53 protein-coding genes (2 of these 53 running past the window's edge) are annotated in these 55,805 nt (G+C 69.4%); 18 read left to right on the top strand and 35 right to left on the bottom strand.

All coding sequences use genetic code 11. The annotated features are described in order from the left end of the window. Together BN1959_RS01985 and BN1959_RS01980 are read left to right on the top strand one after the other, a co-directional pair. A protein-coding gene (locus BN1959_RS01985) for a hypothetical protein (protein ID WP_053947049.1) crosses the window boundary here: on the top strand, positions 1-773 show its 3' portion. The gene continues 514 nt to the left of window position 1, outside the view; 773 of the gene's 1,287 nt are visible here — the last part of the coding sequence; its start codon lies off the left edge, out of view; its stop codon occupies positions 771-773. Between the two features lie 80 nt (positions 774-853). Beyond that, a complete protein-coding gene (locus BN1959_RS01980) occupies positions 854-1,567 on the top strand; it encodes a CPBP family intramembrane glutamic endopeptidase (protein WP_053947048.1) in 714 nt (237 codons plus the stop codon). Between the two features lie 15 nt (positions 1,568-1,582). Here BN1959_RS01980 and BN1959_RS01975 read toward each other — a convergent pair whose 3' ends face one another. Further along, positions 1,583-2,041: an NOB1 family endonuclease gene (locus tag BN1959_RS01975; protein WP_053947047.1), complete on the bottom strand. Its 459-nt coding sequence runs from the start codon at positions 2,039-2,041 to the stop codon at positions 1,583-1,585. Positions 2,042-2,043: 2 nt separating this feature from the next. Next, positions 2,044-2,289, bottom strand: a complete 246-nt coding sequence (locus tag BN1959_RS01970; protein ID WP_053947046.1) for a PRC-barrel domain-containing protein — start codon at positions 2,287-2,289, stop codon at positions 2,044-2,046. Positions 2,290-2,445: 156 nt separating this feature from the next. Between BN1959_RS01970 and infB the strand changes: the two genes are divergently transcribed. Beyond that, complete coding sequence (infB, locus tag BN1959_RS01965) at positions 2,446-4,266, top strand: translation initiation factor IF-2 (protein WP_053947045.1); 1,821 nt, start codon at positions 2,446-2,448, stop codon at positions 4,264-4,266. Between the two features lie 46 nt (positions 4,267-4,312). Here infB and BN1959_RS01960 read toward each other — a convergent pair whose 3' ends face one another. From BN1959_RS01960 to pepF, 8 genes are all read right to left on the bottom strand, one after another. After that, on the bottom strand, positions 4,313-5,041 hold the full coding sequence (locus BN1959_RS01960; RefSeq protein ID WP_053947044.1) for a DUF726 domain-containing protein: 729 nt from the start codon (positions 5,039-5,041) through the stop codon (positions 4,313-4,315). Between the two features lie 318 nt (positions 5,042-5,359). Then, positions 5,360-5,734, bottom strand: a complete 375-nt coding sequence (locus BN1959_RS01955) for a DUF5811 family protein (protein WP_053949296.1) — start codon at positions 5,732-5,734, stop codon at positions 5,360-5,362. Between the two features lie 81 nt (positions 5,735-5,815). Then, positions 5,816-8,191, bottom strand: coding sequence for a DUF2298 domain-containing protein (locus BN1959_RS01950; protein ID WP_053947043.1), 2,376 nt, complete (start codon positions 8,189-8,191; stop codon positions 5,816-5,818). A 426-nt stretch (positions 8,192-8,617) separates the two neighbouring features. Beyond that, positions 8,618-9,091 (bottom strand): pyruvoyl-dependent arginine decarboxylase, encoded by a 474-nt coding sequence (locus BN1959_RS01945; protein ID WP_053947042.1) that lies wholly within the window; start codon positions 9,089-9,091, stop codon positions 8,618-8,620. Positions 9,092-9,130: 39 nt separating this feature from the next. Further along, a complete protein-coding gene (locus BN1959_RS01940) occupies positions 9,131-9,589 on the bottom strand; it encodes a hypothetical protein (RefSeq protein WP_053947041.1) in 459 nt (152 codons plus the stop codon). 52 nt (positions 9,590-9,641) lie between these two features. Beyond that, a complete protein-coding gene (locus tag BN1959_RS01935) occupies positions 9,642-9,998 on the bottom strand; it encodes a hypothetical protein (RefSeq protein WP_053947040.1) in 357 nt (118 codons plus the stop codon). A 6-nt stretch (positions 9,999-10,004) separates the two neighbouring features. Further along, a complete protein-coding gene (gene pan2, locus BN1959_RS01930) occupies positions 10,005-11,231 on the bottom strand; it encodes a proteasome-activating nucleotidase Pan2 (protein WP_053947039.1) in 1,227 nt (408 codons plus the stop codon). Between the two features lie 123 nt (positions 11,232-11,354). Next, a complete protein-coding gene (pepF, locus tag BN1959_RS01925) occupies positions 11,355-13,154 on the bottom strand; it encodes an oligoendopeptidase F (protein ID WP_053947038.1) in 1,800 nt (599 codons plus the stop codon). Between the two features lie 143 nt (positions 13,155-13,297). Here pepF and BN1959_RS01920 point away from each other — a divergent pair, with 143 nt between their 5' ends. Next, the gene (locus BN1959_RS01920; protein WP_053947037.1) at positions 13,298-14,677 is read left to right on the top strand and encodes a M20/M25/M40 family metallo-hydrolase; all 1,380 of its coding nucleotides are present in this window, start codon (positions 13,298-13,300) and stop codon (positions 14,675-14,677) included. A 336-nt stretch (positions 14,678-15,013) separates the two neighbouring features. Here the strand turns inward: BN1959_RS01920 and BN1959_RS01915 are convergent, their stop codons facing one another. After that, on the bottom strand, positions 15,014-15,595 hold the full coding sequence (locus BN1959_RS01915) for a hypothetical protein (RefSeq protein ID WP_053947036.1): 582 nt from the start codon (positions 15,593-15,595) through the stop codon (positions 15,014-15,016). A gap of 163 nt (positions 15,596-15,758) precedes the next feature. Further along, positions 15,759-16,352: a helix-turn-helix transcriptional regulator gene (locus BN1959_RS01910; protein WP_053947035.1), complete on the bottom strand. Its 594-nt coding sequence runs from the start codon at positions 16,350-16,352 to the stop codon at positions 15,759-15,761. A 135-nt stretch (positions 16,353-16,487) separates the two neighbouring features. On the opposite strand from BN1959_RS01910, the gene BN1959_RS01905 reads away from it, so the two are divergent. Further along, positions 16,488-17,279, top strand: coding sequence for a hypothetical protein (locus tag BN1959_RS01905; protein WP_053947034.1), 792 nt, complete (start codon positions 16,488-16,490; stop codon positions 17,277-17,279). Here BN1959_RS01905 and truA read toward each other — a convergent pair. Then, positions 17,229-18,032, bottom strand: a complete 804-nt coding sequence (gene truA / locus BN1959_RS01900) for a tRNA pseudouridine(38-40) synthase TruA (RefSeq protein ID WP_053947033.1) — start codon at positions 18,030-18,032, stop codon at positions 17,229-17,231. The genes BN1959_RS01905 and truA overlap by 51 nt on opposite strands. A 452-nt stretch (positions 18,033-18,484) precedes the next feature. Between truA and BN1959_RS01895 the strand changes: the two genes are divergently transcribed. Next, a complete protein-coding gene (locus BN1959_RS01895) occupies positions 18,485-21,634 on the top strand; it encodes an adenosylcobalamin-dependent ribonucleoside-diphosphate reductase (protein ID WP_053947032.1) in 3,150 nt (1,049 codons plus the stop codon). Positions 21,635-21,658: 24 nt separating this feature from the next. Here BN1959_RS01895 and BN1959_RS01890 read toward each other — a convergent pair whose 3' ends face one another. Together BN1959_RS01890 and BN1959_RS01885 are read right to left on the bottom strand one after the other, a co-directional pair. Beyond that, positions 21,659-23,062 carry a PAS domain-containing protein gene (locus tag BN1959_RS01890; protein WP_053947031.1) on the bottom strand — a complete coding sequence of 468 codons (1,404 nt, stop codon included), beginning with the start codon at positions 23,060-23,062 and terminating at the stop codon, positions 21,659-21,661. A 64-nt stretch (positions 23,063-23,126) separates the two neighbouring features. Continuing rightward, positions 23,127-24,623, bottom strand: a complete 1,497-nt coding sequence (locus BN1959_RS01885) for a molybdopterin-dependent oxidoreductase (RefSeq protein WP_053947030.1) — start codon at positions 24,621-24,623, stop codon at positions 23,127-23,129. Between the two features lie 88 nt (positions 24,624-24,711). Here BN1959_RS01885 and BN1959_RS15330 point away from each other — a divergent pair, with 88 nt between their 5' ends. Continuing rightward, complete coding sequence (locus tag BN1959_RS15330) at positions 24,712-24,846, top strand: HVO_2523 family zinc finger protein (protein ID WP_272913561.1); 135 nt, start codon at positions 24,712-24,714, stop codon at positions 24,844-24,846. Positions 24,847-24,942: 96 nt separating this feature from the next. Then, positions 24,943-25,896: a phytoene/squalene synthase family protein gene (locus tag BN1959_RS01880; protein WP_053947029.1), complete on the top strand. Its 954-nt coding sequence runs from the start codon at positions 24,943-24,945 to the stop codon at positions 25,894-25,896. On the opposite strand, the gene BN1959_RS01875 is transcribed toward BN1959_RS01880, so the two are convergent. Genes BN1959_RS01875 through BN1959_RS01860 form a run of 4 tightly spaced genes read right to left on the bottom strand, consistent with a single transcriptional unit; the run spans position 25,893 to position 30,080 of the window. Continuing rightward, positions 25,893-26,792, bottom strand: coding sequence for an HNH endonuclease signature motif containing protein (locus BN1959_RS01875; RefSeq protein WP_053947028.1), 900 nt, complete (start codon positions 26,790-26,792; stop codon positions 25,893-25,895). The genes BN1959_RS01880 and BN1959_RS01875 overlap by 4 nt on opposite strands. A 38-nt stretch (positions 26,793-26,830) precedes the next feature. Beyond that, entirely contained in the window at positions 26,831-27,688 is an 858-nt protein-coding gene (gene cruF, locus BN1959_RS01870; RefSeq protein WP_053949295.1) for a bisanhydrobacterioruberin hydratase, read from the bottom strand. Then, entirely contained in the window at positions 27,685-28,521 is an 837-nt protein-coding gene (locus BN1959_RS01865) for a prenyltransferase (protein ID WP_053947027.1), read from the bottom strand. The genes cruF and BN1959_RS01865 overlap by 4 nt, the downstream gene beginning before the upstream one ends. Then, on the bottom strand, positions 28,521-30,080 hold the full coding sequence (locus BN1959_RS01860) for a phytoene desaturase family protein (RefSeq protein ID WP_053947026.1): 1,560 nt from the start codon (positions 30,078-30,080) through the stop codon (positions 28,521-28,523). The genes BN1959_RS01865 and BN1959_RS01860 overlap by 1 nt, the downstream gene beginning before the upstream one ends. Before the next feature lie 97 nt (positions 30,081-30,177). Between BN1959_RS01860 and BN1959_RS01855 the strand changes: the two genes are divergently transcribed. Beyond that, positions 30,178-30,846 carry an SDR family NAD(P)-dependent oxidoreductase gene (locus BN1959_RS01855; protein WP_053947025.1) on the top strand — a complete coding sequence of 223 codons (669 nt, stop codon included), beginning with the start codon at positions 30,178-30,180 and terminating at the stop codon, positions 30,844-30,846. A 39-nt stretch (positions 30,847-30,885) separates the two neighbouring features. Beyond that, on the top strand, positions 30,886-31,131 hold the full coding sequence (locus tag BN1959_RS01850) for a DUF5816 domain-containing protein (protein WP_202594632.1): 246 nt from the start codon (positions 30,886-30,888) through the stop codon (positions 31,129-31,131). Positions 31,132-31,167: 36 nt separating this feature from the next. Here the strand turns inward: BN1959_RS01850 and BN1959_RS01845 are convergent, their stop codons facing one another. After that, positions 31,168-32,484 carry an aminotransferase family protein gene (locus tag BN1959_RS01845; protein ID WP_053947024.1) on the bottom strand — a complete coding sequence of 439 codons (1,317 nt, stop codon included), beginning with the start codon at positions 32,482-32,484 and terminating at the stop codon, positions 31,168-31,170. 80 nt (positions 32,485-32,564) lie between these two features. Between BN1959_RS01845 and BN1959_RS01840 the strand changes: the two genes are divergently transcribed. Both BN1959_RS01840 and BN1959_RS01835 read left to right on the top strand, forming a co-directional pair. Beyond that, positions 32,565-33,008 (top strand): NUDIX hydrolase, encoded by a 444-nt coding sequence (locus BN1959_RS01840; RefSeq protein WP_053947023.1) that lies wholly within the window; start codon positions 32,565-32,567, stop codon positions 33,006-33,008. A gap of 61 nt (positions 33,009-33,069) precedes the next feature. Beyond that, on the top strand, positions 33,070-33,483 hold the full coding sequence (locus BN1959_RS01835; protein ID WP_053947022.1) for an EamA family transporter: 414 nt from the start codon (positions 33,070-33,072) through the stop codon (positions 33,481-33,483). An 11-nt stretch (positions 33,484-33,494) separates the two neighbouring features. On the opposite strand, the gene BN1959_RS01830 is transcribed toward BN1959_RS01835, so the two are convergent. From BN1959_RS01830 to BN1959_RS01820, 3 genes are all read right to left on the bottom strand, one after another. Further along, the gene (locus BN1959_RS01830; protein ID WP_053947021.1) at positions 33,495-35,216 is read right to left on the bottom strand and encodes a glutamate--tRNA ligase; all 1,722 of its coding nucleotides are present in this window, start codon (positions 35,214-35,216) and stop codon (positions 33,495-33,497) included. A gap of 63 nt (positions 35,217-35,279) precedes the next feature. Then, positions 35,280-36,743, bottom strand: a complete 1,464-nt coding sequence (locus BN1959_RS01825; RefSeq protein ID WP_053947020.1) for a hypothetical protein — start codon at positions 36,741-36,743, stop codon at positions 35,280-35,282. Continuing rightward, complete coding sequence (locus BN1959_RS01820; protein WP_053947019.1) at positions 36,736-37,473, bottom strand: ABC transporter ATP-binding protein; 738 nt, start codon at positions 37,471-37,473, stop codon at positions 36,736-36,738. The genes BN1959_RS01825 and BN1959_RS01820 overlap by 8 nt, the downstream gene beginning before the upstream one ends. Before the next feature lie 115 nt (positions 37,474-37,588). Here BN1959_RS01820 and BN1959_RS01815 point away from each other — a divergent pair, with 115 nt between their 5' ends. Next, on the top strand, positions 37,589-38,554 hold the full coding sequence (locus tag BN1959_RS01815) for an oxidoreductase (protein ID WP_053947018.1): 966 nt from the start codon (positions 37,589-37,591) through the stop codon (positions 38,552-38,554). Between the two features lie 49 nt (positions 38,555-38,603). On the opposite strand, the gene BN1959_RS01810 is transcribed toward BN1959_RS01815, so the two are convergent. Next, on the bottom strand, positions 38,604-40,883 hold the full coding sequence (locus tag BN1959_RS01810; RefSeq protein ID WP_053947017.1) for a CDC48 family AAA ATPase: 2,280 nt from the start codon (positions 40,881-40,883) through the stop codon (positions 38,604-38,606). Beyond that, complete coding sequence (locus BN1959_RS01805; protein WP_053947016.1) at positions 40,880-41,131, bottom strand: DUF7127 family protein; 252 nt, start codon at positions 41,129-41,131, stop codon at positions 40,880-40,882. Before BN1959_RS01805 ends, BN1959_RS01810 begins: the two co-directional genes overlap by 4 nt. Positions 41,132-41,300: 169 nt before the next feature. Here BN1959_RS01805 and BN1959_RS01800 point away from each other — a divergent pair, with 169 nt between their 5' ends. Continuing rightward, positions 41,301-42,071, top strand: coding sequence for an alpha/beta fold hydrolase (locus BN1959_RS01800; RefSeq protein WP_053947015.1), 771 nt, complete (start codon positions 41,301-41,303; stop codon positions 42,069-42,071). Continuing rightward, a complete protein-coding gene (locus BN1959_RS01795; RefSeq protein WP_053947014.1) occupies positions 42,071-42,307 on the top strand; it encodes a DUF5822 domain-containing protein in 237 nt (78 codons plus the stop codon). Before BN1959_RS01800 ends, BN1959_RS01795 begins: the two co-directional genes overlap by 1 nt. A gap of 1 nt (position 42,308) precedes the next feature. On the opposite strand, the gene BN1959_RS01790 is transcribed toward BN1959_RS01795, so the two are convergent. The 5 genes from BN1959_RS01790 to BN1959_RS01770 all read right to left on the bottom strand — a co-directional run bounded on the left by BN1959_RS01790 (position 42,309) and on the right by BN1959_RS01770 (position 46,866). Next, a complete protein-coding gene (locus BN1959_RS01790) occupies positions 42,309-42,815 on the bottom strand; it encodes an HAD family hydrolase (protein WP_053947013.1) in 507 nt (168 codons plus the stop codon). A 91-nt stretch (positions 42,816-42,906) separates the two neighbouring features. Continuing rightward, entirely contained in the window at positions 42,907-44,052 is a 1,146-nt protein-coding gene (locus tag BN1959_RS01785) for an acyl-CoA dehydrogenase family protein (RefSeq protein WP_053947012.1), read from the bottom strand. Positions 44,053-44,100: 48 nt separating this feature from the next. Continuing rightward, entirely contained in the window at positions 44,101-45,294 is a 1,194-nt protein-coding gene (locus BN1959_RS01780) for a serine-tRNA(Ala) deacylase AlaX (protein ID WP_053947011.1), read from the bottom strand. A 69-nt stretch (positions 45,295-45,363) separates the two neighbouring features. Further along, complete coding sequence (locus BN1959_RS01775; protein WP_053947010.1) at positions 45,364-45,879, bottom strand: helix-turn-helix domain-containing protein; 516 nt, start codon at positions 45,877-45,879, stop codon at positions 45,364-45,366. Positions 45,880-45,939: 60 nt separating this feature from the next. Then, positions 45,940-46,866, bottom strand: coding sequence for a DMT family transporter (locus tag BN1959_RS01770; RefSeq protein ID WP_053947009.1), 927 nt, complete (start codon positions 46,864-46,866; stop codon positions 45,940-45,942). A 153-nt stretch (positions 46,867-47,019) separates the two neighbouring features. Here BN1959_RS01770 and sucC point away from each other — a divergent pair, with 153 nt between their 5' ends. Then, on the top strand, positions 47,020-48,165 hold the full coding sequence (gene sucC, locus BN1959_RS01765; RefSeq protein ID WP_053947008.1) for an ADP-forming succinate--CoA ligase subunit beta: 1,146 nt from the start codon (positions 47,020-47,022) through the stop codon (positions 48,163-48,165). A gap of 79 nt (positions 48,166-48,244) precedes the next feature. Next, the gene (gene sucD, locus BN1959_RS01760) at positions 48,245-49,114 is read left to right on the top strand and encodes a succinate--CoA ligase subunit alpha (RefSeq protein ID WP_053947007.1); all 870 of its coding nucleotides are present in this window, start codon (positions 48,245-48,247) and stop codon (positions 49,112-49,114) included. 1 nt (position 49,115) lies between these two features. Here sucD and BN1959_RS01755 read toward each other — a convergent pair whose 3' ends face one another. From BN1959_RS01755 to BN1959_RS01745, 3 genes are all read right to left on the bottom strand, one after another. Then, positions 49,116-49,832, bottom strand: a complete 717-nt coding sequence (locus BN1959_RS01755) for a helix-turn-helix domain-containing protein (protein WP_053947006.1) — start codon at positions 49,830-49,832, stop codon at positions 49,116-49,118. A 193-nt stretch (positions 49,833-50,025) separates the two neighbouring features. Beyond that, positions 50,026-50,736, bottom strand: coding sequence for a helix-turn-helix domain-containing protein (locus BN1959_RS01750; protein WP_053947005.1), 711 nt, complete (start codon positions 50,734-50,736; stop codon positions 50,026-50,028). Between the two features lie 81 nt (positions 50,737-50,817). Continuing rightward, positions 50,818-52,032, bottom strand: a complete 1,215-nt coding sequence (locus BN1959_RS01745) for a threonine synthase (protein ID WP_053947004.1) — start codon at positions 52,030-52,032, stop codon at positions 50,818-50,820. Between the two features lie 120 nt (positions 52,033-52,152). On the opposite strand from BN1959_RS01745, the gene BN1959_RS01740 reads away from it, so the two are divergent. After that, positions 52,153-53,895, top strand: a complete 1,743-nt coding sequence (locus BN1959_RS01740; protein ID WP_053947003.1) for a hybrid sensor histidine kinase/response regulator — start codon at positions 52,153-52,155, stop codon at positions 53,893-53,895. A 3-nt stretch (positions 53,896-53,898) separates the two neighbouring features. Here the strand turns inward: BN1959_RS01740 and BN1959_RS01735 are convergent, their stop codons facing one another. Both BN1959_RS01735 and BN1959_RS01730 read right to left on the bottom strand, forming a co-directional pair. Beyond that, complete coding sequence (locus BN1959_RS01735; protein WP_053947002.1) at positions 53,899-54,777, bottom strand: universal stress protein; 879 nt, start codon at positions 54,775-54,777, stop codon at positions 53,899-53,901. 50 nt (positions 54,778-54,827) lie between these two features. Continuing rightward, a protein-coding gene (locus BN1959_RS01730; RefSeq protein ID WP_053947001.1) for a DUF7544 domain-containing protein crosses the window boundary here: on the bottom strand, positions 54,828-55,805 show its 3' portion. Its footprint extends 21 nt past the window's final position; the window shows 978 of its 999 coding nt (coding positions 22-999); its start codon lies beyond the right edge, outside the window; the stop codon is at positions 54,828-54,830.

Below are 55,805 nucleotides of genomic sequence, written 5' to 3'. Positions count from 1 at the left end.
AGCACGACCTGCCCGCACTCGACGTGCCGGAGGGCGTCCCCGGGCGCTTCTCGGTGCTCTCGACGGTCGGACTCGCTGCCGCGGCGATCCAGGGTCACGATCTCGAGGCGATCCTCGCCGGCGCCGCCGACGAGCGCGAGCGCCTCGCTGGCTCGCTGTACGACTCGCCCGCCTACGCCTACGGCGCGACCACGTACGCGCTCGCGGAACGCGGGGCGCTGACGAACGCGTTCATGCCGTACGCCGAGTCGCTGGAGACGTTCGCGGAGTGGTTCGCGCAGTTGTGGGCCGAGAGCCTCGGGAAGGACGGCCGGGGACAGACGCCCGCCCGCGCGCTCGGCGCGACCGACCAGCACTCACAGCTCCAACTGTACCGCGCCGGCCCGCGGGACAAACTCGTCACGCTCGTCCGTCCCACCGAGCGCGCGGACCGCGGGATCCCCGAGACCGACCTGGAGGGGCTCTCCTACCTCGGCGGCCAGTCGCTCGGAACGCTGCTCGACGCCGAGTTCGAGGCCACCGAGGCGAGCCTGACGGCTGCGGACTGCCCCAACGTCCGGCTCGAGATCGATCGCATCGACGAGCGCGGGCTGGGCGAACTGCTGTTCGGGATGGAGGCCGCCTGCATCTGCTACGGCGAGCTCGCCGAGCTCTCGACGTTCACCCAGCCCGCCGTGGAGTGGGGGAAGAAGGCTGCTCGCGGTCTGCTCGGCGGCGGCGAGTTCGCGGAGGCCGGCGCCGTGCGCGGGAAAGATCGGTTGGTCGTCGAGTAGCGCGGTCGCCGCCCGCCGCGTCGGCCGGCGTCGACGCCCGACCGTCACCGCTTTGCCCGGGCGGGCGCTTGCTCCGGGCGATGAGCCAGTCGTCGGCCGAGGGGTCTCGGCTACTTCGGATCGGGCAGGCGATCACGCTGTTCGTCGCGGGGGTGCTCGGCCTCGGCCTCGGCAGCTCGCTGTGGATCGGCGCCGCGTCGACGCTGGGGGTCGCCGAGGGGACGACGGCGTACCAGATCGTCGGCACCGCCGTCCGGTATCTCGGCTTCGTCGCCCCGGTCGCGCTGTTCGTCGTCGCCGAGGGGGACCGGACGCTGCTCTCCGGGGGCGTGCCGGATCGCCGGGAGGCCGCGATCGCGGTCGGCGCTATCGTCGCGCTCTACGTCGGCCAGTACGTCCTGCTCTCGGCGTTCTCACAGATCGGCGTGGCGCCCTCACAGAACCCCGCGCTGGACCCGGAGACCCACGCGCCGGCGTACTTCCTCTGGATGGTGCCGGTCTCGCTGCTGGTCGTCGGGCCGGCCGAGGAGTTACTGGTCCGTGGCGGCTTGCAGGGCGTGCTCCGGCGGAGTTGGGGGCCGTGGCCGTCGATCGTCGGCGCGAGCGCGCTGTTCGGCTCGCTGCACTACATCGGCGGCGGCAGCGGCGCGCTGGCGTACGTCGCGTTCTCGTTCCTGCTGGGGATCCTGCTCGGCTCCCTCTACGAGCGGACCGGGAACCTACTGGTGCCAGCTATCGCTCACGGCGGCTACAACGCGGTGCTGTACGCGATCCAGTACTGGCAGGTAGCGTAGCTCAGTCAGTGAGAATCAGGCCGGGTTCTTCCGGCTGAGGTCGCTCCCGCAGATCGGACAGCGCTCGCGGTCGTCGTCGAACTCGCGACCGCAGCCGGCACACTGGAACGTCCACTCGCGTTCCTCCTCGATCCCGTCGCGGGCGATCACCTGGACGTCGACGTCGAGCTTCTCGGCGACGTTCTGCATCGCGTAGTCGTCGGTGACCAGCGTGGCGCTGAGCTCGAACGCGGTCGCGAGCAGGCGCGTGTCGGTCTCGGAGAGCTCGTCGGCGTCGCCGGTCTCGCCGGCGGCCCGACGCACGCGGTCGACGGTCTCGTCGGCCGGGAGGTGGAGCTCCATCCCCGCACCCTCCATCGCGTCGAAGCGGTACTCGTTGCCGCCCTCCAACTCCTCTTTCACGAGGGGGATCGAGACCTGCTCGTCGTCGGTGTGGTACTCGTGGATGAACGCGGACGTGTCGAGGACCTCCATCCTTAGCGTTGGACGACGATGTAGTCCTTCACGGCCTGCACCCGGGAGACCGGCACCCGGAACCGACCGCCCTCGTCGCGCTCGAAGTTGACTTTCCCGCGTGGGGTGTCCTCGTTGGGCGAGACCAGCAGGTCGTGGAGCTCCCCCGTCTTGAGGTCCATCGTGATGTTGTACAGCATACCCAGCTCGGTGCCGTCCGAGCCCATGACTGCTTTCCCCGAGAGGTTCTCGGCGAGTATGTCGGCCATGCGCGGCAAAACAGCCCGTAGCGCAATAAACGCCACGGGGCCGGCCCGCCCCATCGCCGACCGCACTCACTGGGTCCGCCGCCCGCGAAGAGTCGAAACAGGTAACTGGCGCCCGCGACTCTCCACAGCCAAGAGACGTTCTCTCGGTGATTTTCGATGCCCGACGCCAACTCTGACACTGACGCGGACGCTGCTACTGACCCCGGATCGCTCCGGACGCCCATCGTCGCCGTGCTCGGCCACGTCGACCACGGGAAGACGAGCCTGCTCGACAAGGTGCGGGGCTCGGCCGTCAGCGAGGGCGAGGCCGGCGCTATCACCCAACACATCGGCGCCACCGCCGTCCCGCTCGATACGGTGTCGTCGATGGCCGGCGACCTCGTGATGGCCGACGACTTCGACCTGCCCGGGCTGCTGTTCATCGACACCCCCGGCCACCACTCGTTCTCGACGCTGCGGGCCCGCGGCGGCGCGCTCGCGGACATCGCGGTCCTCGTCGTCGACGTGAACGACGGCTTCCAGCCCCAGACGGAGGAGGCGCTGGACATCCTCCAGCGCACCGGCACCCCATTCGTCGTCGCGGCGAACAAGATCGACACGACGCCGGGCTGGAACCCACAGGCCGACGCGCCCGTTCAGGAGACCTACGAGAGTCAGACCGACCGCGCTCGCCAGCGGCTCGACGAGAACCTCTACGAGATCATCGGCGAACTCTCCGACGCCGGCTTCTCGGCGGACCTCTACTGGCGCGTCCAGAACTTCCAAGGAAACATCGGTGTCGTCCCCGTCTCCGCGATGACCGGCGAGGGGATCCCCGACCTGCTCGCGGTGCTGATGGGGCTCTCCCAGCGCTACATGAAGACGGAGATGGAGATCGACCTCCAGGGCCCGGGGAAGGGGACTGTGCTCGAAGTCAAAGACGAGAAGGGGTTCGGCGCCACGCTGGACGTAGTGCTGTACGACGGGACGATCCAAGAGGGCGACCGCATCGTCGTCGGCGGTGTCGAGAGCCCGATCGTCACGGAGGTCCGTGCGCTGCTACGCCCGAAGGCGCTCTCGGAGATCCGCACGGAGGCGGAGTTCGAGCGCCTCGACTCGGTGCAGGCGGCCTCCGGTGTGAAGGTCGCGGCGCCCGACCTCGACGACGCGATGGCCGGCGCGCCGGTCCGGGTGGTCCGCGGCCGACCGCTGGAGGACGTGATCGCCGAAGTCGAGGCGGAGCTCTCCGAGATCGAGGTCGACACGCAGGACGAGGGCGTCGTGGTGAAGGCGGACACGCTCGGCAGTCTGGAGGCGATGGCCAACGCGCTGCGGGAGGCGGAGATCCCGATCCTCCGTGCGGAGGTCGGCGACGTGGCGCCGCGTGACGTGGCAGTCGCGAGCACCGCCAACGAGGCCGAGAACCGCGTGATCCTCGGCTTCAACGTCGACGTGCTGCCCGACGCCGAGCGCGAACTCGATCAGCAGGGCGTGAAGCTGTTCAACCACGACGTGATCTATCAGCTCGTCGAGGACTACGAGCAGTTCGTCGAGGAGCGCCAGCGCGAGCAGCAGGAGACGGTGCTCGACAAGATCCACCGCCCCGCGCGGTTCCGGATTCTGGAGGACCACACGTTCCGCCAGAACGACCCCGCGGTCGTCGGCGTCGAGATCCTCTCGGGGACGATCGAGAACAACCGCCGCGTGGCGAAGTTCGACGACGGCGAGTCGACCCGGGTGGGCGAGCTCTCCGGGATGCAGGAGCAGGGCGAGGACGTGGACGAAGCCCGCGCGGGCAGCCGCGTCAGCGTCGCGATCGACGGGCCGACAGTGGGTCGGGACATCGAGGAGGGCGACGAGCTCTGGATCGACCTGCCCGAGAAGCACGCGAAGATCTTGGAGCAGGAGCTCAAAGAGGAGATTCCGGCCGACGAGCGCGAGGCGCTGAACGCGTATCTGGAGAAGATGCGGAAGCGCGATCCGTTCTGGGGGAAGTGACACACCGGTTCTGCCGAACTCTTGGGCCGGACTCGCTCGGAGTGACTCACTCGATACCGATCCGATCGACAGCCCGCGGCAGACTGCCGTTCTCCGGGTGGATGTACGAGTAGTGGTCCGCCACCAGATCGGTGACGTCGATGTCCGCGTAGCCCGCGGGCGCGCTCGCTGACGCCTCGAGGCCGCCGTGGCCGACTGCGCGGGTCCCGTCCGAGGCGCGGTACACCCACCCAAGGACGCGGTCGTTCCGACTGTGGAAGTTGAAGACGGGGGCGTCGACCGCCGCGATCGCCGAGCCGTACCGCCCGTCGGCCGCGACGCTGTCGTTCGGGATCGCCCCGCCGAACAGCGACACCGAGGCGAGGGCGTCCGTTCGCCCACGGTCGGCGAGTTCGCGGAGCGCCGCCCCCGTCACGCGGGCGCCGAGCGAGTGGGCGAACAGGTGGATCGGTCGCCCGTCGTCCTCCGTCCACGCCGTCAGCCAATCGGCGAGCGGGGCGGCGTTGGCGTCGGCGGTCCGCTTGGCCGGTCCCCAATCAGCATTCGACGCCCACGAGTAGCCGACCACCGGCGGGGCATCGGGGTCCGGTTCCGCGCCGGCTCCCATCGCCGCCGCGAGCCCCAACCGGACGGTGTAGGCCTGATCGCGGGCCGACTCGGCGTCCGCGCCGAGCCCGTGGACGTACAGGAACACCGCGTCGGCCGCCTCGAACTCCCACGACCCCACTCGCTCCGTCGGGTCCGCGGCGTCGAGCCGATCTCGCGTCGTCACCATCGGCTGTGTCTCCGGCGCCTCGTACCCGCCGAAGTCGCCGCTCAGCGACTGCGCGACGTAGAGCCCGCCGCCCCCGAGGAGCCCGACACCGCCTGCGACGCCGAGGAGGAGTCGTCGACGGGTGACGAACCCGCCGGCGTCGTCGTCCGCACCATCTGAGTCCGCTGTGCTCGGGGGGTCCGACCCGTCCGGGTCGTCGACAGACGTGTTCCGTGAGATGTCCGATGATCGACGCAGACAGTCAAGTATCTAACGCGACAGCATCGGCTGTCCCTCGATCGTGGAAACGAACCGCAAAACCGCGAGAAGTATCGACGCCTACCGGGCGACGGGAACTGGGTCGTCGCCCATGGCGTACATCACCTGTGCGGCGGCGCTCGCGGCGAGCCCTTTCGCGACTTCGTCGCGGTCGGCGTCGTCGAGCCCGGCCTCGATGTCCTCGGCGTCAGGCTGGAACCCGGCACTGACGGGGTGGCCCGCCGGCGGGCGGACCGCGACGGTCGCCTCCGGCCCCTCGGAGCCGTAGGTGAGTTCGGAGCCGACGACGTAGCCGTCCGGAAGATAGGACTCGGTGCGGGAGACGATTCCGGCGACGGCGCGCCGCAGCCCGCGTTTCTCGTCGGGAGAGAGCTCGACGGTGTTCGACGACCCCCCCATGATACCCGGCGCTCCGGCGAAATCTGTGCCGTTCATCTTGTCCATCTTTGGCGGTATCCACTCATAAAGTCACCGGCGGTGGAAGTGCTCGAACCGGTCCACGGCGTCGCGCTGGGCTCAGGAACCGCCGTCCGTCGATTCGTCGAGCGCGGCGTGGTCGACCTCGTAGATCGTCACCGCGCCGCCCTCGAACGCGACCGAGAACGCATCGCGGTCGAACGACCGCATCGAGTCGCCGTACACCTCCCGCTCGTTCGGCCCGACGTAGACGTACGTCACGTCGTAGCGCTCCAGCAGTGCCGCGGCGCGCTCCCAGTCGCCGGCGTAGATGGCGTCGACGTGGCGGACCCGGCGCTCGTAGGCGTCCATGCTCCGGTACTCGGCCTGGTGGTCCCATCCGACGACCGTCGGCAGTCCGGAGAACGTCGACGCCGGACTCGTCCAGTCGTAGGAGGCGCCGGGCACCTCGACGATCGTCGGCCGGCCGGAGCGCTCGTCGAGCCACTGCAGCGCCTCGTACTCGTTGGCGTGGAAGTTCTCGACGGCCTTCATCCCGTCGAGCGAGGGGTCGTAGTGGCCCTCGTCGACCGGCTCGCCGATCTCCGCGGCGACCATCATCACCGGGAACACCGCCGTCGCGAGGACGACGGCGACGACCAGCGCGACGGTCAGCGCCGAGGTCAGCGTCTCGCGGGAGCCGGGCCCGGCCGAAACGTCCTTGCCCAGCGCGTCGATTCGGGCGGCGAGCCGGCTACCGTGTTCCCGGAGGAGCGCGACCGACGCGGCGGCCGCGCCGGCGGCGCCGAGCGTCCACGCCTGCACGCCCACTTTCAGCGACGTGTTCCAGCGTGGGTTGTCGATCAGCGGCAGCCGCGCGTGGGCAAGCTCCAGCGCGGCGAGCAGCCCCGCGCCCGCCACGAGCAGCACCATCCCGAAGCCCGCCCGGCCCGAGCGTACGAGCAGCCAGCCGGCGACGATCAGGGTACCGAGCAGGGCCAAGACGGCGAAGTTCTCGATCACCGCGGCCGCGACGACGGCGCCGAGGAGGAGCGCGCCGGCGGCGCCGAGCCACGGTATCGCGAGGTCGTCGGCCGCGGGCCACCCCCGGGCGACGACGTACGCCGCGAACGCCGTCACGAGGCCACCGTACATGACGAGGAACGCGGGCAGCGGGCTCCGCGGCGGCAGGAAGCCGATCCCCTCGTTGCTCGGAACGTGGCCGAAGATCAGGAACGGCGAGGCGATCGCGACGCCGATCGCGAGGACGATCCCCGCGGCGACGGCCGCGAGCGCGACCCGCCACAGTTCGTGGAGGAGCCACTCGGCGCGGGTCTCGGGGTCGGAAGCGGGCTGGAGACGGTCGGCCAGCGAGGCGGGCAATAGCGTCGCGGGGTGGGCGTCGGCGGCGCCGACGGCCAGCGCGGCCAGCCCGGCGGCGGTCGGGAGCGACCACGTGTTCATGAAGCCGAACAGGCCGGCGACGGCACCGAGGCCGCCGAAGAGGAGCGCGAGGCGGCGCCTGCGCTCGGCGGCCGGGGTGACGTAGTAGGCGAGGGCGAGCGCCGCCGCGAACAGCACGTACGGGTTCGCGAACGTGTGGCCGTGCAGGTCGGCCTTCACGAAGGAGTACAGCGGCACCTCCTGGATCGTCCCCGGGACGACGTAGCGGGTGTACCACCAGCCCCAGTCCAGCGGTTTGGAGAGGTTCGCGACCGTCGTGGCGAGGTCGCCGCCCTCGAAGCGCTGGGCGACGAAGCCGAACGCGGCCTGCTCAACGGTCCCGCGGATCGAGTCGGGGAGATACGGCGTGACCAGCCGGATGGCCGTGGTCGCCGCGCCGCCGAGCGCGACGAAAAAGGCGCCCGCGACGCCGCCGACGCGGACGGAGCCGCCGCGGCGGGAGACGAGCGCGCCGCCGACGCCCGCGGCGACGACGAACAGCGTCCCGTAGAACGTCGCGATGCCGAGGTTGAAGCCGTAGCGCATCGCGGTCCCCGTCAGCATCGCGAGGCTCGCGACCTGGAGTTGGGTGCCGTAGTAGTACCGCAGCGGCTTCCCGGCGAACCAGACGTCCTCCGGTGGGAGCTGTTCGGCGCGTTCGAGCGTGTTCACCAGCGCGAAGTGGAGGAACTGCTCGCCGGCGGCGGCGGTGATCGCGGGGTTGGCCGCCCGGAACGCGAGCATGATCCCGAAGCCGACGACGAACACGCCGTACATCGCCGCCACCGCGCGCCAGTCGGGGCGGGCGCCGCGGCGCCACGCGAGCACCGAGGCGGCGAGCACGATCCCGAGCCCGAGCAGCAGCGTGTGGAGGCCGAACGTGAGCTGGCCGATCCAGAAGATCAGGATCGCGAACGGCACCAGCGCGGTCGGGAGCGCGAAGGCGGCGCCCTTCCGGGGGAGGTGCCGGAACAGCCCGGCGGCGATCGGCGCGCCGATCGCGGTGAACGCCGCGACGAGCGCGAGGTACGCGAGGACGGGGAGCCACTCCATGGGGTAGGCGTACAGGCGGACCGTTTTGGTCTTTCTGGGACGGTGCTCGCGGTTTCGTCGATGCTCTCCCCGCACTCCCCTCGCTACCGGCGGTGCGGTGGCGCGAAGCGCGAGCGCCTCCGTGCGCGAGCCGAGCGCGAGGGACGAACGAGCGAACGGAGTGAGCGAGTGAGTCGGCTGGGGAGGTTTGTGGGCTGTGCGGTCGGGCGGGACTGAAAGGGGCTGCTCGCTCCGGGAAGGCGCGCGACACAAGCACCACAGGAGGGAACGAAGTGACCGACGAGGAGCGCAGCGAGCGCACCGACTGGAGCGAGCAGGGGCTTTCTCGGTGTTTCCGACTACACCAACTCGCCAAACAGTAGAGGCAGATCAAGCACGCAATCCCACGATACTACTTCCCCCGAGCGCTCGTCCGTCGTGACAGAATCAACAGATCGGTTCGCTCTCGCCGTACGCCGCCAACACCACCACACACGTGTGCTCCCCCGGCGCGGCCGCCGCCGACTCGATCAGCGTCTCCTCGTGGTCGAACGTCCAGTCCCGGAGCTCCCGTCCCGCCGCCAGCCCCGCCTCCAGCCGGGACTGTACGTCGGTCTCGGCCTCGGCGTCGGCCTCGTAGAACAGCCCCGGGCCGGGCCCCGTCGCCCAGCCGACGCCGGCGGCGACGGTCTCCGGGCCGACCGCGCTCCGCTCGGCCTGCACGACGTTGAGGCGGTTCCCCGCCGGACCCAGATCCGGCGCCCGATCGACGGTCACCACCTCGGCGTCGGCCGGGACGATCGAGGAGACCGGCACGAGGTTGTAGTTGTGGAGGTTCGCGTCGGCGAGCGCGGCGTCGTAGGCTGCCTTCTCCGTCGGCGCGGTGCCGGCGCCGGCGACGACGTGGATGCTGCTGCTCACGGCCGATCTCGGCGCCGGGCGGAGAAAGGGGCTACGGACTCACCCCGGGAACCCGATCGCGATGATGGCGACCAGCGCGAGAAAGCCCAGTGCGGCCGTCGCAACCACGTAGCTCACCAGCCCCAGCGTCAGCGCGATCCGGCCGTCGTACTCGTCGCCGGTTTTGGGCGCCCAGTAGCCCGAAATCGGGGCCACGATCGAGAGCCCGAGCCACCAGAGCACCAGGTTCAGCAGCGTGAGCCCGCCGAGCCAAGCGAACGTGTTGGTGTGGAGCCGACCGCCCTTGAGGACGAAGATGGGGACCATCACGACCAGCAGGTGTGAGACGGCGTACGCCGCCGTGCCGGCGAGGTAGTTCAGGAACAGGTACTCTGTCGGTCGATCCCGGAACAGCCGTCTGACTGCGCTGGAGACGAGTACCGGAGAGAGCGCGACGCTGTCGAACAGCCAGAGGATCGCGAGGACCAACAGCATGTCGGGGACGATACCGGGGACCATGCCCGGCGCTGGTGTCGGCGCCGAGAAACGTTTTGTGGTCTGTGCGGCGACGCTACCGTTGCTCGACCGTCCGCTCCTCGAGCGCGATCAACAGGCTCGTCGCGGCGAGGACGCCCGTCATCGGGAGCACGAAGATCCAGAGTGTCGCTTGCCAGAACCCAAGCAGCGCCAGCATCCCGGCACCCGCGGCGGTCATCGCCGCCCGCTGGAGTACGGCGCCGGCGGTTCCCAGCGTGGCGGCGCTGCCGAGGGCGAGAAACAGCGCCAGCCGCGCGTGGGTGTAGCCCGGCTGATCGAGGTAGAAGACGAGTACGGCCAGAAAGGTGAGCAGCGCCGCCATCGCTAGCCCGCGAGCCGGCCGACCGGCCGTGAACGACGTTCCGCCGTCGTCCGGGTCCGATCGGCTCATCCGCCCTTACTGGAACGCGACCGGGCCGGTCGTCGGCGCCCCCTCCGAGGCCTCCTCGATCTTCTCGTGAGCGTCCTCGAAGTCGGCCATCCGGACCTCCTCGCGCCCGTCGCGGATCGCGAACATCCCCGCCTCGGTCGTGAGGGCGGCGATGTCGGCGCCGGAGTACGCCTCCAGCGTCTCGGCGAGCGCGTCGAAGTCCACGTCGTCGCCGAGGTTGAGCTCGGAGGCGTGGATCTCGAGGATGCGCCTGCGCCCCTCGACGTCGGGCTTTGGCACCTCGATGAGGCGGTCGAAGCGGCCGGGCCGCAGGATCGCCTCGTCGAGCATGTCGAAGCGGTTCGTGGCGGCCATGATGCGCACCTCGCCGCGGTCGTCGAACCCGTCCATCTCCGAGAGCAGCTGCATCATCGTGCGCTGGACCTCGGCGTCGCCGGATGTCTTCGAGTCCGTCCGCGTGGTCGCGACGGCGTCGATCTCGTCGATGAAGATGACGGCGGGCTCGCGCTCGGAGGCGAGCTCGAACAGGTCACGGACGAGGCGGGCGCCCTCGCCGATGAACTTCCGGACCAGCTCGGAGCCGGCCATCTTGATGAACGTCGCGTCGGTCTCGTTCGCGACGGCCTTCGCGAGCATCGTCTTCCCCGTCCCCGGCGGGCCGTGGAGCAGGACGCCGCTGGGCGGTTCGACGCCGACCTCACGGAACGTCTCGGCGTTGATCAGCGGGTCCTCGACGGCCTCGCGAACCTCGCGGATCTGGTCGTCGATCCCGCCGATGTCGGCGTAGGTGACGTCCGGCGACGCTTCGACCTCCATCGCCTGCGCCCGGGCGTCGGTCTCGTCGTCGAGCAGCTCCTTCACCGAGAAGGAGTCGTCGATCGCGACCCGGTCGCCCGCCTCGACCTCACCCTCCAGCGCGGGGGAGAGCTCGGTGAGCACCTCCTGATTGTTGCCGTGTTGTTTGATGACGACGCCGTCGTCGGTCAGCTCCTCGACGGTCGCGAGGTAGAGCGACGACGTCTTGAGCGTCTCGTTGCGGCGCTTGAGCTGGTCGACCTCCTCGCGGAGCTCCTCCTTGCGCCCCTCGGCGTCCTGAAGGCGCTCGTCCAGCTCCTCGTTGACCTGAACGAGCCGCTCGAAGTGTTCCCGGATCGCCTCCAGGCGCTCGGCCTGAGACATCTCGGGGTCCAGGTCCAAGCGGGGGCGGTCGGGAAGGGACGGGCTGCGTGACATCTCTCTAGTTCGGTTAAGGGGTAGGCGTAAATGTGCCTTTGGGTCGGGGAACGGCTCGGAATCGTCGCCGACTACGCAGGTCCTTGGCGGTCTCGCGGCCGGAACGCGAAGCGGGAAGTCGCGCTAGTTCAGCTCCAGCAGCTCGGCGGCGTCGTCGAGTCGCTCGCCGTAGGCCGACAGCGCGGACTCGATGGGGTCGGCGCTGGTCATGTCGATGCCCGCGATATCGAGCACGTCGATGGGGTACTCGCTGCCGCCGGCCTCCAGCGCGGCGCGGTAGTCCGCGGCGGCGGGCTCACCCTCCTCGCGGATCTTCTCGACGATCGCGACCGCCGCCGAGATGCCCGTGGAGTACTGGTAGACGTAGAAGTTGTAGTAGAAGTGGGGGATGCGCATCCACTCCTTGGCGATCAGGTCGTCCACGTCGGCGTTCGCGTAGAACGTCTCCTTCAGGTCGCCGTAGATCTCGTCGAACGCGTCGGGCGTCAGTGGCTGGCCGTTCTCGGCGCGCTCGTGGATGCGCTGCTCGAAGTCGGCGAACATCGTCTGGCGGTACAGCGTCGAGCGGAACCGTTCGAGGTACTGGTCGAGCGCGTGGGCGCGGATCTCGTCGTCGTCGACGTTCTCCAGCAGGTAGTGGGTCAGGAGGGTCTCGTTGACCGTGCTCGCGACCTCGGCGACGAAGATCTCGTAGCTCGAGTACTGCCACGGCTGGGCCTCGGCAGCGAGCTCTGAGTGCATCGAGTGGCCGAGCTCGTGGGCCAGCGTGTACATCGAACTCACGTCGTCCTGGAAGTTCATCAGGATGAACGGCTGGGTGTCGTACGTGCCAGAGGAGAACGCGCCCGAGCGCTTCCCGCGGTTCTCGTACACGTCGACCCAGCGGCTCTCCAGCCCCTGCTCCATCCGGGCCTGATACTCCTCGCCCAACGGCGCGACGGCCTCGACGACCCACTCTTTGGCCTGCTCGTAGGTGACCTCGGGCCCCTCCTCGCCGGTCAGCGACATGTAGAGGTCGTGCATCCCGAGCTCGTCGACGTCCAGCGCCTGCCGCTTCAGGTCGGCGTGGCGCTGGAGGTGGTCGAGGTTGTCGTGGACGGTGTCGACGAGCGTGTCGTACACCTCAGTCGGGACGTTGGTGCCGTCGAGGGCGGCCTCGCGGGCGGTGTCGTAGTTGCGCGCCTCGGCGAGCTTCACGTCCTTCTTCGTGCTGTTCTGGAGGGCGGTGCCGACGCTGTTGCGGTAGTCGTCCCAAGTCTCGTAGTACCGCTCGTAGGCCTCGCGGCGGAACTCGCGGTCCTCGTGTTTCTGGAGCTTGGTGAAGTTGCTCTGGGTGATCTCCACCGCCTCGCCGTCGGGCTGCTCGACGGTGGGGAACGTGAGGTCGGCGTTGGAGAGCATCCCGTAGATGTCCGAGGGTGCGCTCGTGACCTCCGAGAGGTCTGCCAGCAGCTCCTCGACCTCCGAGGAGCGCGTGTGGGGCTTCATCCGCAGCGCGTCGTCGAAGAAGTGCTCGTACTCCTCGAGGGCTGGCTCCTCGTCGATCAGGTCGGCCACGTCGTCCCAATCGAGCTCCTGCAGTTCGGGTTCGAGGAAGCTGGTCGCGCTGGAGGCCTCGGACTGCAGCGACTCGGCCTTGGCGGCGATCGCCTGATACTCCTGGTTCCGGGTGTCCTCGGCCGACCGCAGCCGGGCGTAGGCGCCGACTTTCGACACGTCGCGCATCACGTCCTCGTACGCCTCGAGCAGTTCGAGCAGCGTCTCGGCGCTTTCGGTCGCGCGACCCTCGAACTCACGCAGGTCGTCGACGCGCTCTTCGACGTCGTCGTAGGCCTCCTGCCACGCTTCTTCGTCCGGGAAGATCGACGCCAGATCCCACTTGTACTCCTCGTCGATGTCCTCGCGTTCGGGGACGGTACTCATCGTGGTGACGTACTGTCGGATCCGGTGGTAAGTCTTCTCACTTCACGCGGGGAGGTGGCGTTTGTCGGTCGGTTTTGCCTTTTTCGTCGGGGCGTCGTTGCCGGCCCGGAACGCCTTTGGGTCGCCCTCCCACACGCCGGAGCATGGACGGATTCGACGCCGCGATCGGGCGGACGTGGACCGACGACCGGCCGGGCGAGTTCCTCACCGACCTCACCGCGATCGGGAGCCGGATGGGCGGGAGCGAGGGCGAGGCACGGGCCGCGGAGATCGTCGCCGACGCGTTCCGCGACGCGGGCGTTCGGAACGTCGAACAGGACCCCTTCGAGATGCAGGCCTGGCAGCGAGGGGACTCCTCGCTCCGCGTCCGATCGCCGGTCGAGCGGGAGTTCGAGACGATCGCGCTTCCGTACTCCCCGGCGGGCGAAGTGGAGGGCGAACTGGTCGACGCGGGCTACGGCACGCCCGAGGAGATCGACGAGCTCGACGTGGCGGGGAAGATCGTCGTCGCCTCGACCACGACGCCGGAGGGCGGCCGGTTCATCCACCGGATGGAGAAGTTCGGCTACGCGATCGGGCAGGGCGCCGCGGCGTTCGTGTTCGTCAACCACGTTCCCGGCCAGCTCCCGCCCACGGGCTCGCTCACGTTCGGGCGCGAGGCGGAGGCGCCGGCGGTCGGCGTGAGCAAGGAGACCGGCGCGTGGCTCACCGAGTTCGCCGAGGTATCAAACAGCGACACCTCGAACTCCCGTTTTCGCTCCGCGAAAAGCGGGAACGCCGAGGGCGACACCCGCGTCCGGCTCACCGTCGACGCTGAGACGACGACGGGTCGGAGTCAGAACGTCCAGGGGCGGCTCGGCCCCGAGACCGACGAGGAGATCCTCCTGCTGGCCCACTACGACGGCCACGACATCGCGGAGGGGGCGCTGGACAACGGCTGCGGCGTCGCGGCCGTGCTCACGGCCGCCCGCGTGCTCAGCGAGGCCGAGAACGAACTGGACCGCGGCGTCCGCGTCGTCGCCGTCGGCTGCGAGGAGGTGGGGCTGCTCGGCGCGGAACACCTCGCGGAGACGATCGATCACGACGACGTGGCGGCGGTGGTGAACGTCGACGGCGGCGGGCGGTTCCGCGACCTGATCGCGCTGACCCACACTTCGGAGTCGACCGGCGAAGCGGTCGAGCGCGTGAGCGAGCGCGCGAACCACCCGGTCGAGGTGGAGTCCGACCCCCACCCCTTCAGCGATCAGTGGCCGTTCGTCCGCGCGGGGGTGCCGTCGGTTCAACTGCACAGCGACAGCGGCGAACGCGGGCGCGGCTGGGGCCACACCCACGCCGACACCCGGGACAAGGCCGACGACCGGAACATCCGGGAGCACGGCGTCCTGACCGCGCTGCTGGTCGACGAGCTGGCGTCGACGGACGCCGATCGGCTGGAGCAGGAAGAGCTGGCCGAGGCGTTCCGGGAGCTGGAGTTCGAGACGGGGATGAAGGCGGCGTCGTTGTGGCCCGAAGGGTGGGAGTGACCAACCACGGCGGGCGTCGCCGATCACGGCGCGCGACCTGCCGAGACCTCTGTGTCTCGGCGACGGAGCGCCATGCCGTGATCGTGTGACAGCCGCGCGCTCCGTCGCGCGGCCGCGGAGCGCCAGCAGCCAGCCGACGAGGGTGACACCGAACAGCGTGTCGGCCGCCACCACCTCCACGGCGACGATGGCCGCACCCCGCGACGAGACGGACCGTCACGTCCCAGTAGACCTGCGTGCGAACCACAGCGGCGCTACGGGGCGGAAATAAGGGAGTGTGGGGCGGGGGTCTCGCGACCGGGGGAAGACGGCACGAGTCGCAGCGCGTCCGGGTCGTCAGTTATCCGCCTCGGTGCGGAACGTTGCCGACCCGTTCCCGTCGTCGACGCTGGTCACGGCGACCGCCTCGACGGCGGTCCCGTTCTCGACGCTCAGTGTCGTCGCCCCGGACGCAGTTCGGACGGTAACCGTCGACCCGTTCTCGACTGCCGACTCGTCCAGCGGAGTGAGTTCGACTGTGGCCGCCGAATCGGCTGTCACCGCGTTGTTTAGCGTTCGAACGTCGGTCACTTCGGCGCCGTCGAGCGAGATTTCGGCGACGACCCGCGGCGGCGCGTTCTCGTCGCTCGCGACGTACACTTCGAGGCTCTCACCGACGGCTTCAACGTGGAAGTGCACGCCGTCGGCGTCCTCGAACTGCTGTCGCACCTCGTCGTTCCCCCACGCGAGGCGTCGCAACTCGGCTATCTCCTGCTCGGCCAGTCTGTCGTCGGGGTCGACGACTTCAACGGTGTGGTTGGAGGGCTGTACGTCGGCCGCCGGCGACGTGGCCGCCGCCGGTGTCGGCGCGGCGACGGCACCGCCCGCCACGATGGCGAGCAGCGCCGCAACCGCGAGTGTCAGTGTCTCGTGTCGCATGGTTTGCGCGGCGAAGGGGGCTCATCCCTCGGCGGGGACCGGCGCCCCGACTTGCCGCAGTAACCCGTTGACTGAAAGAGCAGATAGTCGTTGATTGGTAACGGCGCCGAAACCGGTTCGTAACGCTTTCCACGTCCGTTTCTGGCCTATTCCCCGCCAACCTCTAGGTGAGGAGGACGGTGTTCCCCATGCCGTCGCGCCGGCGTTCGACCAGCCCTCTCTGTTCGAGAGTATCCAGTGTTCGGCTCACCGTCGCCTTCGAGAGGTCCGTCTCCTCGACCAGCGTTCGCTGGGGGAGCTCCCCGTCGGCGTCCACCAGCAGTTCGTAGATCGTCTCCTCGTTGTTCGCGAGACGGTCGAGCGTCGCCTGCCAGCGCTCCCCGACGGCCTCCGATCCGTCGCTGCCGCCGGCTGTCTCCGGGCGTCCACCTCCGGTAGCGACACCACCGTCCCCCGCCGTGCGCATCCGTCTCCCGCTCAAGTTCGCGGGCCGCTGTGCCTGTTCTTCGCTGGTTCGCCCTCGCCCGTAGAGGAGCAGGAACGTCCCGCTGCCGCCACAGGCCGCAGCCGTGACCGCGACTACCGCCGCCTCGGTATACGTGAAGTACTGGCCGATGGTGGTCGCCTGGGTACCGTTCTCCCCCACCGAAACGACGACCGGTGAGGGTGTGAGCAGTTGGACAGTGAGAACGAGCACGCCGGCGACGAACACGACCGCCGCCACGAGATGAGCGCGCTGGAGGGCAGGAGGGCTCATGCGGGATTGTTCGGGATACCGGCTGTTTAGATGTACCGGTCGAACTGGGCCGTAGCGGGCGTGAAACACCTACGAAACGGGTTTGAAACGCGTTTCACCCTTGGGTTGATGAGGGCTTTCACCTAACGTCGATGCGTGCCCTCCGAGATACCAGTACGCCTCCTGCTCGTCGTCGGCCTCGCCTTGGTCGGGGTCGTGTTGGCGGGAATCGGAACCGCGTTCGCCCCGAATGGCGTCGTCCCGTCGGAACCGGGCGCGGAGTTCGTCGTCGGCGACGGCAACGTGACCGTCGCGCAGTCGGATCAGTCCGAGACGACCGTGACGACCCTCTCGAACGTGTCGGCGGTCAGAATTGACCGCACGAACGCCAGTCGGTTCACGGTGGAGACCCGAGAACGGCGCCCGCTGTCGCGGGACGAACGTGACCGGGCGCGAACGATCGCGCTGAACAACCGAACGGTCAGCGAGGCCGTCGACGACGTGGGGGCGGTCGAACTCACCGTCGAGCCGATTCGGAAGCTGAACACGTCGTCCATCGCGACGGGGCAGTACAACGTCACCGTAGACGCAGAGGACGGCGGCACTTTCACTGTCGACCTGAACGACACCGACAGCGAGAACGGATCGGTAACCGTCGACCGGACACCGAACTACGTCGACGACCGGGCGGTCGTGAAAATCCGGAACTCGACCGCGGATGCGCCGGACGACCTGAAGTACTCCGTCACGGTCGACCTCGCCAACGGGACGGTGACCGACATCACGGACTGGGAGCACATCCGGGAGAACGAGCCGACAATCGAGCCCACGGCGACCGCCGACAACAGCACGGACACGGAAGCGGTGGCTACCCCGAAGCCCGGGGAACGCCGACTGCTACTCCCGAATACTCTGCAACACCGACTCCGTCACGCGCAGACGCTCTAGGGCGCTCGTACGCCGCTGGCCGAACACGCCGCGCGCACTCTCGACGGCTTCCTCGTCGATCGAGAAATCAACGTCTGGGTAGGTCACGCCCGTCAACACCAGCGGTTCGGGCGGCATCCGCGGGACGCCGCGGCCGCCCTGTAGCGACTCCTCGCTCAGCACCTCCGCCACCCGCGCGAGCGACTGCCCGTCGACGGCCACCTCCGCGAGCACGCCGACCAGCCGCCTGACGAACCCGCGCGGGAACCCCCCCGCGGAGACCGTGACGACGAGGAACTCCCCGTCGCGTTCGACGCGAACCGACGCGTCCCGGACGGTCCCGCTCTCGTCGCTGGTGAGGTTGTGGAAGTCGTGGTTGCCGGAAAGTCGATCCGCGGCCTCGCGCGCGATCTCGTCGGCGGCGTCGGGAGCGTGGAGGTGGTACGTGTAGCACCGCTCGCTGGCGGCGTGGGTCGCGTGGAACTCCTCGGGCACGTCCGCGGCGGCCCACGCCCGGATCGAGCCCGGGAGCCGGCCGTTGAGCGCGGCGGGCGTACACCAGTCGGGCGCCTCGAACGCGACCGTCTGGGCGACCGCGGAGACGCCCGCGTCCGTCCGCCCCGCGGCGGCGTACCCCGACGGCGTCTCGCCGTCGTCGACGATCCCGCCCGCCTCGAGCGTGTCGAGCAGCGTTCCCTCGACGGTCGGCACGTCGGGCTGTCGCTGGAAGCCGTAGAACTCTCGCCCGTCGTAGGCCAGCCTGAACGCACGCATCTACTGGAGGTCCGTTAACAGTGGTGTGAGGCGGTGACGGCTGACCGACCCAACGAGGTGACTGACGTCGTGCACGCCTGCTGCTTCCCGACCACGGGCCAAAACGGTGCCGGACAGGTGTGCTGTCTCTTCCCGAACACCCCCTCTCTTCGGGTCGAAACCCGGTGAAGTAACTGCGGTATCGTCGACCAGAGTTCACTTTCACCGCGGTTCGGTCAGGGTTATACCGACCGCTACCTAACCGCTACACGAGTGCCGCGACGGCGGCCACACACGCCTCACACCATGACCAGCAACAGCCACCAAAAAGTACAATCGAGTTTGTACTATTACAACCGTACCGGGAACCAAACGGTTAATGGGGGTCCACGGAATAGGACTTCTCCGCTACAGATGTTCGATCTATCCACTCCCGACGAGACCTGCATCCGCCCACACGGGGTGAGCGCAGAGTGAGTTCGCCCGATCTCGGCGCCGACGAGCTGACGCTCCCGATCAAGCGCACCGACGGCGAGACGCTGGAGGACCGCCTCACGCAGAACGCCTACGAGAACATCCTGCCCGCCCGGTACCTCCGGAAGAACGCCGACGGCGAGGTCACCGAGGGCCAGGAGGAGCTGTTCGCCCGCGTCGCGAAGAACATCGCGCTGGCCGAGGCCGTCTACGAGGCCGAGCGCCAGGGCGTCGAGGTGACGGTCACGCCCGACCAGCTCAAGCCCGACCACCCGCGGCGCGACGAGCTCGCCGAGGACGTGTTCGGCGCAGGTGTCGACGCCGAAACCGACACCGAGACGACTCTCACCGAACACAACGTCAACAAGTTCGCCTACGACACCGTCGTCCCCGAACTCGACGAGGAAATCGCGGCGTCGGTCCGCGAGACCCGCGAGGAGTTCGAGACGCTGATGACGGATCTCTCCTTCATGCCGAACTCGCCGACGCTGATGAACGCCGGCGACGAGCTCCAGCAGCTCTCTGCCTGTTTCGTCGACTCGCCCGCCGACGACATCACGGACATCCACCAGACGGCCAAGGAGGCCGCCGAGGTGTTCCAGTCCGGCGGCGGCATGGGCTATGCGTTCTGGAAGCTCCGACCCTACGGCGACTCCGTCGGTTCGACCGGCGGGATCGCCTCCGGCCCGATCACGTTCATGCGGACGTTCGACCAGATGTGCGAGACGATCGCCCAGGGCGGCGCCCGTCGCGGCGCCCAGATGGGCGTGATGCGCGTCTCGCACCCGGACGTGATCCAGTTCATCCACGCGAAGAACAAGGACGTGAGCCTCGCGAACACGCTGCGGCTCAACGACCCCGACGACTTCACGCACAACTCCTTTGCGGACGCGCTGGAGGAGGCTCGCGAGCTCATCGACGACGAGGGTCGCGTGCCCGAACACCTGCGTAACGCCGTCGAGGGCCACCTCTCGAACTTCAACATCTCCGTCGGCGTCACCGACGACTTCATGGCGGCGCTGAAAAAGGGTGAGGAGTTCACCTTCACCAACCCCCGGACGGAGGAGCCCCACATCGCGACGCCGGAGACGAAGGAGCTGTACGACATGTTCGGGCTCGGCGAGCACGTCGAGGTCGGCGAGGAGCTCTCGGTGCCCGCCGAGGATCTCTGGGACCAGCTCATCGAGGGCGCCCACGAGAACGGCGAACCGGGCGTGATCTACCTCGAACGGGTGAACAAGCGCCACTCCTTCGACGTGGAGGAGCACCCGGACCACCGCATCCTCGCGACGAACCCCTGTGGCGAGCAGCCCCTGGAGGAGTACGAGGCCTGTAACCTCGGCCACATCAACCTCTCCACGCTCGCGGCACAGGATGCGCCGGACTGGCGCGTCTGGGCCGACGAGCACGCCGACGAGTACGACAGCCACGAGGACGCCGTCTCGGCGTTCCTCGACGAGGCGATGAACTGGGAGGACTTCGACCACCGCATCGCCTACGGCACGCGGTTCCTCGAGAACGTCGTCACGATGTCGGACTTCCCGGTCGACGAGATCGAGCAGAAGGTCCGGGAGATGCGCAAGATCGGCCTCGGCGTCATGGGGCTGGCCCAGCTGTACATCCAGCTCGGCGTGCGCTACGGCACCGACGACGCCGACGAGATCGCCCGCCAGCTGATGACCCACATCAACCACGGGTCGAAGGACGCCAGCCACGAGCTCGCCCAGGAGCGGGGCACCTTCGCGGACTGGGACGACTCGAAGTTCGCTGACCCGACGTCCTACCCCGACTGGTTCGAGCACCACACCGGCGAGGATCCCGAGGAGTGGGCCGAGGGCTACCCGCTGCGCAACCACAACACGACGACGATCGCGCCGACGGGCACCACGTCGATGATCGGCAACACGACCGGCGGCTGTGAGCCGATCTACAACGTCGCCTACTACAAGAACGTCTCCGGCGACGTCCAGGGCGACGAGATGCTCGTCGAGTTCGACGACTACTTCCTGCGTGCGCTGGAGGACAACGACCTCGACGTCGAGGCTGTGAAGAAGGAGGCTCAAGAGCAGATGGCCAACAACGAGTTCGACGGCGTCGAGGGGCTGGAGACGGTCCCGGACGCGCTGGGCGAACTGTTCGTGGTCACCGGCGACCTGAGCGCCAAGCAGCACGCCTCGATCCAGTGTGCGGCCCAGGAGGGCGTCGACTCCGCCATCTCGAAGACGGTCAACGCGCCCAACGACGCCAGCCTCGAAGACGCCAAGGAGGCGTTCGAGTTCGTCTACGACAACGGCGGCAAGGGCGTCACCTACTACCGCGACGGCACCCGCAGCAAGCAGGTGCTCACCACCCGCGCCGACAACACCGAGTTCGCCGACGAGGACGAGGCCGCCGAGGCGCTCGTCGAGCAGATCACCGAGGTGTTCGGCGGGCTCGAAGGGTTCCTCGAGAACGAGGACGTCCAGGCCGCCCTCGACACGCAGGTCGAGCAGCTTCTCGCGGAGGCCGACGGCGAGGACACGCCGCTGGGCCGCAAGCGCCCGCGCCCGGACGTGCTCCACGGCGTCACCCAGCGCATCGACACCGGCTACGGGAAGCTGTACGTCAACATCAACGAGGACCCCCAGACCGGCGAGCCGTTCGAGCTGTTCGCGAACATCGGTAACTCCGGCGGCTTCACCGCCTCCTTCACCGAGGCGCTCGCGAAGACGATCTCCACCTCGCTGCGCTCGGGCGTCGACCCCGAGGAGGTCGCGAGCGAGCTGCAGGGCATCCGCAGCCCGAAGGTCGCCTGGGACAAGGGCGAGCAGATCCAGTCGATCCCCGACGCCATCGGGACGGCGATGCGGCGCTACCTCGACGGCGAGATCGACAAGGGGATCCCCCAGCAGCAGACGATCGACGAGCTCGACGAGGAGGCCGCCGAGCCCTCGACGGACGGTGGGGCGACGACCCAGCCGCCGAGCGAGCCGACGAACGTCGACATCGACGACGCCGACGGCGCCGCCGACGCTGCGACCGAGGACGACGCCACGAGCGAGCTGATCGCGTCGGGCGAGAGCCCGGAGTGTCCCGACTGTGGCTCGATGAGTCTCTACTACTCCGAAGGCTGCAAGACCTGCGAGTCCTGCGGCTGGAGCGAGTGTTAGGCTGAGCGAGCGACCCGTCGGTTTTTACAGTTCGTCGTCCCGCGCCAGCGGTAGCGAGACGGTGATCCGGTTGCCACACGTCGCCGGCGCGTCGATGTCGATCTCCCCGTTGGAGAGCTCCACGGCCCAGTAGACGAGCCAGAACCCCAGCCCGCTGCTGTGGTAGACGTTCGTCATCTCGTCGTGGTCGCCGGTGAGCACGTCCGCCTCGATCGCGGGGATCGGCTCCCCGCCGTCCTCGATGACGAGCTCGGCGTCGTCGCCCGCCTGCCGGAGCCGGACCTGTACCCCCGGGTTCGCGTCCTCGCAGTGCTGGACGGCGTTCTCCAGCAGTTCGGTGATCGCCTGCTCTAGCTCCGGCCGACCCTGAACGACCGCCGGCTCGAGCGTACCTACCTCGACGACGCAGTCCGGATAGCGTTCGCGGACGGTCTCGACGCCCGTGACGACCAGCTGGTGGATGTCGACCGGTTCGCGCCACTGCTGGTCGGTGAGCAGGTCGATGATCTCGCGTTCCTTCTCCGCGCTCTTGAGGAGTTGGTTCCCGACGCGGTGGATGATCTCGGTGTGATCCGCGGCCTCGGGGAACTCGTCGTCGATCAGGTCTGCCTGCCCGAGCACGACGTTGAGGTCGTTCCGGAGCGTGTGTCTGAGGAGATTGTCCATCACGACCAGCTGTCGCTCCCGGCGCCGTCGCTCGGTGATGTCCCTCGCGAACCCGGCGACGCGTACGACCTCGCCGTTCTGCGTGATCGGCTCGCCCTGGAACCACACCCAGCGCTTGTACTCCTCCTCGGGGTTGACGCGGTACTCCATCTCCACTGACTCGCCGGCCGCGATTCGTCTCATCGCGTCCTCGACCGCGGGGCGGTCCTGTGGGTGAACCGCGTCGAGGAACGCGCTCGGGTCGTCGTACACCGCCTCGGTCGGCTCGCCGAATATCTCCTCGTAGGCGGGGTTGACGAACAACAGCTCCGACCAGTCGGCGTCGAACATCCAGAGTACATCGCCCGACACCGCGGCGATCCCCTCCAGCCGGGTGGCGGTCTCCGCCTGCTCGCGCTCGGCCTGCACGCGGTCGGTCACGTCCCGCGAACTCACCACGTAACCGTCGAGCTTCTCGTGGGTGAGGTTCGACATCCGGCTCTCCAGCCACACCCAGCCGTCGCTGGCCCGGTGGCGGTACTCGATCGTCCCCTCGCGGAAGCTGTCGCTCCGAACCGTTCGGTAGAACTCCTCTCGGACGGTGTCGAGGTCCTCGGGGTGGACGAACTCGAAGGCGCTCTCCCCCACGAGGTCGTCGGGCTCGAAGCCGAGGATGCGCTCGGCTGCCGCGTTGACGTAGGTGAACGTCCCTGCCTCGTCCAGCAGCGCGATCTTATCCTGGGACTGATCGAGGAGGAGTCCGAACAGGTCGGACCGTTCCATCGTCGATCGTTAAACGTTCTATCCGGATAATTCTCACGGCAGTTCGACCGTCATAATTCACTCATTACGGCCGGACTGTCTCGCTCACCCAGCCCGTCGCACCCGAGGGGCGGACCCCCTCCCGGTCCTCGGTCTGTCGCTCGCCCTCGCCGTCGATCGCCCGGACCACCACCTCGTGTCGCCCGTCGGCGTCGTACTCGTGCTCCCACATCCGCCACGCGTCGGCGGCGGCACCGTCGGGGTCGGGATCCTCGGCATCGAGGGGTACCGCACCCGGGAGCGGGTCCGAGAGCGTCGCCTCGGTCCAGCTGTCGCCGCCGTCGGTCGACACCTGGACGGCGTCGATCCCGCGCGTGCCGGCGTAGGCGTGCCCGCCGACGCGGACCGTCCCGTCGCGAACGGTGGTGCTGTGGAGCTTCGCGACGGTGTTCACCTCGCCCGTCCCCTCCCAGCCGCGCTGCTCCCAGTAGCCGTCCTCGGGCTCCTCGCGGATCTCGATCTCGGTGAGCCACTTGGCGTTCGTCTCGCCCCAGTGCCCCGGCACGAGCGTCCGCAGGGGAGCACCGTGGCTTCGGGGGAGGGGACGGCCGTTCATCCCCCACGCGAGCAACCCCGAATCGAGCGCTTCCCGCGGGAACGAGACGAAGTAGTCGTCGGCGGCGTGGAGCGTGACACAGCAGCTCTCGGGGGCGTCGACCGCTTCCAACACCGTCGAGACGGGGACGCCGTCCCAGAGTGCGGTGTCGATCTTCTCGCCGTTCAACGGGTCGCTCACGCAACGCAGCGTGACGAACCGCCGCTCGGCGTCGAACGCCCGCAGCTCCGAGAGCGTGAACGACCGCTCCTCGGGCACCTCGCCGGTGACGGTGAGCTCCCAATCCGCGGGTGAGATCGTCGGATCGACGGTCGCGATGTCGACGGTGTAGAACCCATCGGACACCAGCCCGTCGGCGTTCGGCAGCGAGAGCGAGCGCTCCGCCGCGACCGAGAGCAGCGACTGGGCGGCCGGATCCGGCGGGTCGGGGCTGCCCGCCCCGTCCGATCCACCGCCGAGTCGAACCGTACTCGCCGCGAGCGCGCCGAGCGTGGCGGCGCCGGCCTGCAGCAGGCGGCGGCGTCCCGGCGACCCCCCGGCGGACCGCCGCGATCCGAGCGGGCGCGAGGCGGCGAGCACGACGACCATCGCCGCGATGCCCCCACCGATCGCGCTCGCGAGGCTACCCGTGAGTAGTAGCGTCCCTCCGCCGACGAGCGCGAGCGTCGTCACCCCTGCTGTAGCGCCGCCGTCGACGGATCGCCGAGCGAACGCCGTCGCCGCCGCGTAGAGTGCGATCAGGATCAGCCCGGTGACCGCCACCAGTAGCGGCTGCGCCGCCTCGCCGAGGCCTCTGACCTCGACCGCGACGAACCCCGGGCTCGCGTCGCGGAGGAGTGTTGCCGCGCTGGCGCCGACGAACGCGGGCGTGTCGCCGGCGGCGAGCAGCGATCCGGCGACGGCGGCGACCCCCGCGAGCACGCCGATAGCGGCCTCGATCGACTGTTCCCGGCTCGGACGGTCCATATTCGTGTGATGGCGTGCCACGGGGGAAAGCGTTCCTCCGCCGGCATCGCTCGTAACTGCTTTCTCGCCGGCGCTCTCACTCCCGGCCGTGAGCGACGCCGAGGAGTCCACGGCGCCCGGCCGACCCTGCCCACACTGCGGGGAGACGATGGTTCACCGCCACTGTGAGTACGTCTGCCCCCGGCACGGGGTCGTGTTCGACTGTGCGGACACCTTCTACTAACTGTCGTGCCACGGGACCGCACAGTTAAGCCGCTTCGGAGCAATCGTTAAGGCACGCGATCGCTCCCGCCTACCGGCCGGCGAGCGCCGCACAACTATGGTCGAACAACGACAGCTCGCCCGGAGCAAGCAGATCCACCGAGAGACGGGCAAAACGTTCTACGTCGCGACGCGGTTCCTCCCCGAACGAGTGCGCCACCCCACGTACGTACTGTACGCCTTCTTCCGCGTCGCCGACGAGGTGGTCGACGGCGACAACGACCTCACACCCGAGCAGCGGGCCGAACGGTTGGAGTCGTTCCGCCGGGCAGCGCTGGGCGAGGAGCCGGCCGACGACCCCGTGCTCGCAGCGTTCTCGGAGATCCGCGAGGAGCACGAGATCCCCGAGTCGGACGTGAACACGTTCGTCGACGCCATGGCGACCGACGTGGAGAAGGCCCGCTACGAGAGCTACGACGAGCTCCGGGCGTACATGGACGGCTCCGCGGCCGCCGTCGGGCGGATGATGACCGCGGTGATGGCGCCCGACCGCGCCGACGAGGCGCTCCCCGCGGCGACCGCGCTCGGCGAGGCGTTCCAGCTCACCAACTTCGTCCGGGACGTGCGCGAGGACGTGGTCGAGCGCGACCGCATCTACCTCCCCGCCGAGACGCTCGAAGCGCACGGGTCGAGCCACGAGCAGATCGCCCGGCTGGAGTTCGACGGGAACGTCGCCGGCGCGGTGCAGGCCGAGCTCTCGCGGGCGGAAGCGCTGTACCGCGACGGCGTCGCCGGTATCGAGCTACTCCCGGAGGACTGCCAGTTCCCGGTGCTGCTCGCGGCGGTGCTGTACGCCGACCACCACCGGCTCATCCGGAAACTCGACTACGATGTGGTGTCGACGACGCCCTCGCTGTCGACCCCCCGGAAGCTCTGGCTCGCCGCCCGGACCCGGATCGCGTGGCAGCGAAACCCCGATCCACTCGCCGTGTTCCGCTCGGTGAGCGCGATCCCCAGCGACGAGAGCGGTCACCGGCTCCACCGGCTGACCGGGCGGCTGCCGGTGCCCTAGCTCGGCGGCCACCAGTTCAGCGACTCGTTCCTAGTCCCGAGATACTCGTCGGCCACGCCGGCGTCCCTGAGTCCCTCGATCCGTTCGCCGTGGCGCGCGTGCAGGCTCTCTCCCATCCAACGGTCGTCGGGGTCGTACTCGGGGTTCACCCACAGCCGTCCGGCCTCGTCGAACGTCCACAGCGCCGCGTCGAACGCGAAGTGGTGGGTCCAGTTCAACAGTAGCGCATTTCTCGGGTCCTCGGCGATCTCCGGACGCTCGCTCCGGGGGAGGACGTGTGAGACGGTCAGGAGGCTGCGGTGGTCGATATCGGTGACCGCACAGCGGCCGTCAAACCGGTCGTACACCGACTGTTTGAACGACTCCGAGACGCGAACCCCGGCACGAGTCTGCGTGACCGTGCGGCCGGCGGTGTCCTCGGGCTCGAACGGCGCCGCCGGGGCGTCAATGCCGGGTTCTGTGGCTCGTTCGTTCTCCTGTCGCAGTTCGAACTCAAGCACCTCGCGTTCGCCGTCCTCGTCGTACACCGTCTCGTGTCCCTCGACGGCGACCTGTCCGCGGTACTCCCACCCCGGCTCGTCGCGGGGTTTGTAGAAGAAGTAGATCGGTACGGGGTCGCTCTCAGCCTCGATCAGTGCCGCGTTCCCCAACGTCTCCGGCGACTGGTCGCCCTTGTCGGGCAGCCCCTCGCCGACGTAGGTGAACGTCCCCGCGGAGACATCGTCGTCGTAGGGGCCGCCCTCGCGGGCGAACAGCAGCACGTAGCGGTCCCCGTCGTCGTCGTTCCGGACGTTGATGCCCGAGACGCGATAGCCGAAGCCGGTGTCGAACAGCGCTTCGATGTCGGCCTGTTCGTAGCGCTCGCCGCGGTCGATCTCCGGGTGGGGATGCTCCATCGGCGTCGACCGCGGGATCGGCCGGCCCGCGGTTGAAACTACCGACGGCGACCCAATCCCGGCACCATCCCCGCGTCGAACCGATCGGTCCGGAGTAGCCCGGTGCCGATGACCGCGGCGACGAGCACGGGCAGCCAGTTCCCGTAGACCGCGTTCACGCCGCCCCACAGGAGGACGAAGCTCACCATGTCGTCCAGCGCGAACTCACAGGCCTCCAGCCGCGCACCCAGCGCGGTCCGGTCGAACGTCGCGTCGAAGACGACCACCGCGACCGTCGCCGAGAGCACCCAGCCCGCGTAGTTCGACAGCGGGACGCCGTAGAAGACGCCGCCCCCGTACGTCCAGAACCCCAGCGCGACCGCACCGGGGTCGAGCACCACGTCCATCGCCAGTACGAGTGCGATCACCGAGAGCAGTCTGGGGAGCGCACGATCCGCGAGCCTGCCCAGCAGGAGCAGACAGAGCAGGTACGCGTTCGCGACCAGCGGGAGGAAGAAGACCGGGAGGGCGACGGGAACGCCGCCGAGCATCGGCCCGAGCGAGACGCCGTACTCGAACTGGCCGTACGGCCAGCCCGTCGTGACGCCGACGATCTCGATGGCGTAGCTGTACGCCGCCAGCGCGGCCACACCGAGCGCCGCCCGGCGGTCGACGACCGGGAGCACGCCGACGATCAGCGGCGAGCGCATCACGATCACGCCCGCCAGCACGAACAGGGGGTTGAACACCAGCGGCTCGGGGAGCCACCCCTCCGCGCTCGCGATCAGCGAGACGGCGCCGACCGCCGGAAAGACGACCGCGATCGTGAAGCGGTGCTCGCGGATCAGTTCCGACAGCGCCGCCTCCCACGACCGGCGGTCGGCGGGATCGTCGGGCAGCCACGCGGCGACGCTCACGCGATCCACCCCCGCATCGCGAACAGCGCGCCGAGAGTCAGCACCATCCCCACGACGCCGTTGACGACTGGGAACCACCAGTACGCCCGATCGACGTCGACGCCGACACCGACGGTCGCGAGCAGGAAGAGTGGGTAGACCCCGAGCAGCACTCCCAGCCGCGGGTCGAGCAGGCCGAACGCGATCGCGGCGAGCGTCCAGCAGCCCCCGCAGTAGAGGTACGTCCGAGTCTCACCCAGCACAGTCGCCGTCGTCTCGATCCCCGCGGCACGGTCGGGCTCGATGTCGGGGATCGCGGAGTAGGTGTGCATCGCCATGGTCCAGAGCCAGCCGCCGACGAGCGCCGCGACGGGCGGGTGTGCGCCCGCGATCGCGGCGTAGGCGGCCGCGCCCGGGAGCAGGTAGAGCCCGTTCGAGAGCGAGTCGAGCCACGGGCGGGCTTTGAACCGCAGCGGCGGCGCGCTGTAGGCGGTCGCGAGCGCGAAGAAGCCGGCGAGGTAGGGCCACGCGACCCGGGGCGTGAGCGGGAACAGCGCGAGCCCCAGAACCCCCGAGAACGCGACGACTGCCGTGACTGCCGAGGAATCACGCCAGCGCGCCTCCGGGCCCGCCGATTTCTTGGGGTTCTCGGCGTCGATCTCGCGGTCGAAGCGGTCGTTGACGCCGTAGAGGTAGACGTTGGCGGGCAGCAGGAAGTAGAGGAAGAGAACGGCAGGGAGGACGGCGAGCAGATCCCCCACTCCCGTGGCGGCGTAGGCGACGCCGACGACGACGGGCCCGGCGGTGTACAGCCAGAACCGCGGGCGCGACAGCGTCAGCAGGTAGCGCAGCATCAGGCTTCGCGGTCGGCGATCGCCTCGGCGGTCAGTTGCCCGCTGATCAGGCACATCGGGACGCCGATCCCGGGGGTCGTGTACGAGCCCGTGAAGTACAGTCCCGGAACCTCACTCGACGCGTGGGAGGGCCGCAGCAGCGCGGTCTGTTTCAGCGTGTGGGCCAGTCCGAGCGCCGAGCCCTGCATCGAGTTGTACCGTGCGCCGAACTCCGAGACCGAGAACGTCTCCTCGACGACGATGCGGTCCCGGAGGTCGGTGTCGGTGTTCGCGGCGATATCGTCGAGCACCGTTTCGCGGTACGCCTCGCGCGTCTCGGCGTCGTCGTCCAGTCCGGGCGCGATGGGGACCAGCGCGAAGAGGTTCGAGTGACCCTCTGGAGCGACTGAATCGTCGGTCTTCGACGGCGCACAGAGGTAGTACGCGGGGTCCTCGGGCCACGACGGCTCGTCGAAGATCGTCTCGAAGTGCTGGTCCCACTCGGTGGGGAGGACGAGCGTGTGGTGGGCGAGGTCCGGCAGATCGCCCTCGACGCCCATGTAGAGCAGGAACGCGGAGGGAGCGTACGTTCGGGAGTCCCAGTACGCCTCGTCGTACTGGCGTTTACGCTCGGGCAGCAGCTCCTGCTCGGTGTGGGCGTAGTCGGCGTCGCTGACCACGAGATCTGCGAGCTCGTAGCCGCCGGCGTCGACGCGCCAGTCTTCGTGGCGGTCGCTGGGGGCGAAGTCGGCGGGGTCGGCGGCGTCGTAGTCGACCTTGAACGCCCCGCGCTGGCCGTGGATCTGGCGGACGTCGGCGCCCGCGCGGTACTCGACGCCGAGCTCTTCTCCGAGATCGACGAGCCCGTCGATCACCGCCGCGAGCCCGCCCTCGGGGTAGTAGACGCCGAGATCGAAGTCGACGTGGCTCATGAGGTTGTACAGCGCGGGCGTGTTGTGCGGCGACCCGCCGAGGAACACGAGGGTGTACTGCATCACCTGCTGGAGCTTGGGGTGGTCGAAGTACTCCTCGACGTGGTCCTGCATCGAGCCCAGCAGGGCGAGCCCCTGGGCCCGTTTCCCGACGTCGGGGTCGAGGTAGTCCCGCAGCCGCGGGCGGTCCTCGTAGACGAAGTGTTCCATCCCCACCTCGTAGGTGTACTCCGACTCGTCCAGATACGCCCGCAGCGCGTCACCGGCGCCGTCCTCGTACTGCTCGAAGCGCTCGACGTTGGTCTCGATGTCCGGCGCGAGATCCAGCGAGTCGCCGTCCTTCCACTGGATCCGGTAGTGGGGGTCGAGTCGGTTCAGCTCGTAGTAGTCGCTCACGTCGCGGTCGAAGTGGGCGAAGAACCGCTCGAATACGTCGGGCATCAGGTACCACGACGGCCCCATGTCGAACCGGAAGCCGTCGCGTTCCATCACGCTCGCGCGACCGCCGAGCTGCTCGTTGCGTTCGAGCAGGGTCACGTCGGCGCCGGCGTCGGCGAGGTAGCAGGCCGTCGAGAGGCCGCCGACGCCGCCGCCGATCACGACGATGTCGCGGCCGTCGAGGGAAGCGAGCCCCGGAGCTACATCCATGCCCGAACTAGGGGCGCCCGGGGCTTAAAACGGCCGACGCCGGTAGGGCCGGCTCCGGGAGGCGTACCGATAAGTCGCCGGCGACCCTCGGGCCACCATGGAGAACTCCACAGTCGTCGTCACCGGCGCCGGGGGCGCGATCGGCGGGGCACTGACCGAGGCGTTCGCCGACGACGGGGCGACAGTGTTCGCGGGCGTCCACAGCGACGAGGGGCAGTTCGACGACCGCGACGGCGTCGAGGCGATGCGCGTCGACGCCCGCGACGAATTCGACGTCGAGTACCTGATGGAGGACGCCGCCGGCACTGGCGAGATCGACCTCGTGGTGCCGTGCGCTGGTGTGTTCCACGGCGATCCCGGCGAGCAGCGACTCGCCGAAGAGGGGTACGCCGCGTTCGACGACGAGTACCGAACCAACGCCCGCGGCGTGTTCGTCGCGGTGAAGGAGGCGCTGCCCCATCTCGCCGACGACGCGCGGGTGCTGGTCCCGTCGGGATCGATCACGCAGGACGCGAAGCCGGGCTACGGCGGCTACGCGGTGTCGAAAGCCGCCGCGGAAGCCGTGGCGCGGCAGTTCGCCGCCGAGATCGAGCAGGCCGTCGGCGTCGTCGATCCGGGCGTCGTCGCGAGCGATCTGACGGGCGGGCAGGGGCGCGATCCTGCGGACGTGGTCGGGCTGTTCCGGTGGGCGGCGACGGCGCTCGGGACGGACGATCTGGACGGCGAGCGCGTCGGGCTCGCCGAGTGGAAGCGCGCGACGCGGTAGAGCCGTACGTTCTTCACTCCGCCCCGCGTTGGGTCGTGCATGCAACTGGAGGCCATCCGGACCGCGGAGGGGGAGACGGTCCACGTCGACCGGACCGACGGCGAGAAAGGCTCGAAGGGGGCCTTCTTCGTCGCGTACGTCTCCGCGGCGGGCGAGCAGCGCTGGGGGTTTTTCTGTGAGAACTGCGAGACGACCGACAACGCGGTCGACTCGATGGGCCGGATCGAGTGTAACGTCTGTGGCAACGTGAAAAAGCCCGACGAGTGGGATGCGGCGCACGAGTGAACCGTGGCGCGTGACCGCTCTCGCTGACTGACCCGCTTAGAACGCCGCCTCGATCCCCGCTGCCAGTGCGTCGACGGCCTCGTCCACGTCCGCGCGGTCGATACAGAGCGGCGGCGAGCAGATGACCTGCGTCGCGGGCCGACCCGTCCCGAACAGCACGCCGTGGTCCTGTGCCACCTCGCATACGTCCTCGACGGGGTTGTCCGCGTCCGGCTCGACCCGCGGATCGACGAACGGCTCGTCCGTCTCGGGGTCGGCGAACACGACCGACCAGAGCAGCCCTCGGCCGTGGACGGTCGCCACCTCCTCGTAGCGCGCTTCGAGGTCGCCGAGGCGCTCTTCCAGATACGGCGCCAGTTCGCGGCCGTTCTCGATCAGCCCGTCAGCGTAGGCGTCCATCGCGGCGTTACCCGCGGCGCAGGCGACGGGGTGGCCGGCGAACGTCTGCCCGAGCGGGTGGCCCGCCTCGCGGATCCCGGCGGCGATCTCCTCGCGGGCGATCACGCCCGCAAGCGGCGCGTACGCGCTCGTGACGCCCTTCGCGAAGGTGATCATGTCCGGCTCGACGCCTTCCGTTCCGATCCCGAACCAGTCGCCACAGCGGCCGAAGCCGGAGATCACCTCGTCGACGAGCAGCAGCACGTCGTACTCGTCACAGATCTCCCGGACGCGCTCGAAGTAGCCCGGCGGCGCCGGGTAGGCGCCGGAGGTGCCCGCGATCGGCTCGGTGAGCACGGCCGCGACCGAGTCCGGCCCCTCGTTTTTGATCACGAACTCCAGGTGGTCGGCGGCCTGCTGGCCGATCTCCGCCGGCGTGTCGCCGTCGAAGGGGGAGTCGTGGACCATCGGCGGGAGGAACTTCCCGGTCCCGGTCGTGGCCGCGTGGCGTTCGACGACGGAGCGAGTCTCGGGATCGCCGGAGAGCCCGCCGGCGGCGTACGTCGACCCGTGGTAGGAGCGCCAGCGCGTCAGCACCGTCGTGGCGTCCTGCTGCTCCCGGGCGATCTGGATCGCCGACTCGTTGGCCTCGCTGCCCGAGATCGAGAAGAACACGTCGTTCAGGCCGCCCGGCGCGCGGTCGGCCAGCCGCGCCGCGAGCTCGTCGCGCGCCGGGGTGGTCTTCGAGGAGGAGACGTACGGGATCTTCCGGGCCTGCTCGGCCATCGCGTCGACGATCGGCTCACAGGAGTGGCCGGCGTTCACGCAGTACAGCTGTGCCACGAAGTCGAGATACTCCTCGCCGGCGTCGTCGGTGACGCGGGCACCCTCGCCGGACGTGATCGAGAGCACGTCGCCCTCGCCGTCGCCGGCGTACCAGTGGGGGATGTTTCGGTTCCGGCCCGATCGTGTCATACGGTAGCGTGGCAACACCCTCGGATAAATCTGTCTCAGCCGTCCGTAACGGTTTCCGCCGTTCGACCGCAGGTCCGACCATGCCCGAGCCACAGTACGTCGTCAACGTCGACCCCGTGATCGCCCGCGAAGGGGTCGACGGCACCGAGTACCTCGTGATTGTCCGGAGCGACGGCGAGGAGCACGCACCCGGGATGCTGGGGTTCCCCGGCGGGAAAGTGGAGGCCGGTCCGGGAGAGTCGGACGTGCTCGACGCGACCGCGAAACGCGAGGCCCGCGAGGAGGCCGGCGTCGAGATCGAGCACGTCGAGCAGGTGACGAGCACGACGTTCGAACTCGACTACGGGCCGACGTGTCTGAACGTCGTCGTCACTGCCGACTACGCCGACGGCGAGGCACACGTCGCCGACCCCGCGGAGGTCGCGGCCGTCGAGTGGCGCAGCGCCGACGCCGTGATCGACGACCCGGACACGCCGCCGTGGACGGCAGAACTGTTGGCGGAAGTGGTCGAGTACCGGTCGTAGACGCGAAACGGACCGGCGTCGGGAACGAAGAGTTTGTCCGTCCGGTTCGGCTCCCTCTGACGTGATCAGTCTCGGGATCGTGCTCGCGTTCGGCGCGCTGGTGCTGTTCGGCGGGTGGGCGGTGACTGCCGGCGTCGCGACTCGGTCGCTGTCGGCGGTGAACGCCGTCTTCCTCTCCTACGTGGCGAGCATCACCCTCGTCGGCGGCTACGTGCTCTGGATGCGCCGGCCGATCTCCGGCAGCGGGACGGACGTCGGATTCGCGCTGCTGTCGGGGGCGTTTCTCGCGATCGGTTCGATCAGCTTCTACGCCGCGCTCGAACGGGGGAGCGTCGCGATCGTGTCGGCGATCGCCGCGCTGTACTTCGTGATCCCCGTGATCGTCGGTGTGCTCTACTTCGAGGCCGACCTCAGCACGGCGAACGTCGCCGGGATCGGGCTCGCGATCGTCGCGGTCGTCCTGATCGCGTCCTGACGCGGTTCGGACTACGGGTGGGCGTAGTACGCCAGCGACTCGTCGTCCTCGTTCTGCTCGTCGACTCGTGTGAACCCAACGCGCTCGAACTGCAGCATCTCGTCTTCGTCGTACTCGGCGTACCCCGGCTCCGCGTGGCCGGTCTCGTCGCCCTCCATCGTCCGCAGCCGAACCGGGACGCTCTCGCCCGCGGGGACCCAGTGGATCACGTCCACCTCGCCGCTTTTCACGACCTCCAGATCGTCGTCGGTGTGCTCGAAGCCGTCGCCGGTGCGCTCCACCGGACCGAACCCTTTGAGCCAGACCTTGTCGCCCTCCTCGGGCAGGTCCTGCTCCTCGACGAGCACCGCGTCGCCCACGGGGATGTCCCGCGTCCCGCGATCCTCGTGGTCGGGATGCAGCGGCGGATTGGCGACGTCGGGGCCGCCCGCGATCGGGAGTTCGACGCCGTCGCGGACGAAGAACCGACGGTCGGCGTCGTCGTCGATCAGTTCGCGGTTGTTGGAGTACACCGCCGACATCGCGAGGTCAACGTCGGAGGTGGAGAGCCCGAGTTCGAGCATCGCGCCCACGAGCGCTTTGCCCCGAACCCCACGGCGGCGGACGGAGGCGATGGTCGGCGCTCGCGGATCGTCCCAGCCCGAGAGTTCGCCGTTCTCGATCTTCTCGATGATCGTCGACGTGCTCATCTTCACGTCGTAGGCGTCGATCTGGACGTGCCCCCAGTGGAGCACCTCCGGATACTCCCAGTCGAAGTAGTCGTAGACGAACCGCTGGCGCTTCGCGGAGTCCTGCAGGTCGATCCCGCGGATGATGTGGGTGACGCCGGTGAGGTGGTCGTCGATGCCGGACTGGAAGTCGAGCATCGGCCAGCAGCGGTACTCGCTGGCTGCTTCTCTCGGGTGCGGGGTGTCGACCATCCGGAACGCGACCCAGTCACGCAGCGCGGGGTTCTTGTGCTCGATGTCGGTTTTCACCCGCAGCACCATCTCGCCGGAGGAGTACTCGCCGCCGACCATCGCGTCGAACTCCTCGTGAACGGTCTCCTGATCCTTGTCGCGGTGCGGACAGGCCTCGGCGTCGTTTTTGAGCTCCGAGAACGTCTCGCCCGAGCAGGAGCAGGTGTACGCGCCGCCGGCGTCGATGAGGTTCCGGGCGTGTTCGTAGTACGTCTCCACACGGTCGGAGGCTTTGAGCACCTCGTCGGGCGTGAAGCCGAGGTACTCGATGTCGTCGAGGATCGCGTCGTAGGCGTCGAGATCCGGCCGCTTGGTCTCGGGGTCGGTGTCGTCGAACCGGACGATGAAGTGGCCGTCGTAGATCTCTTCGGTGTAGGTGCCCATCACCGACGGCATGCGGGCGTGGCCGAGGTGCCACGGGCCGTTGGGGTTCGGCGCCGCGCGCATCCGGATCTCGTCGTACGCCTCGGCGTTGGGCAGGTCGGGGAGGATCTGGTCGTCCTCCTCCTCCTCGGCCATCAGCTCCTCGTACAGCGCCTCGTCCAGTTCTTCGAGGCGCTGTTCCTGCTCGTCGGCGTTCATCCCGTTGACCCGCGAGACGACCGGGGCGACGACGCCCGCGATCTGATCGCCGTGTTCGCGGAAGTCGGGGTTCTCGCCCATCAGCGGCCCCATGATCGGGCCGACCTCGGCGTCGCTGCCGTGTTCGAGCGCGTTGAACAGGGCGTGCTTCTCGGCCTCCCGTTCGACCCGCTCGCGGAGATCTTCGTCCATTAGCGGGGAGTACTGCTCGGCTTCGCAAAAAGGGGTGTGAATCGGACGGCAGCGCCAGCGAGTCTACGCCCGGTGGTACTCGCCCCACTTCGTCAGCGAACGGCGGTAGAGCCCCATCCCGACGGCACCCAACAGCGCGCCACTGACGGCCAACCCCACCAGCAGCGCCGACGATACCGGCGCGAGCGCGAACGCGACCACGAGAATCGGCACCAGCGGGACGGCGACGGCGGCGCCGAAGGCGGCGTACAGCCCCGTATCGAACAGGAACTCGTTGGGCGACAGTCCGGCGAGATAGATCGTCAGCCCGAACACGTAGGTGGCGACGCCGACGAGCACGACGGCGCCGACGACGGCCTCGGCGATCGGCGTCCCACGCCAGAGCACCCCCAATGCGTAGAACGCCAGCCCCACCGCGGGCCCGAGCAGCAGGAACGCCCGGAGCTTCCCGTGGAACACGGCTTCGGCGTCGAGTGGGTGGGCGAGATAGCGCTCCACGCCGTCGTTCGTGGTGAGCCAGTTGTACGTCGTGAACCCAGTCAGTCCCAGCACCGCGCCGAAGGAGACGCCGACGGAGGGGGCGACGCCGGTGATGTCCGCCGCGAGGTCGACCAACCCGGCCGTCACGCCGAGCAGGATCGCCGCGGAGAACAGCACCTTCCCGAAGCCGCCGGAGCTGCGGTGGACGTCAAGCAACGTCTTCGCCGCCACGGGGTCGTCGACGCGGGCGAGCCAGCGGCGGAAATCCGGGCCGACCGAGCGATCCGCCGACTGGACTTGCGGGTCGAACGTCGCGGCGCCGACGGCGTAGGCGGCGAGGATCAGCGCCGCCGAGGTACCGGCACTCGCGAGCCCCGGATCCAGATAGAGCCCGTAGGGCGTGTAGCTGAGTACCGGGACGCCCGTGTACCACGCGGCGACGCCGCCGCCGAGGAGCACGAGCAAGAGCGCACGCCCCGGCAGCCCCGTCGCCGACAGCCCGACGCCGGCGATCGTGATTCCGATCCCGAGCACGAACGTCGTGACGAGCGTGACCCAGAGCAGCGGGACCGCCGCGAGGCCGACCCCGGCACCCGCGAGCGCGGCGGGCGCGACGCCGACGGCCATCGGGAGCAGGAACAGCCCGGCGTAGTACACCACGTCCTTGAGGACGAAGATCGCCAGCAGGCGCCCCTGCGAGAGCGGGAGCGTGCGCCCGGAGAACACGAGCAGCGTCACGTCGCCGAGCACGTTCCCCACCGCGTCGCGGCCGATAAAGCCGATCGAGCCGGTGTGGAGGCCGAAGACGAGCGCCAGCGCGTGCATCCCGGCGACGACGGCGCCGGGATCGGTGCCGGTGAAGTCGAGCAGCCAGACCGCCCCCGCGACCAGCACGACGACGAGCAGCGGGAACGCGCCGAAGCGGCCACCGCCGAGCAGTTCGCTGTGCAGCCGCCACTCCTCGCGCAGCATCTCGCGGAACACCAGTTTGTCCCGCTCCCACCGGCTCGGCTGGTCGCCGCCGGGACCGCTCGCGGCCTCACTCATCGCCGGCCCACGCCGTCTCGTCGTCGACGTGCTCGACGAACACGTCGAGCAGCGTCCGATCCTCGCCCAGTTCGCTCGGCACGACCTCCGCGACCAGCTCGCCGGCGTTGACGACCCCCACCCGCGAGCAGAGCTCCGCCGCGACCTCGACGTTGTGGGTGGAGACGACGACGGTGTTGCCCGCCTCGCGGTAGTTCGTGAGGAAGCGCTTGACGCGCTCCTGGACGATCGGATCGAGGTTGGCGAGCGGCTCGTCGATGAACACCACCTCGGGCTCGTGGAGGAACGCGCCGGCGATCATCGTCTTCTGCTGCTGCCCGCGGGAGAGATCCGTCGACAGCGTGTCGAGCTTCTCGGCGAAGCTCAGGCGTTGGGCCCACGTCTCGGTTCGCTCGTCGACCGTCTCGTCGGCCATCCCGCGGACGGCGCCGACGAACTGGAAGTACTCCCGGGGCGTCGAGAAGCTCGGCGGCGACTCCTTCTCGGGCAGGATCCCCACCCGCTCGCGCACGCCGACGGGCTCGGCCTCGGGATCGACGCCGAGTACCTCGGCCTCCCCCGAATCGGCGACGGTCTGGCCAGTCAGCACGCTCATCGTCGTCGTCTTCCCGGCGCCGTTGGGACCGAGCAGCCCGTACAGCTCCCCCGACTCGACCGACAGTGAGAGGCCGTCCAGTGCGGCCACGTCGCCGTAGGACTTCCGCAGGTCGTCGGTCCGGATCACGCTCATGAACGCCCGTTCAGTCGGGGGGCGGATAGTTCGTCCGCCGCGACTATCGACGTTGAAAATCGGCGCCGTCACCGGCACCGGAACCGTTACCCGGATCCTGACCGAACGTTCAGCTATGAGCTGGGACCGGTCGTCGATGCCCGAGCAGACCGACAGCACCGTCGTCGTCACCGGCGCGAACAGCGGGCTCGGCTACGAGGCCACCGAGGCGTTCGCGGGCCACGGCGCCGACGTAGTGATGGCCTGCCGGAGCCTCGACCGGGCCGAGGCCGCCGCCGAGGAGATCCGGGCGACCCTCGCCGACGGGCCCGCGTGGGCGTCGGCGCCCGACACGGGCTCGCTGACGGTGGTGGAGCTGGATCTCGCGGACCTGGACTCGATCGCACGCTTCGCCGAGCAGTTCGCCGAGCGGTTCGACGAGCTGCACGTGCTCTGTAACAACGCCGGCGTGATGGCGGTCCCCCGCGGGGAGACCGCGGACGGGTTCGAGCGCCAGTTCGGCATCAACCACCTCGGCCACTTCGCGCTCACGGGCTACCTCCTCGACCATCTCCGGGACACGGCGGGCGAGACCAGGGTGGTCACCCAGAGCAGCGGCGTCCACGAGCAGGGCGAGATCGAGTTCGACGACCTCCAGCGCGGGCAGTCCTACGACAAGTGGGACGCCTACGCCCAGAGCAAGCTGGCGAACCTCCTGTTCGCGTACGAACTGGACCGCCGGTTCGAGGCCGCCGGCGAGAACGTCACCAGCGTCGGCTGCCACCCCGGGTACGCCGACACCAATCTCCAGTTCCGCGGCCCCGAGGAGGAGGGGTCGACGCTCCGCCTGCTCGCGATGAAGGGTGCCAACGCGGTGTTGGGCCAATCAGCCGCCAAGGGCGCACTCCCGATGCTCTTCGCGGCGACGGAGGAGGGGATCTCCGGGGGAGAGTACGTCGGCCCCGGCGGGCTGCTGAACATGCGCGGCGCGCCGGAGAAACAGGAGTCGAGCGCGGCGTCGTACGACGAGGAGACGGCAGCACGGCTCTGGGACGTCTCCGAGGAGCTGAGCGGCGTCGAGTACGATCTCCCCGACGCGTAGCTACTCCGTCGAAAACCCGAAAAAGCGGTCCACGGCGTTCGCGACGCCGTTACTGGAACGTCGGCGCGGCGGGCTCCTGCTCCTCGGGGGGCTCGCTGCGCTTGAAGCGCTGCTCGATCTCCTCGTACTGCTCTTTGGTCTCCTCGGTCACCGAGGGGACCACCTCGTTCAGCGCGTCCTCGAAGTGGTTCATCGTCACGCGGACGTTGCCCACGCTCTCGGTGGCCTCCTCGGGGTCGACGCTGTTGATGAACTCTCGGGTGGCGTTCATCGACGCCTCGCGGGCCAGCGCCTCCAGATCGGCGCCGACGTAGTTGTCGGTACGGGCCGCGATGTCGTCGAGATCCACGTCGTCGGCAAGCGGCTTGTCACGCGTGTGGACGTCGAGGATCGCGCGGCGCGCCTCCTCGTCGGGCACGGGGACGTGGACGTGGCGGTCCAGCCGGCCGGGGCGGATCAGTGCGCTGTCGATCAGGTCCGGGCGGTTCGTGGTCGCGACGACGACCACGTCCTCCAGCTCCTCGAGCCCGTCGAGCTCCGTCAGTAGCTGGGAGACGACGCGTTCGCCCACGCCGGAGTCGCCGGAGTTCTTCCCGCGCTCGGTCGCGATGGCGTCGATCTCGTCGAAGAACACCACCGTCGGGGCGTTCTCGCGGGCCTTGCTGAAGATCTCGCGGACGCCCTTCTCGGACTCGCCGACGTACTTGTCCAGCAGTTCCGGCCCTTTCACCGAGATGAAGTTGCTCTCGGCCTCGTTCGCGACGGCCTTCGCGAGCAGGGTCTTCCCGGTGCCGGGCGGGCCGTACAGCAGCACGCCCTTCGCGCTGTCGACGTCCATCTGCTCGAACACGTCGGGGTAGTCGAGCGGCCACTGGATCGTCTCGCGCAGGCGCTCCTTCGTGCCTTCGAGGCCACCGACGTCGTTCCAGGTGATGTCTGGGACCTCGACGAACACCTCGCGCAGGGCGCTGGGCTCGATCCCACGCAGCGCCTTCTTGAAGTCGTCCTCGGTGACGTCGAGGCGTTCGAGCGTCTCGGCGTCGATCTCGTCGGCTTCGAGGTCGAGTTCGGGACGGAACCGCCGGAGCGCGATCATCGCCGACTCCTTGGCCAGCGACTCCAGGTCCGCGCCGACGAACCCGTGGGTGTTCTCCGCGAGCGACTCGATGTCCACGTCGTCGGCCAGTGGCATGTTGCGCGTGTGGACCTGCAGGATCTCCTCGCGGCCGTGGGTGTCCGGCACGCCGACCTCGATCTCGCGGTCGAAGCGGCCGCCGCGGCGCAGCGCGGGGTCGATGGCGTCGACGCGGTTGGTCGCGCCGATCACGACGATCTCGCCGCGCTCCTCCAGCCCGTCCATCAGGCTGAGCAGCTGGGCCACGACGCGGCGCTCAACGTCGCCGCCGGCCTCGTCACGCGCGGGGGCGATGGCGTCGAGCTCGTCCATGAAGATGATCGCGGGGCTCTGCTCTTGGGCCTCCTCGAACACCTCGCGGAGCTGCTCCTCGGACTCACCGTAGTACTTCGACATGATCTCGGGCCCCGAGATGGTGTGGAACGAGGCGTCGATCTCGTTGGCGACGGCCTTCGCGATCAGCGTCTTCCCCGTGCCCGGCGGGCCGTGCAGCAGCACGCCCTTCGGGGGTTCGATTCCCAGCCGGCCGAACAGCTCGGGGTGGCGCATCGGGAGCTCGATCATCTCCCGGACCTGTTCGAGCTCGTCGTCGAGGCCGCCGATGTCCTCGTAGGCCACGTCGGGGCCCTCGGTGGCCGAGCCGCCGGCGCCGGCCGCCGCGCCGCGCTCCTCGCGGATCTGCTCGGCGGGCTGCTGGCTGATCTCCACCTCGGTGGAGTCAGTGATCACGACCGTCCCGCTGGGATCGGTCTCGGCGATCTTCAGGGGCACCGCCTGCCCCTGCCCGCCCATCAGGCCGAAGCCCAGCGGCAGCTGGACGTCCTGCCCGGTCGTGACGGGCTGGCCGGAGAGCTCCTTCCGGACGAGGCTGCCGATGTCGCCGCGGATCCCCATGTTCTGGGGGAGCGCCACGGTAACGCTGTCGGCGGGGTTCACGTCGGCGGGCTCGACCTCGACGCGGTCGTCGATGCCGACGCTAGCCTCCTGTCGCAGCCGGCCGTCGATGCGCACGACGCCCGTGCCGTCGTCCTCCGGGTAGCCCGGCCAGACGCGGGCGATCGCGGCGCCCTGCTGGCCCTCGATACGGATGAAGTCGCCGCCGGAGAGATCCATCTCGTCGGCGGCGACGCGGTCGACCGCCGCCAGTCGGCGGCCCGCGTCTTTCTGCTTCAGCGGCTTGACCGTGAGCTTCATTTCGCTACCTCCACGGTCAGCACGCCGTTGTTGACGGTCGTCTCACGCGCCTCCCCCGGGAGCTCGAACTCCGACTCCGTCGTCGTGCCGTCCGGCCGCTCGATCACGACGATGGCGGTCTCGCCGACCGTGTCGACGGCGACCTCCCCCTCGGCGTCGGCGAGATCGAGCGCGACCACGAGACTCTCGTCGTACTCGTAGACCCGCCCGAACTCCTCGTCACTGATACTGCGTTGGTGAGTGGTCATTAGCTAACTCCAAGTAACCGGGGTAGCTATTTAACTCTTCCGCCAAGAAAACGCACGAGGGCGGCAGGTCGCAGGATTACGGGTGAGGTAGCGGTTCCATTCCGGTTCGCCCTCGCTGGGGTGCCCAGCGGTCCCGCGGATTTATGCTCGCCGCGGGTGACACGACGGTATGAAGCGGGTTTCGCATCACGACCGAGGGATCTCGTACCGTCGTTCGGGACGAACCGACGACGGACCGGGGCTGCTCTGTGTTCACGGGAGCGGCGGGAACGCGGGCGTCTGGAAGTCCCAGTCGCGGCTGGCCGACCGGACGCCGGTGACGGCGCTGGATCTGAGCGACCACGGCGAGAGCGAGTCGCTGCCCGCACAGGCGGGGTACGAGGCGCTGTCGGGCTACGCCGACGACGTGGTCGCCGTCGCCGAGGAGACTGGCGATCGCGTGCTCTGTGGCAACTCTCTCGGGGGGGCCGTCGCGATGCTCGTCGCGCTGGACCGCGATCTCGACCTCGACGGCCTCGTGCTCGCGGGAACGGGCGCACGCCTGCCGGTGCTCGACGACCTGCTCGTCTGGCTGGAGTCGGATTTCGACCGTGCGGTGGAGTTCCTGCACGGCGCAGACCGGCTGTTTCACGACCCCGACGACGAACTGGTCGAGATCAGCGAGGCGGCGATGCGCGAGACCGGACAGGCGGTCACCGCCCGGGACTTCCGGAGCTGTCACAGCTTCGACGTGCGCGACCGGCTGGAGGCGATCGACGTGCCGACGCTGGCGGTCGTCGGCGAGCACGACAAACTCACGCCGCCGCACTACCACGAGGCGCTGGCCGAGTCGATCCCCGACTGCGAGCTCGCGACGATCGACGACGCCGCCCACCTGGCGATGCTCGAACAGCCCGCGGCGTTCAACAGCGCGCTGGAGTCGTTCCTCGACCGGATCTGATGCCCGAACACGTCGCCACGACCGACCCCGACGGCGTCGACTTCGGCTGGGTGATGCAGATGACGTTCGTGCTGACGATCGTCGTCGGCGCGCCGCTGGTGGCGCTGCTGTCGACGCAGGTGGCGCTGCCCGACTGGGGCTCGCGGCTCTCCTTCGCGGTCCGCGTGGGCGCGCCGGTGTGGGTGCTCACGGGGCTCTGTGTCTACCTGTACGCGCGCCGGAACGCCGACGAGTAGCTCACTCGACCCACCGGAACCGCACGCCGGCCCGCTCGGCCGTCTCCCGATCGCGCTCCGAGTCGCCGACGAACAGCGCCTCGCCGGCGTCGACGCCCATCGCCGACAGCGTCGCGAGCAGCGGCTCGGGGTCGGGCTTGTAGCTCCCGACCGTGTCCCGACCGACGACCGCGTCGGGGGTGAGTCCGTGCCGATCGAGCGCGATCCGGCAGGCGGCCTCGCTGTTGAGCGAACAGACGCCCACGGGGCCGTCGTGGCCGCGGAGCTCCTCGGCCAGCGCCAGCGCGGGCGCCTCCCGGGCAGCGGCACGCTCGTGTTCCCCCACGACCGCCTCGAAGCGGTCGCGGTGGCCGGTGCGCTCGGCGAGTTCGAGCAGACTCCAGAGGTCGCCCTCACCGGCTTCGAGGCCGCAGTCACGGAGGTCGGCGGCGAGGTCGTCGCGCGCCCGCCCCCAGTCGACGGGGAGGGAGACGAGCGTGCCGTCGAGGTCGTAGACCACTGGGTGCATGTCGGGAGGGAGGCGGTTCAGCGAGAAAACGGTTTGGCACGGATAGCTGTCGGCACGTAAGGGAATCCACGTGCGGTCGCTCCCGGAGCCCCTAATCCAGCAGGTCCCGCGCGATGATCGTCTTCTGGATCTCGCTGGTCCCCTCGTAGATCGTCGTGATCTTCGCGTCGCGGTAGAACCGCTCGACGTCGAACTCGCTCATGTAGCCGTAGCCGCCGTGGATCTGGACGGCCTCGTTGGTCACGTCCATCGCGGCCTCGCTCGCGAAGTACTTCGCCATCGACGCGATCACCCGCGAATCTTCGCCCGCGTCGGCCTGCCGGGCGGCCTCACGACAGAGTAGCCGCGACGCCTCCACCTGCGTGGCCATGTCGGCGATCTTCTGCCGGATCGCGCCGATGTCGCCGATCGACTTCCCGAACTGCTCGCGCTCGCCGGCGTAGGCGATCGCCTCGTCCAGCGCCGCCTGCGCGACGCCGACGGCCTGCGAGGCGATCCCCAGCCGGCCGCCGGTGAGGATCTTGAACGCCGCCGAGAGCCCCTTCCCCTCCGGCGTGAGGCGGTACTTCTCGGGCACTTCGACGCCGTCGAACGTCATCCCCGTCGTGTCGCTGGCCCGCAAGCCGAGTTTGTGCTCCTTCTTACCGACCTCGACGCCGTCGTAGTCGGCGGGGACGAGGAACTGCGTGATCGACCCGCGGTCGTCGGCGTCGGTCTTCGCAAAGACGATGTACACGCCGGCGCGCTGCCCGTTGGTGATCCACTGCTTCTCGCCGGAGATGCGGTAGCCGTCCTCGGTTTTCTCGGCGGTGGTCGTCATCTCCGCGGGGTTCGAGCCCGCGCCGGGCTCGGAGAGACAGAACGCGCCGACGGGCCGGCCGTCGACCATCTCCGGCAGCCACTCCGCTTTCACCGCGTCGCTGCCGAACTCCGCGATACAGGAGGTCGCGAGGCAGTGGACCGACAGCGCGGTCGCGACCGCGAGGTGGCCGTAGGCGACCGCCTCGTTCACGACCGCGTAGGTGGCGCTGTCGGCGTCGAAACCGCCGTACTCCGTCGGGACGGTCAGCCCGGTCATGTCGAGTTCGGCGAGGTCGTCCCACGCGTCCTCGGGGAACGTCTCCTCGGCGTCGAGCTGCTGGGCCTCGGGGCGGAGCTCCTCGAGGGCGAACTCCTCGACGGCGTCCCGGATGGCGCGCTGCTCGTCGGTCAGCGCGGAGTCGGTCTGGATCTGCATGGCCGACTGATGGGCCGGGCGGCGCAAAAACGGTCCGACTCCGGGGCCTCAGTCGTCGTTCCGCAGGTAGCCCACTACGTCGAGCGGCGACGCCGGGATGCCGCCGCCCTGTGCGAACGTCGGACTCCCCCCGCCCCCGCCGCCGAACTCGTCGGTCACGTCCTGCACGACCGCGTTGGCGTCCCCCTCACCGTCGGTCGCGACGACGACGAACGTCTCGCCCGACGTGCCGGCGACCGCCACGCCGTCGACCTCCTCGCCGACGTACGACGCCAGTTCACCCTGTAGATCGTTCGGCGTCGCCCCCTCGACCGCACCGACGAGCCAGTGCCCGCCGGCACGCTCGACGGAATCGAGGTCGTCGAGCCGGTACGAGAGCAGTTCGGACTTCAAGTCGGCCACTTCCTCCCGGAGCTCGTCGCGTTCGCTCGTCAGTCGATCGACGGCGCCGGGGATGTCCGGCGGCGCCACGTCGAGGTTCGTCGCGGCCTCGCGGGCCGCGTCGTGGCGTTCGGCGGCGGCGTCGATCGCTTTCGGGCCGACGGCGAACTCCACCCGGGTCGCGCCCTCGCCGGGGTTCGACCGGTTCAGCACGTGGATCGGGCCGATCTCCTGAGTGTTCGAGACGTGCGTGCCGCCACAGGCCGCCACGTCCCACCCCTCGACCGTGACGATCCGCACTTCGTCGGCGTTGGCCATCGCCCCCTCCTCGGTCTTCGTGTTGAACGCCACCTCCTCGCGCTCGCGAGCGGTCTCGGGGCTCTGGTACTCCCACGAGACGGGCAGGGAGTCCCAGACCGCGCGGTTCGCGAGCTGCTCCATCTCGACCATCCGCGCGTCGGTGATCTCGGTGTCGGCGGTGAAGTCGACGCGGACGCTCTCCTCGCCGATGTCGAAGCCGGCGTACCCCACGTCGTCGAGCACGCGCCGGCCGGCACCGAACAGGACGTGGCTGGCGGTGTGGGCCCGCTTGCAGTAGGTGCGGAACGTCGCGTCGACGACGCAGTGGACCGTCTCCCCCGTCTCGAGGCCGGGCGCCTCGGCCAGCGTGTGGACGACGCCGTCGGGGGATTTCTGCACGTCGACCACGTCCACGTCGTCGATCACGCCGCGGTCGGCGGGCTGGCCGCCGCCCTCGGGGTAGAAGTACGTCTCGTGCAGCAGCACCTCGCGGCCGTCGACGGCCGCGACCTCGGTGTCGAAAGAGAGCGTCTCCGGGTTGTCGGGCGCGAGCGTCTGCATGGCTGCGGGAAACAGCCCGGACAGCAAAAATCCGTGGGCTGCGGCCATCCCCACCCGCCCCGGACCTGCCTACTCTGCCAGTTCGATCCCGAACCGGTCCTCCAGCTTCGCGATCACGGTCCCGCTCACGTCGGCGCGGACCGCTCGCCCCTCCTCGACGGCGAGCAGGTCGTCCTCGTCGATATCGAGTTCGTCGGCGACCTCCGCGGGCGTGAGGCCGGCGTCCTGCCGGGCCTCGGTGGCCAGGTCGCCGTAGTCGGAGACGAGGTAGGGGAGGCTGTCCTCGTCGTACTCGGCCCCCTCGACCCACTCGGTGTCGGGCTGGTTCGAGTCCATCAGCTTCGCGGTGTTCTGGGCCGCGCGCTTCTTGCGGTTCGTGCGCTCGCCGTCCCGCGTGCCCCCCTCCTGCTCGCGTTTCTTCTCGTCCTTGTTGCGGTTGGCACTCATCGGCTCGCAGTCCGAACAGACGAGCAGCTCCGCGCCCGCGACGTTGGCTTTCCGGAGCGACGCCGACTCCGTGCCGCAGAGCTCACACGCGTCGCCGTCGTCGCCGCCGCCACCGCTTCCGGTCGAGTACTTGGCCATGCGCCGGCTACGAGCCGGGCCGACATTAATTCGTGGTCGTCGGGCGGGTCATCTCTCCCGTCAGCCGACCAGCGCCGGCCCCGCGGTGACCAGCGCCACCCCGAGGACGATCAGCGCCGCGCCGACGACGACGCCTCGGGTCACCCGTTCGAGGTCGCCGAGCAGGAAGTACGCGAACGCAGTGGTGAAAAGCGGCGCCGTCGCCGCCAGCGGGTCGACGATCGCGACGGTCCCCTGCGGGTGCCCGAGCGCCGCGAACAGCGACAGCAGCGCGACCGCGGTGATCGTCCCGCTGCCCGCGAAGTACGCCCACGTCTCCCGGGGCGCGTCGCGGAACTCGCCCAGCCGCCCACGGGCGACCGCATAGCCCGCGAGCACGGCGAGCGCGGCAACTTCGTTGATCGCGACCGCCTCCAGCGACGTCACGCCCGAACTGGTCAGCCCGTAGCGCCGGAGCACGTTCCCGATCGCGAAACAGACCGCCGCCCCGACCGGAAAGAGGAGTTCGTACGACTCCCAGCCGCCGATATCGCCGCCCTTCCCGAGTGCGAGCACCGCGAGCCCGACCACGAGCACGACGACGCCGACGGCGGTCGTCAGCGCCGCCGGCTCGCCGAGGAAGCCGACCGCGAGCAGCGTCGCGAACAGCGGCCGCGCGGAGACGCCGGCGCTGTTGACGCTCGCGCCCACGCGGTCGACGCCCGCAAACGTCGCGAGCCGGCCGAGCGCGGTGCCGAACACGCCGGCGACGACGAACACGCCGACCGTCTCGACCGACAGCCCCGCGAACGCGCTCCCGCCCCTGAGCACCGCGAGTGCCAGCAGGTAGAGCCCGCTGTCGACGACCACGACGACCAGCGACGCCTGCAGGGAGGTGCCGCCCGCGGCCATCCCGCGCTTGGAGAGCACCGGCGAGAACCCCCACAACAGCGCCGGCACCAGCGCGAGCGCGTACACGACCGGCGGCGCGGCCAGTGCGTCTGCCATCGTCGACTCCTCCGTCGCGGCACTGAAGGAAACGTCGGTCCCGGCAGCGTGTGTCGGCCGGGACGCGTGCCGTCGACGGACCGGCCGTCACCCCGTCACGCCGTCGCGTACCGACGGGATTATGCGCCCCACGCCCGGGAGTTCCTCTAGGCGATGAAACTACACGAGTATCAGGCCAAGGAGGTGTTTGCCGACGCCGGCATCCCGGTACCGGAGTCGCGGCTCGCTTCCTCGGTCGACGAGGTCGTCGAGGCCGTCGGGGAGATCGGTTACCCCGCCGCGATCAAGGCACAGGTCCACGTCGGCGGCCGCGGGAAGGCCGGCGGCATCGAGATCGTCACGAGCGAGGACGAGGCCCGCGAGGCCGCCGAGTCGATCCTCGGCATGGACCTCAAAGGCTACACCGTCGAGCGCGTGCTCGTGGAGGCCGGCGTCGACTTCGTCGACGAACTGTACGTCGGCGTCACGATGGACCGCTCGGCCGGCGAGCCGGTCGCGATGGTCTCGACCGAGGGCGGCGTCGACATCGAGGAGGTCGCCGAGGAGACCCCCGAGGCGATCGCCCGCGAACACGTCGACCCCGCGTTCGGGATGCACCCCTACGAGTCCCGGAAGGTCGTCTACGAGGCCGGCGTCGACCGGCAGTTCGCCGGCGACGTGGCGAGTATCCTCCGGACCCTGTTCGACCTCTACGAGCGCTCCGACGCCTCCGAGATCGAGGTCAACCCCGTGATGATCACGGCCGACGACGAGGTCGTCGCCGCCGACGCCGTGATGAACATCGACGAGGACGCGCTGTTCCGCCAGCCCGAGCTCGCCGAGATGGAGGAGGACAGCTACACGGACGACCTCGAACGCAAGGCCGGCGAGTACGGCTTCGACTACGTCCGACTGTCGGGGAACGTCGGCATCATCGGCAACGGCGCCGGGCTCGTGATGACGACGCTCGACCTCGTCGACTACTACGGCGGCACGCCCGCGAACTTCCTCGACATCGGCGGCGGCGCCAAGGCCGAACGCGTCACCCACGCGCTGGACATGGTGTTCTCCGACGAGAACGTCGATTCGGTCGTATTCAACATCTTCGGCGGGATCACCCGCGGCGACGAGGTCGCCAAGGGGATCAACGAGGCCCTGGAGCAGTTCGACGAGATCCCCAAGCCGGTGACGGTCCGGCTGGCCGGGACCAACGCCGAGGAGGGGATGGAGATCCTGAACACCGACCTCGTGACGGTCGAGAAGACGCTGGAGTCGGCGGTCCAGCGTGCGGTTGCTGACGCCGAGGAGGTGAACCAATGAGTTCTATCGTACGATCACTCGCTCCCGACGGTCGCTCGCTCACGCACGATAACCTCACGCTCACCACGAGGTGGTTCGCGTGAGCATTCTCGTCGACGACGACACGCGCGTGGTGGTACAGGGCATCACCGGCGGGGAGGGGAACTTCCACGCCGAGCAGATGATCGAGTACGGCACCAACGTGGTCGCCGGCGCCGTCCCCGGCAAGGGCGGCCAGACCTCCGCGGGCGTCCCCGTCTACGACACCGTCCAGGAGGCCGCGATCGAGGAGGACGCCGACGCCTCCGTGATCTTCGTCCCGCCGGCGTTCGCCGGCGACGCGATCTTCGAGGCGCTCGACGCCCCCGTCGACCTCGCAGTCGCGATCACCGAGGGCGTCCCCACACAGGACATGGCGAAGGTGAACAAGCGCCTCTCGGAGGTCGACACCCGCCTGCTCGGCCCGAACTGTCCGGGCATCATCACTCCCGGCGAGGCCAAACTCGGCATCCTTCCGGGCAACATCTTCGCCGAGGGGAACGTCGGGCTCGTCTCCCGCTCGGGCACCCTGACCTATCAGGTCGTCGACAACCTCACCCAGCGCGGGATCGGCCAGAGCACTGCCGTCGGGATCGGCGGCGACCCGATCATCGGCACCTCGTTCATCGACGCGCTCGAACTGTTCGAGCAGGACGACGAGACCGAGGCTGTCGTGATGTGCGGCGAGATCGGCGGCGAGGACGAGGAGCAGGCCGCCGCGTACATCGCGGAGAACATGGAGACGCCGGTCGCCGGCTTCATCGCCGGCCGCACGGCGCCGCCGGGCAAGCGGATGGGCCACGCCGGCGCCATCGTCTCCGGTAGCGGCACCGGCACCGCCGAGAGCAAGATCGACGCGCTCAACGACGCGGGCGTCCCCGTCGGCGACACCCCCGAGGAGGTCGCCGACCACGTCGAGAGCTTCCTGTAAGCTACTCGTCGTCGGCCGCACCGCCGGTCCCGGGGACCGGTTCTCCCACGGGACCGACCTGTGGCTCCGTCGGTTCGCCGACCGTCGACGCGAGCACCGACGAGACGCCGCGGCGGAGGCGCTCGGAGAGGGCCTGTTCGGAGATGTCGAACTCCTCGGACAGCGTTCCGAGGTCCGTCTCGCGGGGCACCTCGAAGTAGCCCGCCCGCAGCGCCTCCCGAACTGCCGCGGCCTGTTTCTCGGAGAGCCCGTACTCGCTCCCCCCGGCGTCGTCGGCGTCGTGAGCCCGGAGCAGATCGACGGTGAACCCGTTCTCGCGGAGGCGACTGATGTACTCGGTCAGGGCCTCACGGTTCGGGAGCCGGAGTTCGAGCACCGCGCCGTCGACGGTCGTCTCGATCGAGAGCCGCGAGGCGCCGGTCTCGCGCTCGATCGGCGCGGGGTTGGTGGTGATCTCACGGTTGACGGTCACCTGGTAGAGCCGCCGGTCGCCGCGGTCGTCGATACACTCGTGTTCGCCGATCGTCGGGTCGTCGGGGAGCGCCGCCTCGAACGCCTCGAAGTCGCCGCCCGAGGCCCACACGAACAGCATGGGGTCGGAAGTCCGGTCGGCAGCGGTCGCCCACTCCCGTTTCAGGGTCATCTCGGGCGCCGCCTCCAGCGACGGCCGCAGCACCAACCACGCGTCGGCCAGGCGGAGTTCGGCGATGAGGCTCACGGCTCCCGCTTCGCCGGCCTGTTACTAAGGTTATGGGGCAGAACGAAAGGGGTGGACGGGAAGGGGGTCACACCCCGATTGTCAGAGGCAGCCCATCCGGCGTGAAGACGCCGGTGGACATGAACTTCTTCGACGGCGTCCGGGGTAGTCTTTTGGCTTGTGTGGTACGGGTTTTATAAAATACGTACGCCGTTCATCCGGGTGGCGTCCCCGAGCCCGACGCGTCGACCCGCCCGACGCCGGGGGGGCGCTCGTGCCCGTCGAGTTCGCCGATCGTCGACTGCAACACCGCGGCGACGCCGCGTCGGAGCCGCTCGGAGAGCGCCTGTTCGGAGATGTCGAACGCCTCGGCCAGCGTATCGAGGTCAGTGTCGCGGGGCGTCTCGAAGTAGCCCGCCTCCAGCGCCGCACAGAGCGCCTCGACCTGTTTCGCCGAGAGGTCGTACCGCTCGTGTTGGTCGTCGGCAGGGTACGCCCGGAGCAGTTCCACCTCGTAGCCGTGGTCGCGGCAGCGGGCGATGTACGCCGCCAGCGACTCGTGGTCGGGCAGCCGCTCCGTGACGATTGCGTAGTTCGCCCCCGTCACCATCCGAAGCTGGGAGGCGCTGGTCTGTCGGTGTAACACGCCCGGGTCGATGAGGCCTGAGGTGTCGTCGAGTACGACCTCGTACAGCCGCCGGTCGCCGCCGTCCTCGATCAGCTCGAACTCCTGTACTGTGGGATCCTCGGGCAGCGCCGACTCGAACGCCTCGAACTCTCCGCCCCGGGCCCAGAGGAATACGACGGGGCCGACCGGGGCGGAGACGCTGTACTCGGTTTCGACGCGCATCCCGGGGGCCGCCTCCAGCGCCCGACCCAGTGCGAACGGGTCGCCGGAGATCCGGAGTTCGGCGATCAGGGTCATGGCCGTCGGTTCGACCCCCCGTCACTAAGCTTGTGGGACGAGTTCCCCGGGAAGCCAGCCGACCGAACGGGCGCCACGGCCTCACTCGAACAGCGACCCCAGCGCCGAGAGCTCGACGCGGTCGGCGTCGACCGCCGCGCCACCGGTGCCGAACCCGCGCCCGGTCGCCACCAGCGCGGCCGTGTCGCCGTCCTCCAGCGCACCGCGCTCCCGGAGGGGCGACAGCGCGGCCAGCGTCGTCGCGGAGGCGGGCTCGACCGCCACCCCCGCGCCCGCGAACCGCTCACCCGCCCGCTCGATCGCGTCGTCGTCGACCGCGACGACTGCGCCACCGGTCGCCCGCGCGGCTGCCAGCGCCCGGTTCCCGCTCGGCGGGTCGGCGTTGGCGATCGAGTATGCGATCGTCTCGCCGCCCTCGACGGCTGTCACTTCGTCGTCGCCGCGCGCGAACGCCTCCGCGATGGGCGCACACGCGGCCGCCTGTACGAAGCAGAGCTTCGGCGCCGAGTCGAGCAACCCCGCGGCGGTCAGCGTCCGGACCGCCTGCCACGCGCCGCTGGCGTGGCCGCCGCTGCTGACCGGGAGGACGAGCGCGTCGGGTGCCGGCGACTGTCGGCCGGCACCGGAGAAGTCCAAGTTCACGTCTCCGCGTCGATGGAACTGCGCCAGCACTTCCAGCGCCGTCGTCGCCTGGCCCGCCACCCGCCACGGGGCGTCGCTGTTCAGGAACCGTACGCCGGCTTTCCGGCCGACGGCGAGCGACTCGTAGTAGAGCCGCCCGTAGTCGCCGTCGACGCGCACCAGCCGCGGGTCGTAGCGCGCGATCGCGGCTAGCCGCTCGTCGGCGATGTCCGCCGGCACGAGCACGGTGCAGTCCATCCCCGCCGCAGCCGCGCCCGCGGCGACGCTCTCGGCCATGTTGCCGTGGGAGACGGTGCCGATTCGGGTCTCGCCGCGTTCGACCATTTCGGCGACGCCGAACGCCGTCCCGCGGTCCTTGAAGCTCCCGGTGGGGTTCAGCCCCTCGTGTTTCACGTGGACGCTGACGCCCTCGGTGTCGAGGGACTCGGTGCGAAACAGCGGCGTTCCGCCCGCGGCGGTCGGCAGCCCCGCCGGCGGTTCGGGCTGGTCGAGGCCGAGCAGCGGCAGGGCGTCCCACATCGACTCGACGCGGGCGGGCCAGGAGTCGGGCACCGACTCGGGGTCGGTGTCGAGCCAGAGCGGTTCGCCGCAGTCACACCGGACCCGGCGCTCGTCGTCGGTTCGATTCCCACACTGCCAGCAGACGCGGCGCATGGCGGGGGCTCGGGCTGGCGCGTGCAAGAAGGGTCGGGTCGCTGCCCGGCCGTGGACGCCGGCGCCCCCGGACTACCGGGGAGAGCGGCTTATTTATATCGGGAGACCGGAGCCCGCCCCATGCCGACGGCCCCGCTGAGCGAGCTGGTCCCACTCGACGCGGGCGATCGCCGTATGGACGTACTGGTCGTCGACGACGACGAGCAGGTGGCCGAGATGACGGCGACGTTCCTCGAACGTGAGCTGGCGGACGCTCGGACGACGACGCTGACTGACCCGGCGGCGGCGGTCCCGACGCTCCGGGCGGAGCGGTTCGACTGCATCGTGAGCGACTTCGACATGCCGCCGCTGTCGGGGCTCGAACTGCTGGAGCGCGTCCGCGGCGCGGGCATCGAGATCCCGTTCGTGCTGTTCACGAGCAAGGGCAGCGAAGAGATCGCCAGCCGCGCCATCTCCGCCGGCGTCGACGAGTACCTCCAGAAGGGCGGGCCGGAGACGTACTCGGTGCTCGCGAACGCCGTCGAGAACCTCGTCGAGAAACACCGGGCCGAACAGGAGCTCCGGCAGGGGTACCGCGCGCTCGAGTCCGCCGAGGAGGGGATCGGGATCATCGACGAGGACGGCGTCTACCGCTACGTCAATCAGGCGTACGCCTCGGTCTACGACCGCGACCGGACCGAGCTGATCGGCGAGCACTGGGAGCAGCTCTACCCCGACGACGAGACCGAGCGCTTCCACGAGGAGATCCTCCCCGAACTCGAACGCGAGGGGTCGTGGCGGGGGCTCTCGACGGGGATCACGAGCGACGGCGAGCGCGTCCCGGAACGGCTCGTGCTGACGCAGATGGACGACGGCGGCCACGTCTGTATCCTCCAGGAGGTCAGCCGGGGCGAGCGGGTCGAGGCGCTGTTCGAGCTCTCGCCGGACATCGTCGCCGTCCACGACGCCGACGGCGACATCCTCGACGTGAACCGCCGGGCCTGCGAGGAGCTCGGCTACGAACGCGACGAGCTCGTCGGGATGTCGGTCTGGGAGCTCGACGCGACCGCCGACCCCGAGCGCGCCCGGTCGTTCTGGCAGGAACTGCCGATCGACAGCCCGCGGCGGTTCGAAGCCCGGCTCCAACGGGCAGACGGCTCGACGTTCCCCGTCGAGGTCCATCTGATCCGGCTGACGGTGAACGGCCAGGACCGCTTCGTCGCCATCGACCGGGACATCACCGAACGGAAGGCCCGCGAGGAGGAGCTGCTCCGGAAGAACGAACGGTTAGAGGAGTTCTCCAGTGTCGTGAGCCACGACCTCCGGAACCCCCTGCAGGTCGCACAGGGCCGGCTCGAACTGCTCGCCGAGGAGGTCGACAGCGAGCATATCGAGGACATCCGCGGCGCGCTCGACCGGATGGGGACGCTGATCCACGACCTGCTCGCGATCGCACAGGAGGGAGCAGACGCGATGGAGTTCGAACCCGTCGCCGTCGAGTCGGTCGCCCGGGAGGCGTGGGGCACCGTCGAGACCGACGACGCCTCGCTGGTCGTCGAGGAGGATCGCGAGATCGAGGCCGATCGAGACCAGCTCCGCCAGCTGTTGGAGAACCTGTTCCGCAACAGCGTGGAGCACGCGGGCCACGACTCCACCGTAACCGTCGGCGCACTCCCGGACGGCTTCTTCGTCGCCGACGATGGCCCCGGCGTCCCCGAAAGCGAGCGCGAGGCGGTGTTCGACCCGGGCTACTCCACCAACAGCGAGGGAACGGGGCTCGGGCTGAACATCGTCCGGAGCGTCGCCGACGCCCACGGCTGGACGGTGTCGCTGGCCGCGAGCGACGACGGCGGCGCCCGCTTCGAGATCACGGGCGCCACGTAGCGCTCAGCGCTCGTCCCGGACCGCCACGAGCACCGGCACGTCGACGCTCCGGAGCACCTTCGACGCGACGCTGCCCAGCAGCGTCCGCTTCAGGTTCCCGCGGCCGTGTGAGCCCATCACGACCGCGTCGACGGCGTTCTCCTCGACGTACGTCTCGATCTCGGCGGCGGCGCCCGCCGTGGCTGTCTGTGCCACCGCAGTTCGGACGTTCACCTCGGCGTACTCCGCTCTGAGCGCGTCGGCCACCTGCTGGACGGCCTCCTCGCCGCGCTCCTTCAGTCGCTCGACGAACTTGGGGCGGAGGCCACCGGCGTCGAACGCGCCGCCGGCGTCGGTGAGATCGACGACGTTCAGCACGTCGACCGTCCCGTCGTCGATCCGGGCGAGTTCGGCGGCGTGGGGTAGCGCCAGTTCGGCGTTCTCGCTCCCGTCAGTCGGCAGAAGCAGGCGGTCGGCCGCGAACGACTGGGCCGCGTCGGGGACGACGAGTACCGGGGTCTCGCTGTGGTGGAGCACCTGCTCGGTCACGCCGCCGAGCAGCCGCCGCTTCACCCCCGAGAGCCCCTGTCGACCGACGACGACGAGGTCGGCCTCACTCGCGTGGTCAGTCAACTGTGTCGCCGGGTCGCCCGTCGCCAGTTCGTCCGCGACAGGGTGGCCGACCTCGTCGGCGATCTTCTCGATCCCCGCCAGCACGGCCGCCCGCTCCCGTCGGAGTTCGGTCTCTTCGTCCGATCCCGCAGCGAGGTCGAGCGCGCGCCCCTCGACGACGTGGAGCGCGGTCACCGACGCGTCGACACGCGACGCGAGTTCGAGTGCGTACCGCGCCGCCCGCTCGGACGCTTCGCTGCCGTCGACGCCGACCATGATGTGGTCGTACATGACTGAAACGTCACAGGCATCGCCCTTACCGTTGCCGCCACGATTCCGGGCTACTCCCGGATCGCGCGGCGCCGCTCCGCAACGAGATCGAACGCCTCCTCGGTGTCACCCAGCACGAGCAGCGCGTAGTAGCGCAGGTACGTCTGGACGGGGACGGCGATCACCAGCGAGATGGCGATCACCGCGACGAAGAACAGCGCCACGACGACGAGGAGCACCGCGCCACCGACGATATCGGACACCGAGAGCAGCACGCCACCGGCGATCCCGACCATCACCAACGGGATCGCGAGCACCACCAGGCCGATGGCGGTGACGACGCCGACGAGGATGCTGACCGCGATCGAGAGCACGATCCGGAGGACGGCGTAGGCGAGGTACTCCTTCCACTGGCCGGTCATCGTGGGCCAGAACCGCTTCCAGGCGCCGAGGACCGTCCGGTCCTCCGCCACCATCACCGGGACGACGAACTGCGTCGTGAAGCCGGTGAGCAGCCCGCTGATCATCGCGACGACGAGCGCGACCCCGATCGCGAGCAGGAGCACGGCGACGGAGAACTGCCCACCGGCGAACAGCGGCCAGAGCGCAGCGACGATCGCGCCGCCGGCGACCGCAAGCGAGAGCAGCCCGACGACCAGCCGGAAGCCGAACAGCCGGACGCCCTGCCGCCAGCGGGCGCCCCAGTACTCCCGGATCGAGACGCGCTCGCGGCGCAGCGACTCGACGAACACGAACTCCATCACCGCGCCGATGAACCCCAATATCAGGCCGAGCAGCAGTATGGTGCCGACGATCGCGCCGACGATCGCCCACTCGGTCGGGGTGAGCGCGTTGACGATCTCCGAGTAGCTCGGCAGCTGCCCCGGTTCACCCGGGCTCTCAGTCGACGACGTCCCCCCGCCGAACTGGAAGGGGTTGACCGCACCGGTGCCGCCGAGGAAGAACACCACGAACGCGAGCTTGAGCCAGCGGCCGAGGTCGAACGGCCAGAGGAACGACCGCGTGGCGTCGATGGCGTCGTCGACGTT

This window comes from Halolamina sediminis, from assembly GCF_001282785.1.
GTDB lineage: Archaea > Halobacteriota > Halobacteria > Halobacteriales > Haloferacaceae > Halolamina > Halolamina sediminis.
The sequence above is the reverse complement of the archived record's forward strand: the minus strand, read 5'-3'. Positions and strand labels throughout refer to the sequence as shown.

What these genes read in the sequence shown, in the direction of transcription:
- BN1959_RS01770 (WP_053947009.1), bottom strand. Translation starts at nt 46,866, where the DNA reads ATGGCAGACGCACTGGCCGCGCCGCCGGTCGTGTACGCGCTCGCGCTG.
- BN1959_RS01740 (WP_053947003.1), top strand. Translation starts at nt 52,153, where the DNA reads ATGCCGACGGCCCCGCTGAGCGAGCTGGTCCCACTCGACGCGGGCGAT.
- BN1959_RS01935 (WP_053947040.1), bottom strand. Translation starts at nt 9,998, where the DNA reads ATGAGCCGATCGGACCCGGACGACGGCGGAACGTCGTTCACGGCCGGT.
- sucC (WP_053947008.1), top strand. Translation starts at nt 47,020, where the DNA reads ATGAAACTACACGAGTATCAGGCCAAGGAGGTGTTTGCCGACGCCGGC.
- BN1959_RS01800 (WP_053947015.1), top strand. Translation starts at nt 41,301, where the DNA reads ATGAAGCGGGTTTCGCATCACGACCGAGGGATCTCGTACCGTCGTTCG.
- BN1959_RS01810 (WP_053947017.1), bottom strand. Translation starts at nt 40,883, where the DNA reads ATGAAGCTCACGGTCAAGCCGCTGAAGCAGAAAGACGCGGGCCGCCGA.
- BN1959_RS01840 (WP_053947023.1), top strand. Translation starts at nt 32,565, where the DNA reads ATGCCCGAGCCACAGTACGTCGTCAACGTCGACCCCGTGATCGCCCGC.
- BN1959_RS01950 (WP_053947043.1), bottom strand. Translation starts at nt 8,191, where the DNA reads ATGGAGTGGCTCCCCGTCCTCGCGTACCTCGCGCTCGTCGCGGCGTTC.
- BN1959_RS01855 (WP_053947025.1), top strand. Translation starts at nt 30,178, where the DNA reads ATGGAGAACTCCACAGTCGTCGTCACCGGCGCCGGGGGCGCGATCGGC.
- BN1959_RS01955 (WP_053949296.1), bottom strand. Translation starts at nt 5,734, where the DNA reads ATGAACGGCACAGATTTCGCCGGAGCGCCGGGTATCATGGGGGGGTCG.
- BN1959_RS01865 (WP_053947027.1), bottom strand. Translation starts at nt 28,521, where the DNA reads ATGCTGCGCTACCTGCTGACGCTGTCGCGCCCGCGGTTCTGGCTGTAC.
- BN1959_RS01775 (WP_053947010.1), bottom strand. Translation starts at nt 45,879, where the DNA reads ATGGCCAAGTACTCGACCGGAAGCGGTGGCGGCGGCGACGACGGCGAC.
- BN1959_RS01915 (WP_053947036.1), bottom strand. Translation starts at nt 15,595, where the DNA reads ATGCGACACGAGACACTGACACTCGCGGTTGCGGCGCTGCTCGCCATC.
- BN1959_RS01825 (WP_053947020.1), bottom strand. Translation starts at nt 36,743, where the DNA reads ATGAGTGAGGCCGCGAGCGGTCCCGGCGGCGACCAGCCGAGCCGGTGG.
- BN1959_RS01805 (WP_053947016.1), bottom strand. Translation starts at nt 41,131, where the DNA reads ATGACCACTCACCAACGCAGTATCAGTGACGAGGAGTTCGGGCGGGTC.
- BN1959_RS01750 (WP_053947005.1), bottom strand. Translation starts at nt 50,736, where the DNA reads ATGACCCTGATCGCCGAACTCCGGATCTCCGGCGACCCGTTCGCACTG.
- BN1959_RS01815 (WP_053947018.1), top strand. Translation starts at nt 37,589, where the DNA reads ATGAGCTGGGACCGGTCGTCGATGCCCGAGCAGACCGACAGCACCGTC.
- BN1959_RS01880 (WP_053947029.1), top strand. Translation starts at nt 24,943, where the DNA reads ATGGTCGAACAACGACAGCTCGCCCGGAGCAAGCAGATCCACCGAGAG.
- BN1959_RS01820 (WP_053947019.1), bottom strand. Translation starts at nt 37,473, where the DNA reads ATGAGCGTGATCCGGACCGACGACCTGCGGAAGTCCTACGGCGACGTG.
- BN1959_RS01885 (WP_053947030.1), bottom strand. Translation starts at nt 24,623, where the DNA reads ATGGACCGTCCGAGCCGGGAACAGTCGATCGAGGCCGCTATCGGCGTG.
- BN1959_RS01860 (WP_053947026.1), bottom strand. Translation starts at nt 30,080, where the DNA reads ATGGATGTAGCTCCGGGGCTCGCTTCCCTCGACGGCCGCGACATCGTC.
- BN1959_RS01940 (WP_053947041.1), bottom strand. Translation starts at nt 9,589, where the DNA reads ATGGTCCCCGGTATCGTCCCCGACATGCTGTTGGTCCTCGCGATCCTC.
- BN1959_RS01875 (WP_053947028.1), bottom strand. Translation starts at nt 26,792, where the DNA reads ATGGAGCATCCCCACCCGGAGATCGACCGCGGCGAGCGCTACGAACAG.
- BN1959_RS01850 (WP_202594632.1), top strand. Translation starts at nt 30,886, where the DNA reads ATGCAACTGGAGGCCATCCGGACCGCGGAGGGGGAGACGGTCCACGTC.
- BN1959_RS01745 (WP_053947004.1), bottom strand. Translation starts at nt 52,032, where the DNA reads ATGCGCCGCGTCTGCTGGCAGTGTGGGAATCGAACCGACGACGAGCGC.
- truA (WP_053947033.1), bottom strand. Translation starts at nt 18,032, where the DNA reads ATGCGTGCGTTCAGGCTGGCCTACGACGGGCGAGAGTTCTACGGCTTC.
- pan2 (WP_053947039.1), bottom strand. Translation starts at nt 11,231, where the DNA reads ATGTCACGCAGCCCGTCCCTTCCCGACCGCCCCCGCTTGGACCTGGAC.
- pepF (WP_053947038.1), bottom strand. Translation starts at nt 13,154, where the DNA reads ATGAGTACCGTCCCCGAACGCGAGGACATCGACGAGGAGTACAAGTGG.
- BN1959_RS01980 (WP_053947048.1), top strand. Translation starts at nt 854, where the DNA reads ATGAGCCAGTCGTCGGCCGAGGGGTCTCGGCTACTTCGGATCGGGCAG.
- BN1959_RS01780 (WP_053947011.1), bottom strand. Translation starts at nt 45,294, where the DNA reads ATGCAGACGCTCGCGCCCGACAACCCGGAGACGCTCTCTTTCGACACC.
- BN1959_RS01830 (WP_053947021.1), bottom strand. Translation starts at nt 35,216, where the DNA reads ATGGACGAAGATCTCCGCGAGCGGGTCGAACGGGAGGCCGAGAAGCAC.
- BN1959_RS01920 (WP_053947037.1), top strand. Translation starts at nt 13,298, where the DNA reads ATGGACGGATTCGACGCCGCGATCGGGCGGACGTGGACCGACGACCGG.
- BN1959_RS01910 (WP_053947035.1), bottom strand. Translation starts at nt 16,352, where the DNA reads ATGAGCCCTCCTGCCCTCCAGCGCGCTCATCTCGTGGCGGCGGTCGTG.
- BN1959_RS01845 (WP_053947024.1), bottom strand. Translation starts at nt 32,484, where the DNA reads ATGACACGATCGGGCCGGAACCGAAACATCCCCCACTGGTACGCCGGC.
- BN1959_RS01735 (WP_053947002.1), bottom strand. Translation starts at nt 54,777, where the DNA reads ATGTACGACCACATCATGGTCGGCGTCGACGGCAGCGAAGCGTCCGAG.
- BN1959_RS01785 (WP_053947012.1), bottom strand. Translation starts at nt 44,052, where the DNA reads ATGCAGATCCAGACCGACTCCGCGCTGACCGACGAGCAGCGCGCCATC.
- BN1959_RS01960 (WP_053947044.1), bottom strand. Translation starts at nt 5,041, where the DNA reads ATGGTGACGACGCGAGATCGGCTCGACGCCGCGGACCCGACGGAGCGA.
- BN1959_RS01970 (WP_053947046.1), bottom strand. Translation starts at nt 2,289, where the DNA reads ATGGCCGACATACTCGCCGAGAACCTCTCGGGGAAAGCAGTCATGGGC.
- BN1959_RS01790 (WP_053947013.1), bottom strand. Translation starts at nt 42,815, where the DNA reads ATGCACCCAGTGGTCTACGACCTCGACGGCACGCTCGTCTCCCTCCCC.
- BN1959_RS01975 (WP_053947047.1), bottom strand. Translation starts at nt 2,041, where the DNA reads ATGGAGGTCCTCGACACGTCCGCGTTCATCCACGAGTACCACACCGAC.
- BN1959_RS01890 (WP_053947031.1), bottom strand. Translation starts at nt 23,062, where the DNA reads ATGGAACGGTCCGACCTGTTCGGACTCCTCCTCGATCAGTCCCAGGAT.
- BN1959_RS01795 (WP_053947014.1), top strand. Translation starts at nt 42,071, where the DNA reads ATGCCCGAACACGTCGCCACGACCGACCCCGACGGCGTCGACTTCGGC.
- infB (WP_053947045.1), top strand. Translation starts at nt 2,446, where the DNA reads ATGCCCGACGCCAACTCTGACACTGACGCGGACGCTGCTACTGACCCC.